This window comes from Pectobacterium peruviense (assembly GCF_003312355.2).
In the GTDB taxonomy this organism is placed as follows: domain Bacteria; phylum Pseudomonadota; class Gammaproteobacteria; order Enterobacterales; family Enterobacteriaceae; genus Pectobacterium; species Pectobacterium peruviense.
This window is the reverse complement of the sequence record NZ_CP161826.1, coordinates 1-57,671: the sequence shown is the minus strand read 5'-3', so window position 1 is coordinate 57,671 and position 57,671 is coordinate 1. Positions and strand designations below refer to the sequence as shown.

The 57,671-nt window shown below is 52.3% G+C and carries 51 protein-coding genes (1 of these 51 running past the window's edge); 15 read left to right on the top strand and 36 right to left on the bottom strand.

The window, feature by feature from the left end:
• The 4 genes from dppD to dppA form a co-directional block, all read right to left on the bottom strand.
• Positions 1 to 151, bottom strand: partial view of a dipeptide ABC transporter ATP-binding protein gene (gene dppD / locus DUT67_RS00255; RefSeq protein WP_039326049.1) — the 5' end (the start) only. The gene continues 830 nt to the left of window position 1, outside the view; 151 of the gene's 981 nt are visible here — the first part of the coding sequence; its start codon is at positions 149 to 151; its stop codon lies beyond the left edge, outside the window.
• 13 nt (positions 152 to 164) lie between these two features.
• Positions 165 to 1,067: a dipeptide ABC transporter permease DppC gene (gene dppC / locus DUT67_RS00250; RefSeq protein ID WP_048263233.1), complete on the bottom strand. Its 903-nt coding sequence runs from the start codon at positions 1,065 to 1,067 to the stop codon at positions 165 to 167.
• A gap of 13 nt (positions 1,068 to 1,080) precedes the next feature.
• Positions 1,081 to 2,100, bottom strand: coding sequence for a dipeptide ABC transporter permease DppB (dppB, locus tag DUT67_RS00245; RefSeq protein WP_113627111.1), 1,020 nt, complete (start codon positions 2,098 to 2,100; stop codon positions 1,081 to 1,083).
• 234 nt (positions 2,101 to 2,334) lie between these two features.
• Positions 2,335 to 3,942, bottom strand: a complete 1,608-nt coding sequence (gene dppA, locus DUT67_RS00240; RefSeq protein ID WP_113627112.1) for a dipeptide ABC transporter periplasmic-binding protein DppA — start codon at positions 3,940 to 3,942, stop codon at positions 2,335 to 2,337.
• Between the two features lie 984 nt (positions 3,943 to 4,926).
• Here dppA and DUT67_RS00235 point away from each other — a divergent pair.
• Positions 4,927 to 5,610, top strand: coding sequence for a hypothetical protein (locus DUT67_RS00235; RefSeq protein ID WP_113627113.1), 684 nt, complete (start codon positions 4,927 to 4,929; stop codon positions 5,608 to 5,610).
• Positions 5,611 to 6,357: 747 nt separating this feature from the next.
• Complete coding sequence (locus DUT67_RS00230; RefSeq protein ID WP_048263239.1) at positions 6,358 to 7,701, top strand: 2-hydroxycarboxylate transporter family protein; 1,344 nt, start codon at positions 6,358 to 6,360, stop codon at positions 7,699 to 7,701.
• A 43-nt stretch (positions 7,702 to 7,744) separates the two neighbouring features.
• On the opposite strand, the gene DUT67_RS00225 is transcribed toward DUT67_RS00230, so the two are convergent.
• Entirely contained in the window at positions 7,745 to 8,143 is a 399-nt protein-coding gene (locus DUT67_RS00225; RefSeq protein WP_113627114.1) for a helix-turn-helix domain-containing protein, read from the bottom strand.
• Positions 8,144 to 8,247: 104 nt separating this feature from the next.
• On the opposite strand from DUT67_RS00225, the gene DUT67_RS00220 reads away from it, so the two are divergent.
• Positions 8,248 to 8,391, top strand: a complete 144-nt coding sequence (locus tag DUT67_RS00220) for a hypothetical protein (protein WP_189339531.1) — start codon at positions 8,248 to 8,250, stop codon at positions 8,389 to 8,391.
• Between the two features lie 41 nt (positions 8,392 to 8,432).
• The gene (locus DUT67_RS00215) at positions 8,433 to 8,837 is read left to right on the top strand and encodes a hypothetical protein (protein ID WP_113627115.1); all 405 of its coding nucleotides are present in this window, start codon (positions 8,433 to 8,435) and stop codon (positions 8,835 to 8,837) included.
• Between the two features lie 104 nt (positions 8,838 to 8,941).
• Here the strand turns inward: DUT67_RS00215 and dcuR are convergent, their stop codons facing one another.
• From dcuR to ibpA, 6 genes are all read right to left on the bottom strand, one after another.
• Positions 8,942 to 9,664, bottom strand: a complete 723-nt coding sequence (gene dcuR, locus DUT67_RS00210) for a two-component system response regulator DcuR (RefSeq protein WP_048263247.1) — start codon at positions 9,662 to 9,664, stop codon at positions 8,942 to 8,944.
• On the bottom strand, positions 9,657 to 11,285 hold the full coding sequence (locus tag DUT67_RS00205) for a sensor histidine kinase (RefSeq protein ID WP_113632596.1): 1,629 nt from the start codon (positions 11,283 to 11,285) through the stop codon (positions 9,657 to 9,659). The genes dcuR and DUT67_RS00205 overlap by 8 nt, the downstream gene beginning before the upstream one ends.
• Before the next feature lie 167 nt (positions 11,286 to 11,452).
• Complete coding sequence (locus tag DUT67_RS00200; protein WP_011095861.1) at positions 11,453 to 12,865, bottom strand: anion permease; 1,413 nt, start codon at positions 12,863 to 12,865, stop codon at positions 11,453 to 11,455.
• A 524-nt stretch (positions 12,866 to 13,389) separates the two neighbouring features.
• A complete protein-coding gene (locus DUT67_RS00195; protein ID WP_039294403.1) occupies positions 13,390 to 15,048 on the bottom strand; it encodes a putative transporter in 1,659 nt (552 codons plus the stop codon).
• Between the two features lie 190 nt (positions 15,049 to 15,238).
• Positions 15,239 to 15,691, bottom strand: a complete 453-nt coding sequence (gene ibpB, locus DUT67_RS00190) for a small heat shock chaperone IbpB (RefSeq protein ID WP_113632597.1) — start codon at positions 15,689 to 15,691, stop codon at positions 15,239 to 15,241.
• 143 nt (positions 15,692 to 15,834) lie between these two features.
• The gene (gene ibpA, locus DUT67_RS00185) at positions 15,835 to 16,248 is read right to left on the bottom strand and encodes a small heat shock chaperone IbpA (protein ID WP_005976748.1); all 414 of its coding nucleotides are present in this window, start codon (positions 16,246 to 16,248) and stop codon (positions 15,835 to 15,837) included.
• 269 nt (positions 16,249 to 16,517) lie between these two features.
• Between ibpA and DUT67_RS00180 the strand changes: the two genes are divergently transcribed.
• Positions 16,518 to 16,892 (top strand): YceK/YidQ family lipoprotein, encoded by a 375-nt coding sequence (locus tag DUT67_RS00180; protein ID WP_113632599.1) that lies wholly within the window; start codon positions 16,518 to 16,520, stop codon positions 16,890 to 16,892.
• A 46-nt stretch (positions 16,893 to 16,938) separates the two neighbouring features.
• Here DUT67_RS00180 and DUT67_RS00175 read toward each other — a convergent pair whose 3' ends face one another.
• Positions 16,939 to 18,225 (bottom strand): DUF3748 domain-containing protein, encoded by a 1,287-nt coding sequence (locus tag DUT67_RS00175; protein WP_189339532.1) that lies wholly within the window; start codon positions 18,223 to 18,225, stop codon positions 16,939 to 16,941.
• Positions 18,226 to 18,461: 236 nt separating this feature from the next.
• Here DUT67_RS00175 and DUT67_RS00170 point away from each other — a divergent pair, with 236 nt between their 5' ends.
• Positions 18,462 to 18,719 carry a YdgH/BhsA/McbA-like domain containing protein gene (locus DUT67_RS00170; RefSeq protein ID WP_011095866.1) on the top strand — a complete coding sequence of 86 codons (258 nt, stop codon included), beginning with the start codon at positions 18,462 to 18,464 and terminating at the stop codon, positions 18,717 to 18,719.
• A gap of 178 nt (positions 18,720 to 18,897) precedes the next feature.
• Here DUT67_RS00170 and DUT67_RS00165 read toward each other — a convergent pair whose 3' ends face one another.
• From DUT67_RS00165 to DUT67_RS00155, 3 genes are read right to left on the bottom strand one after another with little or no spacing between them, the layout of a single operon-like run.
• Positions 18,898 to 20,295 (bottom strand): glycoside hydrolase family 1 protein, encoded by a 1,398-nt coding sequence (locus DUT67_RS00165; RefSeq protein ID WP_113632601.1) that lies wholly within the window; start codon positions 20,293 to 20,295, stop codon positions 18,898 to 18,900.
• A 25-nt stretch (positions 20,296 to 20,320) separates the two neighbouring features.
• Entirely contained in the window at positions 20,321 to 21,643 is a 1,323-nt protein-coding gene (locus DUT67_RS00160) for a PTS cellobiose transporter subunit IIC (RefSeq protein ID WP_011095868.1), read from the bottom strand.
• On the bottom strand, positions 21,640 to 21,963 hold the full coding sequence (locus DUT67_RS00155) for a PTS sugar transporter subunit IIB (protein WP_072062079.1): 324 nt from the start codon (positions 21,961 to 21,963) through the stop codon (positions 21,640 to 21,642). The genes DUT67_RS00160 and DUT67_RS00155 overlap by 4 nt, the downstream gene beginning before the upstream one ends.
• 398 nt (positions 21,964 to 22,361) lie before the next feature.
• Between DUT67_RS00155 and DUT67_RS00150 the strand changes: the two genes are divergently transcribed.
• The 5 genes from DUT67_RS00150 (at position 22,362) to DUT67_RS00130 (ending at position 26,616) form a co-directional block, all read left to right on the top strand.
• Positions 22,362 to 23,384, top strand: coding sequence for a sulfonate ABC transporter substrate-binding protein (locus DUT67_RS00150; protein WP_113632602.1), 1,023 nt, complete (start codon positions 22,362 to 22,364; stop codon positions 23,382 to 23,384).
• A gap of 57 nt (positions 23,385 to 23,441) precedes the next feature.
• On the top strand, positions 23,442 to 24,584 hold the full coding sequence (gene ssuD, locus DUT67_RS00145) for an FMNH2-dependent alkanesulfonate monooxygenase (protein ID WP_113632603.1): 1,143 nt from the start codon (positions 23,442 to 23,444) through the stop codon (positions 24,582 to 24,584).
• A 10-nt stretch (positions 24,585 to 24,594) separates the two neighbouring features.
• Positions 24,595 to 25,389, top strand: a complete 795-nt coding sequence (gene ssuC / locus DUT67_RS00140; RefSeq protein WP_113632604.1) for an aliphatic sulfonate ABC transporter permease SsuC — start codon at positions 24,595 to 24,597, stop codon at positions 25,387 to 25,389.
• Positions 25,386 to 26,186 (top strand): aliphatic sulfonates ABC transporter ATP-binding protein, encoded by an 801-nt coding sequence (gene ssuB / locus DUT67_RS00135; RefSeq protein ID WP_113627123.1) that lies wholly within the window; start codon positions 25,386 to 25,388, stop codon positions 26,184 to 26,186. Before ssuC ends, ssuB begins: the two co-directional genes overlap by 4 nt.
• Before the next feature lie 172 nt (positions 26,187 to 26,358).
• Positions 26,359 to 26,616, top strand: a complete 258-nt coding sequence (locus DUT67_RS00130; protein ID WP_113627124.1) for a YdgH/BhsA/McbA-like domain containing protein — start codon at positions 26,359 to 26,361, stop codon at positions 26,614 to 26,616.
• A gap of 108 nt (positions 26,617 to 26,724) precedes the next feature.
• Here the strand turns inward: DUT67_RS00130 and DUT67_RS00125 are convergent, their stop codons facing one another.
• The 12 genes from DUT67_RS00125 to DUT67_RS00070 form a co-directional block, all read right to left on the bottom strand.
• Positions 26,725 to 28,014 (bottom strand): MFS transporter, encoded by a 1,290-nt coding sequence (locus DUT67_RS00125; protein WP_039294430.1) that lies wholly within the window; start codon positions 28,012 to 28,014, stop codon positions 26,725 to 26,727.
• 350 nt (positions 28,015 to 28,364) lie between these two features.
• A complete protein-coding gene (gene dgoD / locus DUT67_RS00120; protein ID WP_005976723.1) occupies positions 28,365 to 29,513 on the bottom strand; it encodes a galactonate dehydratase in 1,149 nt (382 codons plus the stop codon).
• On the bottom strand, positions 29,510 to 30,127 hold the full coding sequence (locus tag DUT67_RS00115; RefSeq protein WP_113627127.1) for a 2-dehydro-3-deoxy-6-phosphogalactonate aldolase: 618 nt from the start codon (positions 30,125 to 30,127) through the stop codon (positions 29,510 to 29,512). Before DUT67_RS00115 ends, dgoD begins: the two co-directional genes overlap by 4 nt.
• On the bottom strand, positions 30,111 to 31,007 hold the full coding sequence (locus tag DUT67_RS00110; RefSeq protein WP_113632605.1) for a 2-dehydro-3-deoxygalactonokinase: 897 nt from the start codon (positions 31,005 to 31,007) through the stop codon (positions 30,111 to 30,113). The genes DUT67_RS00115 and DUT67_RS00110 overlap by 17 nt, the downstream gene beginning before the upstream one ends.
• Positions 31,004 to 31,702 (bottom strand): D-galactonate utilization transcriptional regulator DgoR, encoded by a 699-nt coding sequence (gene dgoR / locus DUT67_RS00105; protein WP_048263276.1) that lies wholly within the window; start codon positions 31,700 to 31,702, stop codon positions 31,004 to 31,006. The genes DUT67_RS00110 and dgoR overlap by 4 nt, the downstream gene beginning before the upstream one ends.
• 404 nt (positions 31,703 to 32,106) lie before the next feature.
• Positions 32,107 to 33,906 carry an ABC transporter ATP-binding protein gene (locus DUT67_RS00100; protein WP_113627129.1) on the bottom strand — a complete coding sequence of 600 codons (1,800 nt, stop codon included), beginning with the start codon at positions 33,904 to 33,906 and terminating at the stop codon, positions 32,107 to 32,109.
• 39 nt (positions 33,907 to 33,945) lie between these two features.
• Positions 33,946 to 34,854, bottom strand: coding sequence for an ABC transporter permease (locus DUT67_RS00095; protein ID WP_113627130.1), 909 nt, complete (start codon positions 34,852 to 34,854; stop codon positions 33,946 to 33,948).
• Positions 34,851 to 35,828 (bottom strand): ABC transporter permease, encoded by a 978-nt coding sequence (locus tag DUT67_RS00090; protein ID WP_113632606.1) that lies wholly within the window; start codon positions 35,826 to 35,828, stop codon positions 34,851 to 34,853. Before DUT67_RS00090 ends, DUT67_RS00095 begins: the two co-directional genes overlap by 4 nt.
• Positions 35,828 to 36,799 (bottom strand): nucleoside hydrolase, encoded by a 972-nt coding sequence (locus DUT67_RS00085; protein ID WP_113632607.1) that lies wholly within the window; start codon positions 36,797 to 36,799, stop codon positions 35,828 to 35,830. The genes DUT67_RS00090 and DUT67_RS00085 overlap by 1 nt, the downstream gene beginning before the upstream one ends.
• 1 nt (position 36,800) lies before the next feature.
• A complete protein-coding gene (locus DUT67_RS00080; RefSeq protein ID WP_113627133.1) occupies positions 36,801 to 37,754 on the bottom strand; it encodes a nucleoside hydrolase in 954 nt (317 codons plus the stop codon).
• Positions 37,755 to 37,856: 102 nt separating this feature from the next.
• The gene (locus DUT67_RS00075) at positions 37,857 to 38,741 is read right to left on the bottom strand and encodes a dihydrodipicolinate synthase family protein (protein ID WP_113632608.1); all 885 of its coding nucleotides are present in this window, start codon (positions 38,739 to 38,741) and stop codon (positions 37,857 to 37,859) included.
• A 68-nt stretch (positions 38,742 to 38,809) separates the two neighbouring features.
• Complete coding sequence (locus DUT67_RS00070) at positions 38,810 to 40,360, bottom strand: ABC transporter substrate-binding protein (protein ID WP_113632609.1); 1,551 nt, start codon at positions 40,358 to 40,360, stop codon at positions 38,810 to 38,812.
• Positions 40,361 to 40,502: 142 nt separating this feature from the next.
• Here DUT67_RS00070 and DUT67_RS00065 point away from each other — a divergent pair, with 142 nt between their 5' ends.
• The gene (locus DUT67_RS00065; protein WP_113632610.1) at positions 40,503 to 41,399 is read left to right on the top strand and encodes a LysR substrate-binding domain-containing protein; all 897 of its coding nucleotides are present in this window, start codon (positions 40,503 to 40,505) and stop codon (positions 41,397 to 41,399) included.
• Between the two features lie 144 nt (positions 41,400 to 41,543).
• Here the strand turns inward: DUT67_RS00065 and yidA are convergent, their stop codons facing one another.
• The 5 genes from yidA to DUT67_RS00040 form a co-directional block, all read right to left on the bottom strand.
• The gene (gene yidA / locus DUT67_RS00060; protein WP_113632611.1) at positions 41,544 to 42,359 is read right to left on the bottom strand and encodes a sugar-phosphatase; all 816 of its coding nucleotides are present in this window, start codon (positions 42,357 to 42,359) and stop codon (positions 41,544 to 41,546) included.
• Positions 42,360 to 42,877: 518 nt separating this feature from the next.
• Positions 42,878 to 44,320 carry a 6-phospho-beta-glucosidase gene (locus DUT67_RS00055; RefSeq protein WP_113632612.1) on the bottom strand — a complete coding sequence of 481 codons (1,443 nt, stop codon included), beginning with the start codon at positions 44,318 to 44,320 and terminating at the stop codon, positions 42,878 to 42,880.
• A gap of 34 nt (positions 44,321 to 44,354) precedes the next feature.
• The gene (locus DUT67_RS00050; protein WP_101781920.1) at positions 44,355 to 44,696 is read right to left on the bottom strand and encodes a PTS lactose/cellobiose transporter subunit IIA; all 342 of its coding nucleotides are present in this window, start codon (positions 44,694 to 44,696) and stop codon (positions 44,355 to 44,357) included.
• Positions 44,686 to 45,999, bottom strand: coding sequence for a PTS sugar transporter subunit IIC (locus DUT67_RS00045; protein ID WP_113627138.1), 1,314 nt, complete (start codon positions 45,997 to 45,999; stop codon positions 44,686 to 44,688). The genes DUT67_RS00050 and DUT67_RS00045 overlap by 11 nt, the downstream gene beginning before the upstream one ends.
• 16 nt (positions 46,000 to 46,015) lie before the next feature.
• Positions 46,016 to 46,321: a PTS sugar transporter subunit IIB gene (locus tag DUT67_RS00040; protein ID WP_113627139.1), complete on the bottom strand. Its 306-nt coding sequence runs from the start codon at positions 46,319 to 46,321 to the stop codon at positions 46,016 to 46,018.
• Between the two features lie 338 nt (positions 46,322 to 46,659).
• Here DUT67_RS00040 and DUT67_RS00035 point away from each other — a divergent pair, with 338 nt between their 5' ends.
• The 3 genes from DUT67_RS00035 (at position 46,660) to DUT67_RS00025 (ending at position 51,331) form a co-directional block, all read left to right on the top strand.
• Positions 46,660 to 47,673: a LacI family DNA-binding transcriptional regulator gene (locus DUT67_RS00035; RefSeq protein WP_113632613.1), complete on the top strand. Its 1,014-nt coding sequence runs from the start codon at positions 46,660 to 46,662 to the stop codon at positions 47,671 to 47,673.
• A gap of 247 nt (positions 47,674 to 47,920) precedes the next feature.
• Positions 47,921 to 49,924: a methyl-accepting chemotaxis protein gene (locus DUT67_RS00030; protein WP_113632625.1), complete on the top strand. Its 2,004-nt coding sequence runs from the start codon at positions 47,921 to 47,923 to the stop codon at positions 49,922 to 49,924.
• Between the two features lie 216 nt (positions 49,925 to 50,140).
• Positions 50,141 to 51,331, top strand: a complete 1,191-nt coding sequence (locus tag DUT67_RS00025; RefSeq protein WP_113627141.1) for an MFS transporter — start codon at positions 50,141 to 50,143, stop codon at positions 51,329 to 51,331.
• 170 nt (positions 51,332 to 51,501) lie between these two features.
• Here the strand turns inward: DUT67_RS00025 and gyrB are convergent, their stop codons facing one another.
• The 4 genes from gyrB to dnaA form a co-directional block, all read right to left on the bottom strand.
• Positions 51,502 to 53,919, bottom strand: a complete 2,418-nt coding sequence (gene gyrB / locus DUT67_RS00020; protein ID WP_113627142.1) for a DNA topoisomerase (ATP-hydrolyzing) subunit B — start codon at positions 53,917 to 53,919, stop codon at positions 51,502 to 51,504.
• Positions 53,920 to 53,937: 18 nt separating this feature from the next.
• A complete protein-coding gene (gene recF / locus DUT67_RS00015) occupies positions 53,938 to 55,023 on the bottom strand; it encodes a DNA replication/repair protein RecF (protein WP_113632614.1) in 1,086 nt (361 codons plus the stop codon).
• Between the two features lie 145 nt (positions 55,024 to 55,168).
• Entirely contained in the window at positions 55,169 to 56,269 is a 1,101-nt protein-coding gene (gene dnaN, locus DUT67_RS00010; protein ID WP_039307574.1) for a DNA polymerase III subunit beta, read from the bottom strand.
• Between the two features lie 4 nt (positions 56,270 to 56,273).
• Entirely contained in the window at positions 56,274 to 57,671 is a 1,398-nt protein-coding gene (gene dnaA / locus DUT67_RS00005; protein ID WP_048263340.1) for a chromosomal replication initiator protein DnaA, read from the bottom strand.

The window sequence follows — 57,671 nt, the reverse complement described above, 5'->3', positions numbered from 1 at the left end:
GCGAGCTGACGGATTTACCGGAGCCGGATTCCCCGACGATACCGACGACCTGGCCTTGTTCGACCTGGTAGCTGATACGATCGACCGCCCGAAACGGCAGATCCTCATCACCAAAGTGAACCGACAGTTTATCTACATTGAGCAACGCCATCTCTCTACCTCTATTACTGCTTGAGTTTGGGGTCGAGAGCATCACGCAAGCCGTCCCCCATCAGGTTAAACGCCAATACCGTCAGTAAGATTGCCACACCGGGGAACGTCACCACCCACCAGGCGCTTTGCGCAAACTGCAAAACGTCCGCCAGCATAGTGCCCCACTCTGGCGTTGGCGGCTGTGCGCCCATACCGAGGAAACCCAAAGCAGCCATATCAAGAATGGCGTTAGAAAAACCGAGAGAGGCTTGCACAATTAGCGGTGCCAGACAGTTAGGAAGGATGTTGACGAACATCTGGCGTGCCGAGCTCGCACCCGCCACGCGTGAAGCGGTGACGTAATCGCGGTTCACTTCCACGAGTACCGCCGCGCGAGTCAAACGGACATAGTGCGGCAACGCCACGAAGGTCAGCGCCAGCGAGGCGTTAACAATCGAAGGCCCGAAGACCGCCACCAGCACTAGCGCCAACAGCAGGCTCGGCAGTGCCAGCATGATATCGACGATACGCATGATGAGCGCATCGACCACACCGCCGAAGTATCCGGCCAGCAGACCGAAGATCACCCCAAGCACCAGCGACAGCGCCACCACCAGACAGCCGACCAGCAGCGACAGGCGTGCGCCGTACATCAGACGGGACAGGACATCACGCCCGACATCATCCGTCCCCAGAATAAACTGCCAGCTTCCGCCCTCTTGCCAGACCGGCGGACGAAGCAACGCATCGCGGAACTGCTCGGCAGGTAAGTGCGGAGCCAACACATTGGCGCCAATGGCGATAATCAGCATCAGTGCGACATACACCATGCCAACGACCGCCCCTTTGTTACGTTTAAAATAGTGCCAGAATTCCTGTAGCGGGGTCATCGGCTTCGGTGCGCTATTTACAACAGGTTCAGTGACGTGTGTCATCTTAGCCTTCCCCTTATTTCTTGTGACGGATGCGTGGGTTAACCACACCGTAGAGCACATCCACCAGCAGGTTAACCAGAATAATCATGGTTGCTACCAGCAGCACGCCGCCCTGAACCACCGGATAATCACGACGCTGCAACGCATCGATCAACCACCGCCCTAGCCCCGGCCAGGAGAAAATGGTTTCCGTCAGGATCGCCCCAGCCAGCATGGTGCCGACCTGCAAGCCAATTACCGTCACCACCGGCAGCATCGCATTACGCAACGCATGCACAACAATCACGCGCAGGCGGCTCAGCCCTTTGGCGCGGGCGGTACGAATGTAATCCTCGCCCAGCACTTCCAGCATTGCGGAGCGCGTCATACGCACAATTACCGCCAGCGGAATGGTGCCCAGCACGATGGCAGGCAGGATCATGTGTTCAACCGCGTCGATAAAGTCGCCTTTTTCGCCCCAGAACAGCGTATCGATCAGCATAAAGCCTGTGAGTGGCATGCTGTCGTCGAGGAAAATCGTATCGCTAACGCGTCCCGAAACGGGCGTCAGGTCGAGTTGAACGGAGACCAACATAATCAGCATCATGCCCCACCAGAAGATAGGCATGGAGTAGCCCGTCAGCGCCAGGCCAACAGAGGTATGATCGAAGATGGAACCGCGTTTGACCGCAGCCAACACACCAACCGGAATCCCAACCGCGATAGCAAACATCATCGCGCAGATACCCAGTTCCAGCGTCGCCTTGAAGCGAGGCACAAATTCTTCCCACACGGGGATGCGGCTCTTGAGGGAGATCCCCAGATCGCCCTGCAACACACCGCCGATATAGTGGATGTATTGCTGCCAAAGCGGCTTATCCAGCCCCATTTCAGCCAGCAACTGCGCATGGCGCTCGGCGGAAATACCACGTTCCCCCGCCATGATCATGACCGGGTCGCCCGGAATCATGTGCACGAATGCGAAGGTCAACAGGGTGATACCAATAAACGTTGGGATAACAAGCCCCAAACGCCGGAGTATGAACTGCAACATATCCCGAACTCTCTATTCATGCCCGTTGGCTCATTGGCCATCAGGCTTATCATTGCTCACAGCTAAAAAATCGCCAGACGCGATTTTAAACGTCGTGTGCGACGGCCCGCAGGGTGGCGGGTAGGGAAGCCAGCCATAAAATTTAACGGGCAAGAAACCCCGCCTCCACGGCTCCTCTAACGAGAAACCGCAAGGTCGGGGTTTTTTAGTGTCCGTGAAAATCTAGTGGCTGAATTAATCCAACGTCACGTTGTTGAAGCTATGCACGCCACGAGACTGAATCACATAGCCTTTCACGTTTTTACGCACTGGCTCATACACGGTGGAGTGCGCAACAATCAGCGCCGGAGCCTGATCGTGCATCACAACCTGAGCCTGCTTGTACAGCTCAATACGTTTTTCGTGATCGGAAACAGAACGTGCCGGTTGGATCAAATCTTCAAACGGCTTGTAGCACCACTTAGAGTAGTTAGAGCCATTTTTTGCCGCGTCGCAGCTGAACAGGGTCGCGAAGAAGTTATCTGGGTCCCCATTATCGCCAGTCCAGCCCATCAGCACGGTCTGGTGCTCACCGTCTTTCGCACGCTTCAGATACTCGCCCCACTCGTAGGTGACGATCTTGGCTTTCACGCCCACTTTCGCCCAGTCGGACTGAATCATTTCTGCCATACGACGCGCGTTCGGGTTGTACGGACGCTGTACCGGCATTGCCCACAGGTCGATAGAGAAACCGTCAGCCATACCCGCTTCTTTCAGCAGGGCTTTCGCTTTCTCAGGATCGTAGCTGTAGTCTTTAACGTCGTTGTTGTAGCCCCACATGGTCGGCGGGATCAGGTTGGTAGCCGCTTGGCCAGCACCCTGATAAACCGCTTCGATGATGGCAGACTTGTTGACCGCATAGTTCAACGCCTGGCGAATCTTGACGTTATCCAGCGGTTTTTTCTCAACGTTGTAGGCCAGATAGCCGACATTCAAGCCAGGCTTTTCCAGCAAAGTGATGTTTTTGTCTTCTTTCATGCGAGCAAGATCGGCTGGGTTTGGATACGGCATGATCTGGCATTCGTCTTTTTGCAGCTTGGCGTAACGCACAGAAGCATCAGGCGTAATGGAGAAGACCAGACGGTCAATGCCCGGCTTAGTGCCCCAGAAACCTTCGAAAGCTTTATACAGAATGCGGGAGTCTTTCTGGTACTGCTGTAGCTGGAATGGGCCTGTACCGATTGGGTTCAGGTCAATTTTCTCCGGCGTACCGGCTTTCAGCATGTTGTCCGCGTATTCCGCTGACAAGATGGACGCAAAGTCCATCGCCAGGTTTGCCAGGAATGGCGCTTCAGGACGGTTCAGCACAAAGCGGACGGTGTAATCGTCTACTTTTTCGATTTTGCTGACCAGTTCAGGCATGCCCATACCTTGGTAGTATTCATAGCTACCGCCAGACACTTTATGGTACGGATTGTTGGCATCCTGCTGACGCATGAAGGAGAAAATCACGTCATCGGCATTGAATTCACGGGAAGGTTTGAAATCCTTGCTGTCCTGCCATTTCACGCCTTTGCGCAGATGGAAGGTGTAGGTTTTGCCGTCTTCGCTAATATCCCATTTTTCAGCCAAACCCGGATCGGTGTCCGTGGTGCCGTCTTTAAATTCCACCAGACGGTTGTAAATAGGAATAGAGCTGGCATCAAACGTTGTACCAGAGGTGAACAGCTGTGGGTTAAAACCTTCTGGGGAGCCTTCTGAGCAGTAAACCAGCGTTTTTGCCTGAACGCCTGCAGCGACGGACATGGCGAGCAAGCCGAGGCCGAACTTCAACACCCTTGATTTAACCAGGGATTTTTCCATTACTTATGCTCCATTGTGGATGATGTTGTGTGCTATACCCGCCCTACTCCAAGCTGCATACGCGTTAACGCTGTGGTTAAAAGCATGATCGTTAAAAGCGCGATCGCTAAAAATACAGAGATTAACAACGCTGATGTCCTGTCCTGCATCTCGAAATTAATTGGGTATGGTTGGCCAGACCTGTATTTTTATGTGCTGCGGTCTGTACCCTGTCGCCCGAAGGCAAAATCAAAATAATGGGGAGAGGAATGGTGATTGCCACAGCCGATGGTCGCACACTGTTCGATATAGTCATAATAACTACAACGTATACCTTGAAGCGCCACAACCCGCTCACGGATGCTGGATGAAGACGTAGAATCATTCAGACAAGCCGCTGCTTTCCTCCTTATATCCCTATGACGCCCTCAATTTCTCAACAGATGGCGGTGACGTCAATATAAGCTGTAAGGATTTACAAATTTTCCTTACATTTCTTTAAAATATAAAATACAAGTTAATCACCTTGATAAAGATAGATGTTTCGCATTTTTCTTAAAAAATAGCGATAAAATCCGATACATTGGCTACATAAAGAAATTATCACCATTAAAAAAACTATAGTCATCTGGTCTTACATGTCCAAGATCTGAGCACTATTTTTTGTTAAAAACGTTAACAACAGGTGAAAATTCTGATACGTAATAAGAAATTCTGATATTTCCCATGACGCCATAAGCAGAGGAATGACTATCTACGCTACATAAAAAAACTTTTCTTTTCCCTCTTCGACTGATCGAAAGCACACATTATTCCGTGCAACGCTCATTCTGCTTTTACTTGATCTGCCATACACAATGGGCATCCCTCTTTCTCGCCGATGTCAGACACAATGTTACCTTCCATTTTTTGATGCTGCCTGCTAGATAACTTTTTGATAGAATTAATTAAAGTAGCAATATTTATTGTTGTGTTGGTCGTGTTTTTGACAAGGAAAATAGCTCGATGAAAGGAATGGTAAGCGTTGTGTTGTTATGTACTTCATTTCCCTGTTTTGCAGCCTGGGGTTATGAGATGACGATGTGCCGTAATGGCGGGTTTCCTAGTTATCCAGACCAATACTCTGTCGCCAAAATCACGGCGGTGCATGGCGATAAAGTCCACTTTTACGATGATGATGTAAGGGATGGATGCCCAGATAATAAGGCGGTTTGCCAGAGTAAAACCAGCCTGAAAGCAGGTGACAGCGTGCTGGTGGCGCAGGAAAAAAACGGGTGGTCCTGCGTGTGGCATTTTGGCAAAAAATCCGAATTTGTCGGTTGGGTGGAATCCATTTATCTTGAAAAACAGGCCATCAAAGCGGTAGGCATCAACGCCTGGCTCGGTTCGTGGCATGAGTATGGTCATAGCATAAAGATTACCCGCGGGAAAAACGGTACGCTTCATATAAAAGGCAAGGCCACCTGGCATGGTGGAGCATCAGATTCTGGTGAGCGAATTGTCCATTACGGAGGCATTTCTGCCTCGGCGATACCAAACGGCAATAGGCTCCAATGGGGTGATTCGCTTGAGGAGTTTGAATGCAAGGGCGTGATGCAGCTGATTAACGGTAATTTGATCGTGGACGATAATAGTCAATGTGGCGGAATGAATGTTCGTTTTAATGGCATCTATCGTTTGAAAAAATAATGTATTAGCCTATCCGATAGGGACTCTCTTGTCCCTTCATGCTTCTCTGGCATAACTACCCAGCTCTCGCTGGCTATCCCTTCATATACCCGTAATACTTCAAGCTGCATGTGCGTTGGCTGCGTTCACTCACCCGAATCACTTACTTGAGTAAGCTCATCGGGATTCCCTCTCTTGCCGCCTTCCTGCAACTCGAATTATTTGGGGTATATACCTGCGATAAAATGATATTGCTCAATAATTACCTGGCTATTTTAGTTAAATAAATATTTTCATTAAAATGAAAACACGCTATTTACTTATTCTCATAAAGTGGTATTTTTCATCATGTGACTTACCTCTCCTTCTTATTTAATTCCTCTCTCCCCTTCATAAAAAATTATTTTAATTACAAAAAAATGACGTAAGTTATTTAAAATGGAGTTGCTGATAAGTTCACAAATACGTAATTAACGTATTATTTTTAACATTTCATCATGCTAGATTACCCTCAGAAATGGTTCATTGTTAAATAACATCCATCATTCCTTACCATTTTGTTACTAACTGACAAAAAACGAAAAAACGAACCTTCTGCTTTCTGATAATAAACATTCCACCGCCATGGGCATTAGCAATGCTCAGTAATCCCACCGATATCGGTGGGAAAAAAGTCAATAATCCACATCGATAACGATGCACTATCAATATCGCAATGGCAGGGATGTAATTTCTTTCTGTACCAACTGTCCTAGCAGGGTGAATATAATGAAAAAAATTGAAACTGATATTTTATGTGAGAACGATCTCGCTCTGGAAACACAAGAATCATTTATAGGGGGATTTTTTAAAAAGAAAATCGGTTCCGTTCCTGTAGCACTTTTTATGGCGATTGCCGCTATTGTCGCTATCGCTGCCTACGAGGGATATTTGCCTAGAAATATGATTGGCGGTTTCGCCGTCATCATGACAATGGGTTTTTTACTGGCGCATATTGGCAGCAACATTCCCGTATTCAAAGATATCGGCGGCCCGGCGATTCTGTGCCTGATGGTGCCTTCCGTTATGGTGTATTTTAATCTGTTTAATGACAACACCATGAAAACCGTACACCTGTTGATGAAAGAGGCGAATTTCCTGTATTTCGTCATCGCTTGTCTGGTGGTCGGCAGTATTCTGGGTATGAACCGCAAAATCCTGATTCAGGGGATGGTGCGTATGTTCGTCCCGCTGGTCATCGGCACCGCGACTGCGCTGGCAACCGGTTTGCTGGTCGGTAAACTGTGCGGTTACAGCGTCTATCACACTTTCTTCTTCATTATCGTGCCAATCATCGGTGGCGGTATTGGCGAAGGCATCCTGCCGTTATCATTAGCCTATTCCGCCATTCTGGGACAAAGCCCGGACGTTTATGTGGCTCAGTTAGCGCCCGCTGCCGTCGTCGGTAACATCTTCGCTATCCTGTGTGCTGGTGTGCTGTCTCGCTTGGGTATGCGCCGTAAAGATCTGAACGGTGAGGGTCGTCTGGTTCGCAGCGATGAAGACAACGCGATGTTTGCCGTAAACGAAGCACCAAAGCCGGTCGATTTTCACCTGATGGGTGGCGGATTGCTGATGATTTGCGCCTTCTTCATCGTCGGCGGCCTGTTTGAGAAACTGGTACACATCCCTGGCCCAGTTCTGATGATTCTGATCGCCGTTTTCTGCAAATACGGACGCGTTATTCCTGCCGTCATGGAAACCGGAGCGCATAGCGTTTACAAATTCGTATCCAGTTCTCTGGTGTGGCCGCTGATGATCGGGCTTGGCATGCTGTATATTCCGCTGGAGAGCGTCGTCGCCGTATTCTCCGTGGGTTACGTCATCGTCTGTGGTTCTGTGGTGCTGTCTATGGCGCTAGTGAGCTTCCTGATTGCGCCTTATCTGAATATGTACCCAATTGAGGCTTCCATCGTGACCACGTGCCACAGCGGGCTGGGTGGTACGGGTGACGTAGCGATTCTGTCTGCCTCTAACCGTATGTCTCTGATGCCGTTCGCACAGATCGCCACCCGTATCGGCGGCGCGTCTACCGTCATCGCTGCAACGCTGCTGTTGAGCTGGGCTGCCTGATTTCACTCTCTAGTATCAAGGTTTCCCCCAATCAGGGGAAACCTTACTGATCATAATCCGACTGCGCTAATAAAACGTCTTCGATATTTTCTTCTGCCCATCTGGCCAGCGATTCAACGGCTTCCGATAACGTTTTACCCAACGGGGTTAGCGCATATTCCACCGTAACCGGCACCGTTGGAAACGCCTTGCGAGAAAGCAGACCGTCCCGCTCAAGCTTCTTCAGTGTTTGGCTTAGCGCCTTCTGCGATACGCCTTCAATTGCCCGCCGCAGTTGATTAAATCTCAGCGGCCCTGTTCTCAGCAGGCCGACTATCAGCAACGCCCATTTATCAGCCAAACGTTCAAGCACCATTCTCGCCGGACAGCCTTGTAAATAAACGTTATAACGCTGCTCGCCTGCCTCCGTTTCCTTTCTCTCAATCGCTGAATTTTTGATCATGGTATACCCGAGTAAACTTAGTAGATTCAAGGTAACTTCTCGTTATGTTGGTTTCTAATATATACCTTATTACCGTTAAATCCCAACCTGAATAAGGAAACACCATGACGGACGTTACCGTTGTTTATTTCTCTGGATACGGTCATACCAAACGTATCGCGGAAGAGGTTGCCGAAGGCGCTAATGCGATACTCGTTGCGATTGATGCTGACGGCCATGTCGATGAACCAGGTTTCAAAGGCGAATAACGAGCAGCAATCCCTACACCTCATCAGGAGCATCATCAAGAATGAAAAAAACACTTTCTGTTTTATTACTGAGCGGCCTGCTATCGATTGCCGCAACCGTTGCGGCTCAGCAAACCGACCCTCATGCCGTTCCACTCGCAACAGCAGCAGAGTTCACTGCCACTGGCAAATCCTATAACGTCGATTTTGGCGATCAGAAATTCCGTCTGGATTTCAAATCACCGTCTGAAATGACGTTTACGTCTCCCGATGGGAAAAACAAGGCGGATGTGGCAATCACAACCACGAAGGTCGGTGATGGGGTTTATATGATTTACTGGTCGCGCCGCGCGGGGCAGCATGTGGTACATGTGGACGACTTCAAAAACGGCGTATCTTATACCAACATCGTACTACCCGATGGCTCCATTTCTCGCCGTCAGGGAACGCTGCTCGAGATTAAATAAACGTTTTATCCCTTTAGCATCGACACAAATAACACGAGGCGGGATCGCTCCCGCCTCGTTTCTATTTCTGCCAGCCTTATTCACCGCTAGCTACTCACTGCGATTCATTCACAGTATTGACGCAGTGAGTCCTGCTTTTCTGGCAACAGGCGATACAGATAAACTGGTCTGCCCGTAGAGCCGTACAGGATATTGGTGGTCAGAATACCGGTGTCAGACAAGTAGATCAGGTATTTACGGCAGGATACGCGAGAGATGCCAATCGCATTCGCCAGCATTTCGGTAGAGAACTCAATGCCCTGATTGCCCTCAATCCACTCGCAAACGGTACGCAGCGTCAGGCTGGTTAGCCCTTTCGGCAATTTCTTACGTTCACTGGCAGTGCTACTACTGGTACGGCGAATCAGGTTATCGATATCAGATTGCGCGACAAAATCGCGGTGCTTGAACAGATTTGCTTCTTCGCGATAGGCCGTCAGCGCCTGTTCGAAACGCGAGAACTGGAAAGGCTTAATCAGATAATCCACCACGCCGTAGTGCAGCGCTTTTTTGATGGTATACACGTCGCTGGCAGAAGAGATGATGATGACGTCCGTCTTTTCACTGAATTCACGGATAGTCGGCAGAAGATCCAATCCATTATCCTGCTGCATGTAAATATCCAGCAGTACCAAATCGATTTCCGAGTCAGGTTGCATCAACAGGTTTCGCGCCTGCTGCAACGTAGGGACGGTCGCATAGCAGCTAAATCCAGAAACCTGGTTCAGATAAGATTTGTTAAGCTCTGCAACCATGGCATCGTCATCAACAATCAGTACATTAATCATGGTCAAACAGCCTTGCTTGATAAGGAATAGTAACGAAAAACTGGGTGTACACCTCAGGTTCTGATTCAAACTCGATAGTGCCGCCAATCTTCTCCAGACTCTGTTTGGTCAGGTACAGGCCGATACCGCGCCCGCTGCCTTTGGTAGAGAATCCCTGTTCATAAATGCGCGCCTGGCTCTCCGGCGAAATGCCGGGGCCGTCATCCCCCACGGTACAGTGAAGGCGGCCATTCTGATGATGGAAACTCACGCTAATTTCGCAGTTTTCCTGCCCATCAATCGCGTCCATCGCATTCTCAATCAGATTACCCAATACGGTAATCAATTCATTCGTGGCATCGACATCATCGGTATCCGGCAGCAGGCTCTCCTCACTAATAGAGAGCGTAATGCCGAGATCGCGCGCGCGGTTGATTTTACCCAACAGGAAGCCGGCAATCACTGGCGATTTCACTTTACGAATAATCGAACCAATCTCCGCCTGATAATTATTGGCGGTCTTCAGGATATAGTCTTCCAGCTGCGAGTAATATTTTAAGTGCAACATCCCCAATATGACGTGCAGCTTGTTCATAAACTCGTGCGACTGCGCACGCAGTGCATCCGCATAGTAGGACATCCCACTCAAGCGTTGCAGCAACTGGCTGATCTCCGTTTTATCACGGAATGTCGCAATTGCGCCGATAATATCGCCTTTCACAAAAACAGGAACGGTATTAGTCAGTAGAAGGTGGCCGTTAAAGCTAATCTCTTCATCGCGCCGTGGCGTACCGCTCTCCAATACCTGTTTCAGGTGCAGATGTTCAAGCCATTGTTCGCTAACGCGTTCGGCTGGCTTGGTGGCTGACGTTTCACTGCCCTGCGGTTTATTCTGCCGGAAAAGTCGTCGCGCTTCGTCATTGATCACCGTAATCCGACCATGTTGATCGACCGCGATAACGCCTTCCTTAATGTGTTTGAGCATCGCGTTACGCTGTTCAAACAGGTTCGAGATCTCAAACGGTTCAAATCCCAGCATAATGCGCTTGAGGACTTTCACCAAAATCAACGTACCAAGCCAGCCAACCAGCGCTCCCGCCAATAGCGTCCAGGGAATCATCCAACGGTTATCGCTAATCACTTTCTGCACGCTGGTTAAGGCGATCCCCAACGCGACGACGCCAACCTGCTTGTGGTTGTTATCAAACACCGGTGTGAATACCCGCAACGCAGGATCGAGCGTTCCCCGATTGATGGCGGTATTTTCCATCCCCAACAGCGCCGGATAGATATCCCGACCGGCAAAATGCTCACCAATTCTTTCCGGTTCAGGGTGGCTGTGACGCACCGTATCCATATCGGTGACAGTGACGAAGAGCAGTTGATTACGCTGGCGGATTGTCTCCGCAGCAATCTGCACATCCTCCGGTCGGCCAATTCCTTTAAGTTCATTAATAACAACGGGAGAAGCTGCAAATGTACGAGCAATGGCAAAGGCTTTTTCTCGCAGATGATCTTCTGAAAGCTGATTAATACGAAAAAACAGCAGGGAATAGACCACCAGCAGCACCGCGCCAAGCACAACTGACACCATCAGAAACACCGATGTCCCGAGCTTTAGCGGTGCCTTTTTCTTGCCCATGTCACTCTCCAAAACCACCATCATCACACCGTTATCTTATACTGTTTCGTCGCGTTTCGCGTGTCGTGATGCATACGCCCCGTCACAGGGACAGGGCGTAGGCTTGAAGAAAGGAAATCGGGCTTACATGTTTTTCGCATCATGAAAGCCAGCGGGTAGCCCACGTTTTACCAGAAACCGAGCAGTTTCCACCACATGCCACCAACACCCAGCCAGATAGGGATGATGACCAGACTGACCAAGAAGCCGATCTTCCACCAGGTTCCCAGCGGTACGTAGCCTGTGCCGAACAAAATGGGTGCCGGGCCACTGGAGTAGTGAGTTGTGGACATAAACAGGTTACTGAAGATACCGAACACCAGTACGGTCAGCATCGGCGGTGCGCCGGCTGCCAGTGCGATAGAGACGAAAATCGCGTACATGGCGCTGATATGTGCAATCGCACTCGCCATCAGATAGTGGCTGTAGTAGTAAACCAGCAGCAGCAGACCCAACATTGGCAGCCAGTGCATACCGCTGACTGCATTACCAGCCAACCCGCCCAGCCAGGCAATCAGACCCATTTTGTTGAGCTGGCCCGCCAGCGTCATCAGTACGGCAAACCACACCACGGTGTGCCAGGCTTCTTTCTCACTGACCACGTCGTCCCAAGTCAGCGCACGGCTGAGCAACAGCACGCTCAGACCTGCCAGCGCGGTCAGGGTCGCGTCGATATTCAGCGTAGAGCCCAATACCCAGAACGTCACCAGCCCCAGGAACACACCCAGAACTACCCACTCATTGCGGGTCATTTTGCCCATCTCACGCAATCTTTCGACGGCGATCGCACGCATTTCTGAGGTTTTCTTCAGTTCAGGCGGATAGAAGCGGTAGATCAGGTAAGGAATCAGCGCCAAAGACAGGAAGCCCGGTAGCAGTGTCGCCAACGCCCAGTCCGTCCAACTGATATGAATACCAAACTGAGAAGCCAGCTTCGCCACCATCGGGTTACCGGCCATGGAGGTCATGAACATCGCGGAGGTCACGGCGTTACACTGGAAAATGGACTGAACCAGGAACGCACCAATGCGACGCTGCGTGCCTTTTTCCGGCGTGGAGTCGTAGGCTTCGGCAATCGACCGGAACAGAGGAGTGATGATCCCGCCGCAGCGTGCAGACGTGGAAGGCATCGCCGGAGCGAACATCAGGTCGGTAAACACCAGACCATACGCCAGACCGAGAGAGCTATTCCCCAACTTACTGATGAACAGCAGGCCAATGCGTCGACCAAAGCCGGTTTTGATAAAGCCGCGAGAGATAAAGAAGGCACAGGCGATCATCCAAATAGTAGGATCGCTAAAACCCGCCAACACATCTTTAATGGATAATAACCCTAATATGGCAACCGTGGTCAGGCTGAACATCGCCATCGCGCCAAGCGGGTAAGGAGAGAGAATCAGACCGACAACCGTGGCAATAAAAATCGCCATCAGGTGCCAGGCATCGGGTTTAACGCCATCAGGAACCGGTAATAACCATAAGCCACCGGCAATACAAAGGATAACTAGAAGCTTTATCAACCTGCTGTTATTCGCAGACATAGAAACACCACTCTTCATTAAAACGGAATTCTGTATTCACGACGGATGTCCGAGCGAAGGAGTGGGTATTTCGTTATTCTTCCTTCGTCACCCTGCTGATACAACGCAACAGGAATCATCTGCGGAAAAAAAGACGAGAAAACAAGGGTTCAGAGTGCTTCTCTCGTCTGATCAATCAAGTGATTAATGAAGAGATAGTATTATAATGCGCCTGCAAAATAGCGTTACTTTAGTTACTAAAGTAGTTTATTAATTTATTTAAGAAACTATCGTGGTTTTAATTTCCCGATAAAAAATCCTTATAATTCAATAATAATTGACATTTAGTGAACATAAAATTAACGAATTTAACGACAAATCAATGATAGAAAAACCTTATACCCAATAGGGGTAATATAACTCTTTCCCAGACAGTGAGTTATCTATTCCTTATTTATTCACTCAGGTATTTTTTATTCAAAAATAAAAAAACAAATAACCATTATTCGGCGAAAAAATATTATTTTTTATCCAGCTGATAACATTTAGAGGGTCAGGAACAACACGGCTAAAAGCTGCGGCGACATAATTCGCAAAAACATCGCCAGAGGATAAACCGTCGCATAAGACAACGCCGCCGCACCGCTGGTCGGGTGTAGCCCATTGGCAAACGCCAACGCGGGTGGATCGGTCATGGAACCCGCCAGCATGCCGCAGAGCGTCAGGTAATTCATCTTGCCTAACGTGCGCGCCAGTATGCCGACAGCCAGCAGCGGCACAATGGTAATCAGCGCACCATAGCCAATCCACCACACCCCGTCGCCGTTCAATAACGTATCGACAAAATCACCGCCGGATTTCAGCCCCACCACCGATAAGAACAGCACGATGCCGAGCTCACGCAGCGCCAGATTCGCACTGGGCGGCATAAACCAGTGAAGTTTCCCGATACTGCCGATGCGCCCCAGCACCAACGCCACCACCAGCGGCCCACCTGCAAGCCCGAGCCGCAGCGCCACCGGAAACCCAGGAACCATCAGCGGCACAGAGCCCAGCAGTACGCCCAGCCCAATGCCGATAAAGACGGGCAGCATCTGTACCTGCTGGAGCTTCTGCTGCGCATTCCCCACGATATCCGCGACGGCATCGATCGCCGTTTTCCGTCCGACCAGATTCAGAATATCGCCAAATTGCAGGCTGGCCTGATTGCTGGCGACCAGCTCGACACCTGCACGGTTCAGGCGCGAAATCACCACATCATAGTTTTGCTTCAGATTAAGCTCGCGAATCTTGCGACCCAGCACTTTCTCATTCGTCACCACCACACGTTCAACATGTAGATCGGTGCCCCGCGTCGAGAGCGACGTCTCAACTTCATTACCGATGACCAGACGCGCCTGCTCCAGATCGTTTTTCGCACCAACCAAATGCAGGTAATCACCCAGTTGGATCAGCGTATGCGGCGACGGCACCATCAGTTCATCGCCGCGTTTCAGGCGGGAACAAACGATCGTGTCACGGTTCAGAATCGGCACGTCCTGAATCGCCAGCCCTTGCAGATTGGTATTCGTTACCGACACATTCATCGTGAGCAGCTGTTCATGGTGCTGACCGTTGCTGGTCTCAAACTGCTTTGCCTCGTTATCCACCGCGACACGAAACAGGACACGCATCAGCCACATCACCAGTAAAATGCCGCAGATCCCCAGTGGATACGCCATCGCGTAACCCGTCCCCATTTGGTTCACTAAGGTTGTACTCGAACCCAGATCGGTCAGAATCTGCTGACCCGCGCCAAGCGAAGGCGTGTTAGTCACCGCACCGGAAAAAATACCGAGAATAATAGGCAGAGGAATATTGAGCAGTTTGTGAAGCATGACGGTCACCACACTGCCGAGAAATACCGTCAACAGGGCGAACGCATTGAGGCGCAGGCCAGATACGCGTAGAGAGGAAAAGAAGCCCGGCCCAACCTGAATGCCAATGGTGTAGACAAACAGGATCAACCCGAACTCCTGAATGACGTGCAACATGTCATCATTCAGTTGGATCTGGTACTGATGGGCAACATGCCCGACGATGATCCCACCGAACAGGACCCCGCCAATCCCTAAACCGACGCCATAAATCCGCCAGTTGCCGATCCATAACCCCAGAACGGCAACCAGCGCCAGCATACTCACGGTAAGTGCGATATCACTCATACCCGTATCCTTTGCGGACGTTTTTATTGGGAAATGCCACTGACGCTATACTCTATGACGAGTATATTTTGATTCTGGCAGAATGCTGGGGAGAGAAACGTGGCGGGCAACACAAAACCGCACCCGTAACGATACGGGCGCGGCTAACGCTTAGTTTACTAACGCGCAGGTTAATGACGTGAATGTCGCGTTATGACGCATCTTCAGCAGACTGCTGGTTCAATGCCGGGCGGCCACCGCCGATGGCGATGCGCTGCGGCTGCAAGGCTTCCGGTACATCACGCACCAGATCGATGTGCAGCAGGCCATTTTCAAAATGGGCATCGGACACATGCAGGTGCTCGGCCAGCGTAAAGCCCAGAGTGAACGGTTTAAACACCAGCCCCTGATGCAGATATTCCACGGCTTTCTCGGACGGGGCCGGGCTACCTTTTACGGTCAGGCACGGGCCTTCTACTTCGATATCCAGATCGCTTTGCCGGAAACCTGCTAGCGCGAGCGTAATGCGGTAGTGGTTGTCGTCTTTCTTCTCGATATTATACGGAGGAAAATCAATCGGTTCCTGGCTGCCCTGCATTGAGCTAGCTAATTTGTCAAAACCGATCCACTGACGCAGTAAAGGTGATAAATCGTAGTTACGCATAATATGACTCCTTCTAAGAAGCGAGAGTAATGTGCCCCTGTGGGCATAGTTTATTCCAGCCACGGTTCAATAGCTGGCGTCGTCCCCATTCGGCAGACGGCGTGTTCATTCATGGCATTGCTGTTTCGGGCGATTCGCGTGATTTACTTGATTTCAATCCGACGCGGCTTCATCGCTTCCGGCACGATGCGTTCGAGATCGATATACAGCAGCCCGTTTTCCAGATTGGCGCCTTTTACCTGAATATGTTCGGCCAGCTGGAATTTACGCTCGAAATTGCGCTCGGCAATGCCCTGATACAGGTAGTTGCGGGCAACCTGCTCACCAGCGTGGGCACCTTTTACAATCAATAAGTTGTCGTGCGCGGTGATGTCCAGCTCCTGCTCGGCGAAACCGGCTACGGCAATCGCGATGCGGTATTGGTTCTCGTCAACCAGTTCGACGTTGTAGGGAGGATAGCCGCCGTTACTCTGGGTCTGACCGGTTTCTAATAAATTGAACAGGCGATCAAAACCAATAGCGGAACGATACAGTGGGGAAAAATCGGGGTTACGCATAAAACAGCCTCCTAAACATGCAGCGAGGATTTATTCTTTGCCTTCCTATAAAGGACAGGCTCACAGCCGGGACGGATACCCTGACGGCGTATCGTTTTCTTCCGGCTTGTAATCAATATGGTGACCCCCCTCAGACTTTCAAGAGGCAAAAAAGAAAAATCGCTACGTTTCATGCAATATTCACTAACACAGCGGGCGTTATCACATACACTCAAGATAAGCAGGCTCTGGAACCCGCTCTGGCAGCAGGTTCTTAATGGATAGGTAATATGACCTTACTGAAAAGTGCGTTGTTCTCTTTCATTATTACCGGTAGCGGCGCGGTAGCAACCAGCGGTTGCTCCAGCGTAATGACGCATACAGGAAGCGATCAGGGATACTATTCCGGCACTCGCGCCAGTGTGGATATGCTGCGTGACGACGATACCAGTTGGGCGATGATGCCGCTGGTCGCGATCGATTTGCCGTTCTCAGCGGTTACTGACACGCTGCTGCTGCCCTATGACTACTATCGTGCAGGCAGTGATAAGAGCAAGCTGTCGACGCGTGAACGCATTTCACATAGCGAAGAGCAAAACCAGACTGCCAGTTCACAGCTTGCCACTATGCCTAATAACAACACCATGCCACATAATCAGCTTTGACAGCACCGCGCTCGCCGTGAACCCGCGTAAACTCGCTACGCTGTAGTCATGATAACCAGCAGACCACAACAAAAAGCTGATTAAAACCGTCCATCTCCCGCATATACGCAATGTGTTTCCCATCAGGGGAAAAGACCACGGCATCCGCACTCGGTGCGCTGTCCGTTCGCGCCGTCAGTCGAACAAGTTCACCGCTTTTCGCATCACACAACATGATGCTGTTGTCGCACACAAATGCCAGAGAGCCGCCATCCGGGTGCCAGTTAAAGGCTGACTGTACGCCGTGTTCCGTGCGCGTTACCTGTCTTGGCTCACCACCATTCGGAGAAATCGTCCATAGCTGCACCACGCCAGCCTCGTCGCGCATCAGAAAAGCAATTTCACTGCCATCGGGCGAAACGCGTAGCCAGTGGCGCGGCTGATTTACCAATCCAGGATAACGACGCTGATGCGTAAAGGTTAACCGCCGCTGCTGCACGCCCGCTGGCGGCGCAGGCAGGGACGTTGCCGTCCCTGCTAATGGCGCATCCCCCTCTTTGGCGTAATCTTCCAGCGCGTCCGGCAAATCGACGATAAAGATCTCGGGGATGGTTGTTCCGTCCACTGCACGCGTGTCGCCGATAAACGCCAGTGCCCAGCGCTGCCGCGAACCGTCCTGTCGGATATAGCCCGTGGTTCCTACCCAGCCTTCTTCATAGGCGCGATTGATTTCATCACTGTCGGGCTGCGGCTGCAGCGTCGTTCTGCTGACCAGTACACAATAGTGGCTGCCGCCATATTCACGCGGGTGGTGTTTCTCAACGGCAACGCCCTGTAGCGGGACGGCCACACCCACATTGCGCAAGTTTAATGCCGGATCGCGCTCATGCAGCACATGGTCGTTATAGGTAAAGCTCAGACGGCTAGCATCTGGGCTGAAGACGTGGACATGCGTACCGCCGCGCAGCGCACCAGCCTGATAAGGCGGCGTAATAGAGAAGGCATCGAGCGTGATCGCCTCATCGCGCTGGCGATCTGCCACTATCGTTCCACGACGATGGTGAAAATCATACTGCCACTCGCTATCTGGATTTTCCGGCCCGTGAATAAAGACATAGCGCAGCGGTTCCTGCGGGCTACAGGTCACGACGCCCACGTGCGCACCCGCCGTCGCCCGATAAATCACCTCGGTTTTCAGGTTTTTCAGGTGTATGCGCTCAATGGTCAGCCCTGTGAATGAAGATCCATAGGGTCTTATGTCATAAACCAGCCACCTTCCATCACATGACCAGCAATTAATATTGGTAAGTTGATGACCTACAGCATTAAACGTTAGTTGAACCTCAACAGACAAGACATCACCCCAGTTATTCAATATCAGTCAATAGTTTGTAAATAAATTTCAGTTTTATGTATAACTTATTGTTTTTTATTTAAAAAAAACAAACAACATCAATAAATATCATTCAAAAAAATAGAAAGACTAACTCAATAACATCCGTTTTTTAATTCATTAGCATCGGCGTAACATTCTTCATATCGAAAGGGCAGCCCCCTTTCACCAATCAAATCAGAAAAGGATAAGACATCATGAAAAACGTAAAAACCATCGCCGCTGCTGTTGTTCTCGCTACCATGACTTTCGGTGCTTCTGCTGCTGAATATGTATCTCCTTCACAGGCACAGAACCTGGAAAAAGCGGGCGTCGTTACCGCTACCGCTCAAGACCTGAGCTCACTGCAATCTCAGCTCGCAGCGAAAGCAGAAAAAGCAGGCGCTAAAGCTTATACCATCACGTCTGCGACCGGTAACGATCAGCTGCGTGGCTCTGCAGTAATCTTCAACTAAGCGTTGTTGACCCCTATAGCTACCCTAGTCCGATAGCCATCATAGATAGACCAGTAAGACATCACGTATTACCCTCTTTCCGGCTTGCCTCCTCATCAGGGCAAGCCGGTTTTTTTATGACGAGCCGTCGCAAGCGACGTTGAAAAACGTTCCCTACGTTTTTTATGTGTGCTTTTGGTCAAAAGCCATTCTCGGCCGCCACGGTCGCAAACCATTCCCCGCTTTTCTTCACCGTGCGCGTCTGCGTCGCCAAATCCAGCTGTACAAAACCATAGCGATTCTTGTAGGCATTCGACCACGACCAGTTATCGATAAACGTCCACATGTGGTAGCCGAGGCAGTTGCTGCCTTCCGCGATGCCTTTGTGTACCTGCTTCAGGTGTTCGCGGACAAAATCGATGCGGTAGTCATCCTGAATCTGGCCGTTGGCATCGAAACGCTGTTCGTTCTCTACACCCATGCCATTTTCAGAAATGAAGCAGCGCGGATTGCCGTAATTCACCCGCAGGTTAGTCAGAATGTCATAGACGCCCGGTTCGTAAATTTCCCAACCGCGATACGGATTCATTTTCCGTCCCGGCATCTCGTAGCTGGCAAAGAACCATTCGGGCATAAACGGGCTATCGGGATTGACCAGACTGTCACGGCACTGAATACGGCGCGGCTGGTAATAGTTAATGCCCAGCAGATCGACAACACCGTCGGCCAGCAGCGCACGATCGTCAGGCTGACAGTTCGGCAGTTGGCCATATCGATGCAGCAGATCGACCAGTTCCTGCGGATATTCCCCCCTCAGGGCAGGATCGAGGAAACTGCGGTTAAACATCAGGTCGGCGATGTTGGCAGCGTTGACATCGGCTGGGTGTTGGGAGCGCGGATAGGAAGGCGTCAGGTTGAGGATGATGCCAATTTCCCCGCCCTGAGACTGTTCACGATAGGCTTTCACCGCCAGCGCGTGCGCCAGCATCGTGTGATACGCCACCATCGCGGCGCGTTTGAAATCCACCACGTTCGGGTAGTGGAAATCATACAGATACCCGCCTTCCACCGGCACCACTGGCTCATTGAACGTAAACCAATGTTTTACTCTGTCGCCAAACAGACGGAAGCAGGTCGCCGCATAACCCGCGTAGGCCACCACCACCGCCCGATTTTCCCAGCCGCCTAGCCGTTGCATCACCATCGGCATATCAAAATGGAACAGATTGATAAACGGCGTGATGCCCTGCGCCAGCATTTCATCAATGATCTGATTATAAAATGCGACCGCCTGCGGATTCGGCTCACCAACACCATCGGGAATCAGCCGCGCCCAAGAGATCGACGTTCGGAACGTGTTGTGATTCAGCGTTTTCAGCAGCGCGATATCTTCACGCCAGTGTTGATAAAACGTGGAGGTGTCCGCTGGCCCAACCTGCTGATGAAAGCGGCCAGGCTGCGTGGCAAACCACTCATCCCACACGGTAGCGCTTTTACCATAGCTGAGGCTTTCGCCTTCCGTTTGCGGTGCCGAGCTGGCGCTACCCCACCAAAAATTCGCGGGAAAGCGAAAATCGTTCTGAAGATGATCGTGCATACGTTCCTCTCTGCTTTACTCGTGTTTATGCGCTGGCGCTGGCTTCACCCGCCGCCTGCTGCTGTTTCTCCTGCTCCTGTTTGAGCAACGTGCGCTCATAAACTTTCAGGAACGGGTAGTACATCGCGGCCGACATCACCATGCAGAGCAGACACATGATCACTGGGCTGAAAGCCCAGTTCGCCGCCCATGATGCACCAATCGGCGCCGGCGTCGTCCACGGCGTCAGGGAAACCACCTGCGCGATCCAGCCGAGTTTCGTCGCCGTATAGGCAATAACGGCATTGACCATCGGCACGCAAATAAACGGCAGGAACAGCAGCGGATTCATGATGATCGGGGCACCGAACAGAATCGGCTCGTTGATGTTGAAAAAGCTCGGCACGACGCCCATGCGGCCAATCGTCCGCAGATGAACCGCGCGACTACGCAGCAACAAGAAGGCCAGCGGCAGTGTGGAACCGACCCCACCGATCAGCAGGTAGTGATCCCAGAAGCCCTGCAAATAAATATGCGGCAGGGGCGCGCCTGCCGAAAGCGCGGCCTGGTTCAGCGCCAGATTGGTCATCCAGAACGGATTCATAATTCCAGTGACGATCAGCGCACCGTGAATCCCGGCAAACCACAGAATCTGGCAAATGAATACCGAAATCAGGATCGCGGGCAGCGAATCCGATGCAGAAATCAGCGGTGCCAGCAGATGCATGATGGCTTCTGGGATAATCATGCCGGTCGCGGACTGGATGAACAGGTTAAACGGATGCAGCGTCGCGACGATCACCAACACCGGGATAAGAATCTCAAACGAACGCGCTACGCCGGTGGGTACTTCTTTCGGCAGGCGAATTGTGATGTTGCGCTTCTTCAGCCAGGCATACACTTCACCCGCATAAATTGCAGTCAGAATTGCGGTAAAAATCCCCTCACCGGAGAAGTACTGAGTTGAAATCTGCTTATCGTGATAAGGCGCGGCCACCAGCAAAAACGCCATCAGCGCCAGCAGGCCGGTCATGATCGGATCCAGTTTGTAATGCTTACCCAAGCTGGCACCAATCCCCACGGAGATAAAGAAGGTCATGACCCCCATACTGAGGTAGTACGGCAGCATCAGCTGTTCACGGTAGGCAACGGAGAAATCGAGCCACGCGCGAGCAAACCCCAACGTGGTATCCGGCGAGAACGGCGGGAAGATAAACACCAGCATAAATGAACCGATGATCATGAAAGGCAGCGCGGCGATGAAGCCATCACGAATCGCGATAATGTGGCGCTGTTGCCCTACCACACCTGCCAATGGGGTAATCTTTTGCTCGATGATATCGACCATCGACTGATAGAGGCCACTCATAGCGGTTGTCCTGATTTTTCGATCAGTGAAAATGCAAAATCCAGCACGTTGTCACCGCGCTGCATACCGTAATCCATCATATCTATCGCTGCCACTGGCACACCTTTTTCCTCAGCTTTTTCCTGGAATGACGCCAGCATATATTTCACCTGTGGCCCCAACAGCACAACGTCATACTTCCCGACTTGTTCGTCAAATTCATGGGCAGCATAGGCGGCAATCTCAACGTCCAGGCCACGTGCGCTGGCCGCCTCCTTCATCTTTCTCATTAAAAGGCTGGTAGACATCCCAGCGGAACAACAAAGCATGATCCTTTTCATTTTCAACACCCCGTCGTACGTCATGAATAAAAAGCGTCGTGAATAAACACATCCATTGGAAACACGTTCATGGAAACATCATCATTGGAAACAAAACGGAAACCGTTTTCCATGAAAAAAATCCAGATATGAGAATAGGTTCACGAAATGGTAGACATTGCCGGAAACAATGTGAGGTAGGTCATGTAAAACGTATTTCAGAGGTGAATGACGGGAAAAACGCACTATCGCCGCGCTTATTACGCTAAGTGTACTGATTTCAGGCATTTCTTCTTTTTGGCTATAAAAGCGACAAATTGAGATTTAAAAAGCCTTGCGCGCCCCTGCTATGTTTATCACCTGATGTTGAATTTTCTCGCTGCATTTTAATTTTTCGTTATAAGGGAGAGATCATAAACATGCCATTAATGATGAAACGATCGGTCAAGGAAGGACGTAGGAAACGCACGCCGTTATGGAGGAACGTGACGGCACAGCTACGCCGAATCCCGACGATTCTGGCTGCCAGCGCGGTGCTGTTCATGTCCACCGCTTACGCGCAGGACAGCGTACCCACGCAGCTTCGCGTTGGTTATCAGAAAGGCTCGGTCAGTCTGGTGCTGGCAAAATCACACCAACTGCTGGAAAAGCAGTTCCCCAATACCAAAATCAGCTGGATTGAATTCCCCGCCGGCCCGCAGATGCTGGAAGCGCTGAATGTTGGCAGCATCGATCTGGGCGGCACTGGCGATATCCCCCCTATTTTTGCTCAGGCCGCTGGAGCCGATCTGTTATATGTCGGCGTGGAGCCACCTAAACCACAGGCAGAAGTGATTCTGGTTCGAGAAAACAGCCCGGTGAAAACTGTCGCCGACCTAAAAGGTCGCAAAGTCGCCTTCCAGAAAGGCTCCAGCGCACACAACACGCTGCTACGAGCGCTGCAACGCGACGGGCTGAAATTCACCGATATCAAACCGACCTACCTGACCCCCGCGGACGCCCGCGCGGCATTCCAGCAAGGCAATGTCGATGCATGGGCAATCTGGGATCCCTACTATTCCGCCGCGTTACTGGAAGGCGGCGTCCGCGTGCTGGTCGATAGCAGCGGGCTGGAGAAAACCGGTTCCTTCTATCTGGCGGGTCGCCCCTACGTCGAAGCGCACGGCACCTTTATTCGTCAGGTACTGGACGAACTGACTAAGGCTGATGCCTTAACGATCAGCGACCGGGCGCAAAGCGTCACGCTGTTGGCAAACGCGGTAGGGCTGCCGGAAAAAGTGATTGAAACGGCACTCGATCATCGCCCACCAACCACCATAGAACCGCTGGATGCCGCCACGATCAAGGCACAGCAATCCACAGCCGACCTGTTTTATGAAAACCGTCTGGTACCGGTGAAGGTCAATATCGCGGAGCGCGTCTGGCATCCCCAAACGCCTTAACCCGCTTACCACACACATTTTGTTTACCCAAACAAGACTGTTCAAGGAGTTAATACCATGAGTCTTAACGTATTCTGGTTTCTGCCCACCCACGGGGACGGTCGCTATCTGGGTAGCACCGAGGGCGCACGTCATGTTGACTACAGCTATCTGCAACAGGTGGCGCAAGCCGCCGAACGACAAGGATTTGGCGGCGTGCTGCTGCCAACTGGCCGCTCCTGCGAAGATTCCTGGCTGGTCGCGGCATCGCTGATTCCAGTAACGCAGCGGCTAAAATTTCTCGTTGCCCTGCGCCCCGGTGTGATTTCCCCCACTATCGCCGCACGTCAGGCCGCCACGCTGGACAGGCTGTCTAACGGTCGGGCTCTGTTCAATCTGGTGACCGGCGGTGACCCGGAAGAGCTAGCCGCCGAAGGGCTGTTCCTCAGCCATGAAGAGCGCTACGAAGCCTCGGCGGAATTCACCCATATCTGGCGTAGGCTGCTGGAAGGTGAAACCGTTGATTTCGCGGGTAAACACATTCAGGTAAAAGACGCCAAACTGCTTTATCCGCCCGTGCAGCAACCGCGTCCGCCGCTCTATTTTGGCGGTTCCTCTGAGGCTGCGCAGGATCTGGCGGCAGAACAGGTCGATCTCTACCTGACATGGGGTGAACCACCTGAGCAGGTTAAAGAAAAGCTGGCGGAAGTCCGCGCTAAAGCGGCAGCGCAGGGGCGTGAGGTCCGCTTCGGTATTCGCCTGCACGTCATCGTGCGGGAAACCACCGAAGAAGCCTGGGAGGCTGCTGATCGATTGATTTCCCATCTGGATGAAAAAACTATCGCCGATGCACAGGCGGCGTTGGCGCGTTTCGACTCCGTCGGACAACAGCGCATGGCCGCTCTACACGGCGGCAAAAAGGACAATCTGGAGATTAGCCCGAACCTGTGGGCAGGCATCGGTCTGGTACGCGGCGGTGCAGGTACGGCACTGGTTGGCGATGGCCCGACGGTTGCCGAACGCATTAAGGAATACGCCGATCTCGGGATTGATACCTTTATCCTGTCTGGCTATCCGCATCTGGAAGAGGCCTACCGCGTGGGTGAGCTGCTGTTCCCGCACCTCGATCTGGCGCAACAGCCCACGCCGCTGCATGCCGTGAGCAATGCGGGAGAAGTGGTGGCAAACCGCTATGTGCCGCGCAAAGTCTCGCAAAGCTGAGGAACCGATCATGGCAAGAACGCTCTCTTCACTGGCACAGCGGTTGGCACCTTTTCTGCTCCCCGTAACGCTGCTGGTCGCGTGGCAGATCTCCGTCGAGTTCGGCTGGCTATCCAACCGGATTCTGCCTGCGCCCAGTTCGGTAATTACCGCAGGGTGGTCGCTCATCTATAGCGGCGAGCTTTGGCAGCATCTGGCTATCAGCGGCTGGCGCGCGCTGATCGGGTTTGCTATCGGCGGCAGTATCGGACTGGTGCTCGGCTTTATCACTGGGCTGTCGCGCTGGGGAGAACGCTTGCTGGACAGTTCAGTGCAGATGATTCGCAACGTTCCTCATCTGGCACTGATTCCGCTGGTGATTCTGTGGTTTGGCATTGATGAGGCGGCCAAAATCTTTCTGGTCGCACTGGGTACGCTGTTCCCGGTTTATCTCAACACCTATCACGGTATTAAAAATATCGATCGCGGCCTGCTGGAAATGGCGCGCAGTTACGGGCTGTCCGGCATTAGCCTGTTCTATCAGGTGGTGCTGCCCAGCGCACTGCCGTCCATCATGGTCGGTATCCGTTTTGCGTTGGGCTTTATGTGGCTGACGCTGATCGTCGCGGAAACCATTTCTGCCAACTCCGGCATTGGCTACCTCGCCATGAACGCCCGCGAGTTCCTGCAAACGGACGTGGTGGTGGTTGCCATCATCCTTTACGCCCTACTCGGCAAGCTGGCTGATGTCAGCGCTCAGGGGCTGGAGCGCATTTGGCTGCGCTGGAATCCGGCTTATCAAACCTCATCGGGGGACGCATCATGACCGCTTTTACCGATTCTATAACGCACGCGCATTCGCCGTCGCCGCTCACCAAAGGGACGCCGTTGGCGCTGGATGCCATCACCAAGCACTACGGCCACCGCACCGTACTGAATGACGTGCAGTTACGCATTCCTTCTGGGCAGTTTGTCGCCATCGTCGGCCGCAGCGGCTGCGGCAAAAGCACCCTGCTACGCCTGCTCGCGGGGCTGGAAGCCGCCAGCAGCGGTGAACTACTGACCGGCACTGCACCGCTCAGCAGCGCGAAAGACGACACGCGGCTGATGTTTCAGGAAGCGCGACTGCTGCCGTGGAAAAAGGTGATCGATAATGTCGGGCTGGGGCTGCGCGGCAACTGGCGTGAGAAAGCGCAGGATGCGTTGACCTCTGTCGGGCTGGCGGATCGCGCTAACGACTGGCCAGCAGCGCTGTCTGGTGGTCAGAAACAGCGCGTTGCGCTGGCACGTGCGCTCATTCACCATCCACGCCTGCTGCTATTGGATGAACCGCTGGGGGCGCTGGATGCCTTGACCCGCATCGAGATGCAAAGCCTGATCGAAAATATCTGGCTCCAGCACGGTTTTACCGTACTGCTGGTCACGCACGATGTCTCCGAAGCCATTGCGCTGGCCGACAGGGTTATTCTGATCGAAGAAGGACGCGTGGGGCTGGATATCACGGTTGATTTGCCACGACCACGACGCCGTGGATCGGCAAAGCTGGCGGAACTGGAAGCCCTCGTGCTGGAACGCGTGCTGGCACCGACCTCATCCCCCTTACCTCAGCAAGCCGCAATATAGTCTGAATTCTGGCGAGCGAGACTGTGCATCTTATCGCCAGAATTAACATCAAAAATACTGATAGACATTCTCAAAACACTCCGTTTTATCTCCCCGCAGCATCAGCGTAGTATCCTCTTCATCGAAAGGGAATAACCTTTCACTCCAAACAACATTGAACAGGATACATCACATGAAAAACGTAAAATTCTTCGCCGCTGCTGTCGTACTTTCTACTCTGTCTTTCGGTGCTTTCGCGGCTGATCAAGTGTCTTCACAACAGGCGCAGAATCTGGAAAAAGTCGGCGTAGTCACCGCGACTGCACACAGCCTGGATTCACTGCAAGCACAGTTAGCTCAGAAAGCAGAAAAAGCGGGTGCAGGTGCCTTCACCATCACGTCTGCAACCGGTGACAACCAACTGCGCGGCACCGCCGTTATCTACAAATAATGTCTGTCGATAGACAATCAAAAAATTAAACGGACTTTCCTCACTCAAGAGGAAAGTCCGTTTTTTTATGGCTTTCGCCCGAACCCTACTGCACGCAAGTGACGAGAGTTATCCTACACGCTTCACTTCACCCACCAGCAAGATGTAAGACAGTGCGCCGACCAGCGCCACGCCAGCAATGTAGGTCAGTGCGGGAGCAAAACCGTAATCCTGCGCCAGATAGCCAATAATCAATGGCACCGTGATACCGCCCAGGCCACCGACAAAGTTGAATACCCCGCCCGTCAGGCCAATCAGACGAATGGGAGCCAGTGACGACACCAGCGACCAGGTGATGGATGCAAAGCCATTGCCAAAGAACGCCACAGCCATCAGGGTCATAATCCATACCGGATCGTTCGTGTAGTTCGCTCCCATGATGCAGGTTGAAATCAACAGGCCACAGATAATCGGCGTTTTACGCGCCAGACCAATCGATTTTCCGCTACGCACCAGACGGTCCGCTACAAATCCAGACAGCAGTACGCCAACGAACGCCGCCAGGAAAGGTACCGTCGTCATAAAGCCAGCTGTCAGTGCGCTAATATGTTTTTCTTGCGTCAGGTAGTTAGGGAACCACGTCAGGAAGAACCACAGCGTAGAGGTCACGGCAAACTGCCCGATATATACGCCCACCAGTTTGCGGTTGAACACCAGTTTCCAGTCAGCAGCCGTCAATGGCGTGCGTGTTTTTTTGTCGCTCGGCGCATCACCATCGACAATACCGCCGCCTTCAGCAATGTAATCCAGCTCAGCCTGATTGATACCTTTACTTTTCTTCGGTGGCTGATAAACAAAATGCCAGATAGTTGCCCAAACAATACCGATACCACCAGTGACAATGAACACCCAGTGCCAACTCAGAATTTCCTGCAACCAGATTAGCAATGGCGTAAGGAATGCCAGACCAACAAACTGCCCTGACGTATAAAATCCAACGGCAGAAGCACGTTCTTGCTCAGGGAACCAACTGGTCACCATACGGTTATTCGTCGGAAACGCAGGCGCTTCAAACAACCCAGTCACGGCACGTAAACCAATCAACGATGCCAGACCTGTAGCGAAACCTTGCAGTAACGTGGCAATTGACCATCCCATGATGGCGATAAAGTAGGTGGCCTTTGAACCGACGCGGTCAAGGAACCAGCCACCGGGTATTTGGCATAACGTATAAGTCCAGGCAAACGCGGAAAAGATATAGCCCATTTGTGTTTTTGTAATGCCGAACTCTTCCTGAATATGTGCCGATGCCACAGCCAGGTTGGCGCGATCCACATAGCAGATGACGACCGTAATAAAAATCATCAGCAGAGTGAAATAACGCCGTTTTGTAGGACGGGTAGTTAATGTCATATCCATCTTATGTTCCTGTTATTTATTAAACGAGCTACCATATTTATTGCCCGCTATTTTTAATGTTCAACAACACCAGCAGTTGGTATGCTTTATTTTTTCTAATGAAATAAATAACTGCTCCCGCTCACTATATTTCCCTATTTATAATGGCGTTTTATTTTAATAATCCCGGTGGTGGCGTACTCATGATAAGTGGAAGATTACATTCCCCGACCCAGAAAAAATAAACAGTAATCCCTCACGAAATAATCGATTTCGTGATAATCCATGACTGTTCTATTCCATTGTGCCGGGGAAATGCGTTATGTATTATCGGTTATTCAACACCCATGCAGCTTGAGGTATGACGGGTATTACCACTCGGCGACAGCACCGTCAGGATAACGCCACACCGGGTTACGCCAGTCTGGCGCATTTTTACTACGTTCGATAACCAGCTCTTCATTAATTTCCACGCCGAGGCCCGGTTTATTTAATGGATAGAAATGGCCATCAGTCATAGCAAAGTCTTCTTTATTAATGACGTAGTCCAACAGCTCGGCACCTTTATTATAATGAATGCCCATACTTTGCTCCTGCAATACGGCATTACGCGCAACAAAGTCGAGATGCAAACAGGAAGCCAGTGCAATTGGGCCTAATGGACAGTGTGGTGCCAGCGCGACATCGTAGGCTTCCGCCATTGCAGCAATTTTAAAGCACTCGGTAATACCGCCCGCGTGCGACAGGTCAGGCTGAATAATTGCCAGTCCGCCGTCCGCCAGTACGCGTTTGAAATCAAAGCGTGAGAACATGCGCTCGCCCGCTGCAATCGGCAGGTGAGTTTGTGCAGCCAGACGAGGATAGTATTCCGCCTGTTCAGCCAGCACCGGCTCTTCAATAAACAGTGGACGGTACGGTTCTAACTCTTTGATCAGGATCTTCGCCATCGGCGCATCGACACGACCGTGGAAATCCAGACCGAACTCAATGCTGTTACCAAAGGCTTCGCGAATTTCAGCAACCACGGCCACCGCAGCATCTACTTTGCGCGAGTTATCAATGATGCCCATCTCTTCACAGCCGTTCAGCTTGAAGGTATCGAAGCCAATTTCGGTCAGCTTCTTAATGCCAGCAATCACTTCGGAAGGACGATCGCCGCCGACCCAGCTGTAGGCCTTGATCTTATCGCGCACCAACCCGCCCAGTAACTGATAAACCGGTACACCCAGCGCCTTGCCTTTGATGTCCCACAATGCCTGATCAATACCGGCAATGGCGCTCATCAGGATCGGGCCGCCACGGTAGAAGCCCGCGCGGTATAACACCTGCCAGATATCGTTGATACGTGCCGGGTCTTGCCCAATCAGATAGTCAGACAGCTCGTGAACGGCGGCTTCAACGGTGCGTGCGCGGCCTTCGATAACCGGTTCGCCCCAGCCGACAATGCCTTCATCGGTTTCAATCTTCAGAAACATCCAGCGTGGCGGCAGCCGATACGTGGTGATTTTGGTAATTTTCATTGAACAGCGTCCTTATAGGCGTTAACAAATGCATGTGCTTTTTGCGCGGTAACGTCAACCGACTGACCGGCTCGATACAGATCGCTGCCTAACCCGGCACCGATGCAGCCCGCACTAAGATAATCCTTCAGGTTTTCTGGCGTGACGCCACCGACGGCAAAGACGGGAACGTCCTTTGGCAATACCGCTTTCAGCGCTTTGATGTAGTCCGGTCCAAACGCCGATGACGGGAAAATTTTCAGAGATTGCGCACCCGCATCCAGCGCCGTGAAGGCTTCCGTCGCGGTGGCACAGCCTGGGCACACCGTCATGCCGTAACCCACCGCCCGACGAATCACCTCGGGAGAGATATTGGGGGTGACCACTAACTTGCTGCCAATTGCCTGTAACTTGTCGACATATTCGGCTTTCAGTACCGTCCCTGCGCCAATCAGGGCGCGATCGCCAAAATGTTCCACCGCCAGTTGAATACTGTCATACGGGTTCGGCGAATTCAGCGGGATCTCTACCGCATCGAATCCGGCATCCAGTAGCGCCGCGATATGTTCCAGCACCTCATCCGGCGTGATACCGCGCAGAATCGCAATCAAGGGAAGATTAGTATTCCAACTCATTAACAATGCTCCTTATTCCTGCCTGAAAAGCCCGATCGCCGTCCAGCTGCTGCCAGCGCAATCCAGCTTGTTGTAATGCTTTTTCGTAGCGCGCTGTCAGCGCAGGGGAGCCGATTAATGTGATGGTGTCTCCCGCCGCCACCTGATAGTGGCGCTGCATTTGTGAGACTTCGTTGCCAATCAGCAGCCCGGACAGCCAGTCGCTAACGGCGCTTTTATCCAGACGCCCCAGCACATGCGCCGCACGGGTTTCAAACAGGCAGCGGATAATGTTGTCGTCGGTAAAGCCTAGTTCCAGCCCTTGCTGGAAAGCATCGGGAGACGGCTGCTGTTCGGTCAGCCCCACGCCGATTAACGACTGCGTCATCAGCAGGTGGTGCAGTTCACCAGTCATCACCGTGCGGAAATCCAGCACGGTGCTGTCATCGGCCCGCACCCATTTCGAGTGGGTTCCCGGCATCAAATACAGAGAGGAAGGACATTCGCTATACGCACCAATCAACTGGGTTTCTTCACCACGAATCACATTGCAGTTATCGTCCTGCGCAATGCTCAACCCCGGCACAATCCAGGCGGCCAGCGGCTGGGCTTCTTCCACGCGCGTCAGCCGATGGGCGACTTCAGTCAGGCGGGTTGGACATGCCAGATAAGGCACGGAAAGCCAGCCCGCATTGCTGCCGATCATGCCCGCCATCACGACAGGCACATTGTGCTGCTGCCACGGCGCAACGATCTGCTGAAAAACCTGCTGCGGCGTCTGGCCGTTCAAACGCGTGACGCCCGCTTCAGATTTCACGCTGTCGATACAGACGCCATCCAGATGCAGCCACGCCCGTAGGTTGGTCGAACCCCAGTCAACGGCGATATAGCTTTCACTCATGTAATGTCCTTTAACCGTTTGGTCGAGCTGGCAATCATGGTCAACGCCGCCCGCTCTGCTGCTTCAATATCCTGATGCCGAATGGCATCGTAGAGATCCTGATGCTCACGCAATGTCCGTGGCATGTTGTCGTCGTCCGGCATATAGGTGCGTTCAAACACCGCACGCTGCAACGAACTTATCGCAACACTCAACTGCTGTAGCACGGGATTGTGCACCGCCGCCAACACCGCCTCATGAAAACGAATATCCGCTTCATTGAACGCATCACGATTCTGATGGTTGGAAATCATGTCGTTCAGCGCCGCTTCAATCACCGCCAGCTCGCTTGAAGTCGCGCGTTCTGCGGCCCAGCGAGCAATCGTCGGCTCCACCAGATTACGCACCTCGCTCATCGCACTGATCAGACGTGGGTCGTAGTCGCTTGCCAGAACCCATTGCAGAACGTCGGTATCCAGGTAATTCCACTGATTACGCGCAGCCACGAACGCGCCGCGATACCGCTTCACTTCCACCAGCCTTTTCGCCATCAGCGCTCTGAACACTTCACGAATGATGTTGCGCGAGGTCTGAAATTCTTCACACAGCTCAGCTTCTGCGGGTAACGGCATACCCGGAGCGTATTTACCACCAACGATCTGTTGGCCAATATCCAGAATGATGCGGTCGGTTTTGCTTAATTCCTGCTTATTCATCATCACCTCAACGAGACAAAACGGATTGATATCACTGCACTTACTTTACCCGCCATGCCGCCTGACGTCGTCGAACTGTTGCACAATAACCGCATCATTCCCTCTTTTCTTGGCTTGATTGTAGTACCATTAATACGTGTTGTACTACAATCTGGATCACAAAACGGACAATAAATACAATTTGGCAACATCCTGTGTTACCGGATTTCAACATCAGAGGAATTGAGCGCTCGAGGCGGGAAGGCGACAAAAGCACGCCAGCAGCATTGATAGGGAAAGAAAGAAAGAAAGAAAGAAAGAAAGCAGAGAGATCAGAAGAAAAAGAATGACGGTTCAAACCCTACGCAATGCGCATGTAACAGAACCGTCATTAATGGCAAATTCAGATAATGGCTAAGTGCCACCTACTCCAGAACAAAATGTCCCTCTCCGACCTGCTTATAGCTGCGTGCCGGAGGATGGAAATCGGGGGCGCGTACCGGGCTGCGCAGTTCATCATTGGTGATATTACGCACCGGACGGGTGTCCGGGTCAGGTACAGGCACCGCAGAAATCAGACGCCGAGTGTAGTCATGCTGCGGATTGTCGAAGATCGCCGAACGTGGGCCGATCTCCACGATTTCACCGAGATACATCACCGCTACGCGGTGGCTGATACGTTCGACAACCGCCATATCGTGCGAGATAAACAGGAATGACAGCCCGAGCTTCTGCTGGAGATCCAGCATCAGGTTGATCACTTGCGCCTTGACGGACACATCCAACGCCGACACCGACTCATCGGCAATAATCACTTTCGGCTCCAGCGCCAGTGCGCGGGCAATACATACGCGCTGCCGCTGCCCACCAGAGAACTGATGCGGGAAACGCGTAGCCATATCGCCGGATAAACCCACCTGTTCAAGCAGTGCACTTACCCGCGCATTCACATTCTGTCGGGTCGCCAGCCCGTGCAGCAGCATCGGTTCGGCAATCGCTTCCCCTATCCGCATACGCGGATTCAGGCTTTCATACGGATCCTGAAACACCATCTGAATCTGTCGCCGCGAATCGATCAGCGCATGCTTATCCGCCGTCAGGATATTTCTCCCCAGAAGCTGAATATCACCGCTGACCGCGTCGTTGAGACGAATAATCGACCGACCGGTGGTGGATTTACCACAGCCCGATTCGCCAACCAGCGCAAGCGTTTCTCCCGGCCAGAGATCGAACGAGACATTCTCCACCGCGTGAACCCGCCCAGACAGCCGACGGAAAAAACCTGATCGGATATCAAATCGGGTGACCAGATTTTTTACCGTCAGCACCGGTTCCTCGCCCGACACGGTATTCACCGCATCCGGTACTGGCTGGCGCTCGCCCGTCTTGAGATCCACCAGCGGAAAGCGCTGCGGCCATGCGCTGCCGGACATCGAACCGAGCTTAGGCACGGCAGACAGCAGCATGCGGGTATAGGGCTGTTGCGGATGATGAAAGATTTCCCGCGTAACGGCATTTTCTACCATTTCGCCTTGATACATCACCAGAGTGCGGTCAGAGACTTCCGCCACTACGCCCATATCGTGGGTAATAAATAGCACCGACATCCCTTCTTCTTCCTGAAGGGTTTTTATCAGCGTCAGAATTTGTGCCTGAATGGTGACGTCCAGCGCCGTTGTCGGTTCGTCGGCGATCAACAGCTTCGGGTGACAGGCCAGCGCTATGGCAATCACCACGCGCTGGCGCATGCCGCCGGAGAAACTTTGCGGGTATTCGTTCAACCGTGATTTCGCCGCCGGAATACGTACTTTTTCCAGCAACCGTATCGCTTCGGCACGCGCTTCGGCTTTCCCCATGCCGCGATGGCGGCGCAGCACTTCCGTAATCTGGTAGCCAATCGGCAAAACCGGATTCAGGCTGGTCATCGGCTCCTGAAAAATCATGCCGATGCGATTGCCGCGCACATCCTGCATCGCTTTATTCGGGAGCGACAGCAGTTCAGTATCACCGAAATAAATTTGCCCCTCAGTCCGGCTTTGACCGGGCGGCAGCAAGCGCATGATCGATTTCGCCATCACGCTTTTACCTGAGCCGGATTCCCCCACCACGGCGACCGTCTCTTTCTCGCCAATCGTGAAGGATAAATCCCGCACCACGTTCATCCACTCACCGTTCACCTGAAAAGCAGTAGTCAGATGTGAAACGGACATAATCGGCGCTGTCATGTGTTCGTTACCCCTTATTCCCATGGGCGTTCCCACTGATTAATTCCGTGGATTGAGGATGTCGCGTAGCGCATCCCCCACCAGATTGATCGCCACAATCAGCAGCAACAGCGTCAGCCCCGGAAAGAAGCTGATCCAGTAATCGCCCGACATCAGGTACTCAAAACCGTTTGAGATCAGCAGCCCCAGCGACGGTTCCGTCACGGGCAGCCCAATGCCCAGAAACGAGAGCGTGGCCTCCAACATAATGGCGTACGCGATGCGCATCGTCGCGACGACGATCAGTGGGGCCAGACAGTTCGGTAAAATATGGCGAAACAGAATGCGGCGATTGGACAACGCCATGCTGCGTGCTGCGTCCACATAGCTGCGGCGACGTTCCACCAGCGCCGAGCCGCGAATCGTCCGCGCGTAGTAAGCCCACTGGGTTACCACCAGCGCCATAATGATTTTATCGACCCCTTGCCCCAGCACCGCCAGCAGGATCAACGCAATCAGGATGGGAGGGAAACTGAGTTGGATATCCACGATGCGCATGATCGTGGCATCCGTTTTTCCACCCGCGTAGGCGCTAATCAGCCCCAGCGAGGCACCAATCAGTAGCGCGAGTACCGCACTGGAAAAGCCCACAATCAGGCTGATACGAGTGCCGTAAAGAATGGCGCTGAACAGATCGCGCCCCTGATCGTCCGTCCCCAGCCAGTACGTCATGCCCGCCATACTGGAGGAACCCGGTACAAGCCGGCCATCCATGATGTCGAGCTGCATCAGATCGTAAGGGTTCTGCGGCGACAGAACAGGGGCGAGCAGCGCCAGCAGCACAAAAATCGCCAGCATGATCAGCCCACACAGCGCCAACCGATCGTTGATCAACGCCATCACCACGCGCATCGCCGGATGGACGGTTTTTTGCACGGTTACGGGCTGGTGTATGGTATTCCCTGTCATCCTTTGTCTCCTCCCAGCCGTACACGCGGATCGACCATGACATACAGCAAATCGACCAGCAGGTTAATGACGCTGAACATCACGACGGTAATCATCAGGTAAGCAAGGATGACCGGACGGTCGAGCACAGCGATCGAGTCGATAATCAGTTTGCCCATACCCGGCCAGGCGTAAATGGTTTCCGTGACGACGGCGAACGCGATCAGCGATCCCAGCTCCAGACCCAGCACGGTAATTAAGGGAATCAGCGTATTGCGCAGCACGTGCACCAGCACGATACGGGTTTCCGATAGCCCCTTCGCACGTGCAAACTGCACATAATCTTGTTGCAGGCATTCCATCACCCCCGCACGCATCAGGCGGATAACCAGCGAGATTTTAAATAGCGCGAGGTTAAACGCGGGCAGGAGAAGATGTTCGAGGCCGTCGCGAGTCAGAAAACTGAATGGGATACCCAATAGCTCATGCGTATCGCCCCTGCCCGACGAGGGCAGCCAGCCGAGCTTCACACTGAACAGCATGATCATCACCAGCCCGATCCAGAACGTGGGCAGGCTAAAGCCCAGAATGGAGAAGGTCATGATGGATTTGGACACCGCGCTGTCCGGCTTCAGGCCAGCGTAAATCCCCAGCGGGATACCGACAACCAGCGCCATGACGAACGCCACCATCGCCAGTTCGAGCGTCGCGGGCATCCGCTGAAAAATCAGCGTCAGCGCGGGTTGGTTAAAGATAAAAGACTTGCCCATGTCGCCCTGAAAGGCGTTCCAGACAAACAGTCCGTACTGTTCCCAGACGGGCTTATCCAGACCAAAGGACTGAATCACCGCCAGCCGTTCCGCTGGCGTGGCTGTTGCGCCCAACAGCATATCGACCGGGTTACCGACTAGATAAACACCCACAAACACCAGCACCGACATAACAGCAAGCGTCAGCAGCGTTTGTCCGATTCGGCTCAGCAGGTAGGCTATCATCAGCGCCCCCCAGAACCGTTTACTGTATCAACATCGTAGTGGCGCAGGCGGTCGGCAATCAGCCCAAGAAATCCCTGTTCGTCGATTTCCCGCATGATCAGCGCATTCGCAGACTCACCCAGCTTGTTATAAAAATCGGCAAACACGTAACCCGCGGTCTTACCGGAAACCTCGACCCCGATACGCGCGTATTTTGACTTGAATAGCTCTGGCTTCAACAGCCATGCAATGACGGTCGCATCATGAATCGGTCCACCTTCACGACCAAAGCGTTCTACCTCATTGCGGTCAAACATACGCAACAGTGCCGCCATCGCTTTACCCGGCGCACCGCCGCTGCGTTCGATGTCATCAACCTGTTCTGTCTGAATCAGTGCCTGAAAGGTCACATCCAACGGCATGACAACAACGGGAACACCGGAGGAAAATACGATTTCCGCCGCATGCGGATCGGCATAGACGTTAAAGTCTGCCCACGGCACGCGATTCCCCATCGCGGTAAAGGCACAACTCATGGAAACAATCTGTTTGATGCCGCGTGCGACATCAGGGTGGAAACACAGCGCCAACGCCAGATTCGTCATCGGACCGAGTGAACAAATGGTGATCGGATTATTGTCGGCAGCGGCCTGACGCGTCATCCGCACCAGAAAATCGACGGCGTGTTCTTGTTCCGGCGATAACGTGCTCTGCGGCACCCACTCAGAAGAAAATTCGCCGATATGGGCGTACTTACCGAAAACCTGATCGCGAATGAGCGGACGCGAGGCACCAGCAAAAATGGGTACATCGGTTCTGCCCGTCAGGCCAACAACGTTGCACGCATTTGGCAACGTCGCTTCAAGCGGCACATTACCTGCTACAACGGTGATACCGAGCACGTCTAATTCGGGCGATGCCAATGCCAGCCAGATGGCGATTGCATCGTCAACGCCGGGATCGGTATCAATAATAATGCGCTCTCGAACCATGTCAGACACCCTCTCTGTAGCGGCTCAATAGGTCAGCAAACAGCTCGACAACCTGTTTGGCATCAACCCCTGTCACCACATCCACATTCGGCTGACGATCGGTTTTTCCATACCAGTCGGCAACGGTTTGCCCCATGCACAGCTCACTTTCCTGCTCAATGTAAACGCTGGCTTTTTCCGTCGTGAAACAGTGCGGCGCCAGAACCCAGGCAATGACCAACGGATCGTGTAGCGGACCACCGCGTGAACCATAGCGACGGATATCATTACGATCCCAAAACGCCATCATTTCACCCAGCGGCGCGGAAATTCGCCCGGATAGCGCAACGAAACGTGCCACTAATTCCGGTGTTAAAATTACCTGATGCGTAACATCCAGCGGCAGCGCAACAAGGGCAATCGACGAGTCAAACACCACCTTCGCTGCCTGTGGATCGGCAATCATATTGAATTCAGACGTCAGACTGCGGTTGCCCGCTTCCCGATACGCGCCGCCCATCATGACAATGCGCGCAATACCGTCGGCAATCTCGGGCGCCATACGCAGCGCCGTCGCCACATTGGTTAACGGCCCCAACGTACACAGCGTGATCGTCGTGCCGTCAGCTATCGCCTGCCGACACTGCTCAATAATAAAACTTACGGCATGCTGCGCTTCGGCCTGTTTTTGCGGTGCAGGCAGCACCGTCTGGCCCAGTCCGCTTTCGCCGTGAAACTGGCCATGAATGGGTTCACGCAACAGCGGCCGATGGCAGCCAGCGAAAACAGGAATATCCATGCGCTGACCCAGTTCAACAATTTGCAGCGCATTACGCACCGTCTTTTCCAGCGACTGGTTACCGCACACCGTGCAAATGCCGCGAATATCCAACTCTGGCGCCACAAATGCACTTAATAACGCAATGGCGTCATCTATCCCCGGATCACAATCAATAATAATAGGTAACGCGCTCATCCCCTGATGATTCCTTTTCTCTTTTTAATAGGTACTGCCAAATTTCAAGGTGCAGAAAACCCCACACCTCTACAGCGTGAAAAATAACAAATCTGGTTTGCGTTAGAGGGAATCGACAGACGCTAAAACGTCAGCGATCTCCTTACGCGCCTTTTCATCCAGCGGTTGCTGAGGCGGCAACGGGTCGCCTACGGCAAATCCCTGCAATTGCAGCGCCGCTTTAATACAGCCGGCAATGGAATAACGGGCAAAGATTTCATTGATGCGCCACAGCGGACGCTGAAGCTCCATTGCTCTGTTCCAGTCACCCGTGCGGGCGGCTTCATACAAAGCAATACTCTGTTTGGGAACGATACACGCCGGGCCAGCCATCCAACCCACGCCGCCAATCAGCATCACGCAGGCGGGAATATGAGCGGAGGCGGAGAACACGTCCATCCGGCCACGGGTACGTTCAATGATGGACAGCAAACGCCCGGTATTCGTCGAGGCGTCTTTGATATAGCGGATATTACTGACATGACTCAAGCGTTCGATAACGGGCAAGCTCAAATCGGAGCGCTGGAACTGAGGGTTGGTGTAAAGCACGACCGGTTTGCCCTGTGCGGCTTCGGCAATGGCGCGGAAATACTGTTCGACGCCTTCGTCTTTCAGTGGGAAATAGGCTTCGAGTACCGCAAGAATGCCATCTGCACCGAGTTCAACGTAGCGTTTCGTTTGTTCAACGGCATCCTGAATCGTTGTGGAAGCGACACCGGCGATCACCGGCACACGGCCCGCCGTCGTCTCAATGACGGTTTTGACCACATCCAGACGCTGAGCCGCAGAGAGATAGGCAAATTCACCGGTGCTACCTAACGGCACGACGCCATGCACACCGCATTGAATCAGATGCTCAGTGAGTTGCGCCAACACAGGCTTATCAACCTGACCATCGGGCCTGACGGGTGACACCAGATAGGGAAAAACACCGCTAAACGTATTCACACCGCTCTCCTTGTTATCGGTAATAAGGGGTGAAGCCTCACCCCTTTTGGATCATGACTGAAAGGTAACTATTTCGCGGAACGGACGAAGTACGGCAGCGTGTAGGCATCTGAACGGCCCACATAGGTATACTGCTTTTTCATCGCCCAGGTGTTGGACAGGAACATCACCGGAATGACACCTAAATCGTTCATACCGATGTTCATCGCCTCTGCCAGCAGCGCCTCACGCTTGGTTTCATCCAGCGTGACACGTGCTTCGTTCAGCGTTTTATCAAAGACAGGATTGGAATAGCGACCACGATTACCCTGTCCTGCATTGGGGCCAAAGGTTTCTAGCAATGGCCCCAATACTCCAGAAGCTTCCCCGGTTTCAATCGCGGCCCCGCCCATAATCAAACTGAATTCGAGACGGGACGCACGTGAGAAGTACACACTGCCGGGCATCGTAACCACTTCGGTTTTGATGCCGACGCGTGTGAACATTTGGCCAATGGCCTGAGCAATTTTAGAATCATTAGGATAACGATCGTTCGACGCGTGGAAGGTCAGCGTGAAGCCGTCGGGGTAACCCGCCGCTGCCAGTTCCTGTTTGGCTTTCTCCGGATTATAAACCGGCGCAGGAATGGAAGCGGAATAGCCTAGGTACCCCTTCGGTACAAGCTGAGAGGCAACAACAGCCTGCCCCTCCATCACACGGTCGACGATTGCCTGACGATTAAGAGCTAAAGACATCGCCTGGCGTACTTCTTTTTTTAGTAATGGGTTTTTACCATCAGGACCTTTAGCGAACGGTGATTCATCTCGCTGCTGGTCCATGTGAAGGTAAATAACACGATTCCCTGGTGTTGAAATCGTTTTTAACTGCTTATTTTTTTCAATATTACTGCTGTCGGCTGTTGGAACGTTTTCAATCATGTCCACATCACCGGATAATACTGCTGCTACACGTGCACTACTGTTTTTAAATACACGGACAGTAACGTTGTCCCACTCTGCTTTTCCTCCCCAGTAATCGTCGTTACGACTAAGGACTACCCGGTCGTCCGGCACCCAGGAAACAAATTTGAATGGCCCTGTACCAATCACATCTGTTCCTGAATTCAACGTTTCCGTTGGGACGTTCTCAAGTCGGGCCGGTAAAATGGAAATCCGACTTAAATTATTCAGCAGCAGTGGCGAAGCCTCTTTTGTCTTTATCCGCACCGTTAGTGGATTAACTTCTATTACTTCAGCAATGTCGCTGACGTAAGGTGCGTAAGAACTAGGGCTGTTTTTTGATGCCAGCGCAACACGCTTAATGCTGGCAATCACATCTTTAGCCGTAAAATCACTGCCGTCGTGAAACTTAACGCCAGGACGCAATACAAACTCCCACGTCTTGTCGTCAATCACTTTCCAACTGGTTGCCAGGGCAGGTGCAATCTGCTGTTTTTCATCCTGTACAACCAAACCGTCAAAAATATTGCGCGCCATTGCGCTATTCGCCCCACTCACATAAAACTGCGGATCCATTGATGTGGTGGAGGAAGCCAAACCGATATTCAGATCCGCGCTATAAACCAAAGGTGAAGATGAAAATAAAACGGTAAACAATAACGCCAGCGTTGATTTCTTCATTCACTAACCCTCTATTCCATGATTGAGTACTGATGAAGTGTATTAAATCTTATGATTGTGAGTCTATGCGCCAGATTGGATAATGAAAAATTGCATTTTGTGTTAAATTGATAACTAAATGTTATGTTTTAAGGTGACGAGCATGCGTATCAATCCCCGTCAGGTTGAAGCCTTTCATAAAGTCATCCTCACCGGAGGCATCACCGCTGCCGCCAACATGATGTTCATCACCCAGCCCGCGGTCAGTCGGCTCATTAAAGACTTTGAAGACGCACTGAATCTGAAGCTGTTCGATAGAGACGGACGTGGCCTGATTCCGCGCGCTGAGGCGATGAAGCTATATCGGGAAGTGGAGCGTCTTTATCTGGGGTTGGATCATATCGGGATGATTGCCGATGAAATTCGCCACGCCAGAGGCAGCATACTGCGCATCGCTGCCGTTCAGGCGCTCTCGTTTCTTTGCTCGGACCAGGTTCTCCCTACTTTACTCAAGAAATACCCCGATCTTTCGCTGTTTTTAGACATCGAAAGCAGCAGCCGCATTACGAATGCAATTTCTGAAAATCACTATGACGTTGGTTTTATTTTTGGCCAGCCGGGCATCAAAGGGCTGGAAGCCGAACCCCTGGCGGACGCCAGTGCTGTCGCGGTGTTAGCGGTGGATCACCCCCTTGCCACAGCGGATGAAATTACGCTTGTCGATCTGGCTGGCACCCGCGCCATTTTGCCGGGAAGAACCACACCGCTACGGGCACAGCTCGATATTGCCATCAGAAAAGAGCAGAGCTATCTGCATAACCCTATCGAAACCTCAATGGTTAACTGCTGCGTGCTGGCTTCAAGAAACGTCGGTATCGGGGTCGTGGATTTTATTACTGCGCTGAACAGCCCTTCTCCGGTTATCGTTAAGCCTTTCAATCCTGATATAAAAATGGCGTATTGCGCGGTATATCCCCCGCAAATCCCCCGCAGCCAAGTGGTTAATCACATCACTCAGGTTATGAAAGAAAAAATAGCGGCGAGTCTGGAATTAAAATAATTTCCAGCCGAAGCCTTTATTTTTATTAATGTATTTATTGAATAGTGAATTTCAGGGAAAAGATTTATATAAAATAAATAGCACGGTTATTATTTTATATAAAATAGCCATCAATGATGGCTATCCGGCTTTATCTATAAATAATCAGGCATTCAGCACGAATTTCTCGATCGCGTAGGCGACGCCGTCTTCCATGTTGGTTTTGGTGACGAATTGGCTGGCTTCTTTCACTTCATCGATAGCGTTGCCCATCGCGACGCCGATCCCCGCATAGCGAATCATAGCCAGATCGTTCTGCTGGTCGCCCAGCGTCATGACGCTTTCGCGTGGGATATTGAGGTGCTCCGCCAGCATCTTCACGCCTTCACCTTTGTTCACGCGCTTATCCAGAATTTCCAGATAGTATTCGGCGCTCTTCATGATGGTGTAGCGTTCAAACGCTTCTGGTGGCAGTTGGCTGATGGCGCGATCCAAGATCTCTGGCTCATCAATCATCATCACTTTCGGGAACGTCAGGCTGCGATCCATTTCCTCTACCGCACGATACTTCAACGGCATCCCGGTCAGGTGAGATTCATGGATGGTGTAAGGGCTGATGTCTTTATTGGCGGTATAGACGAAATTGAAGTCCAGCGCGTGGAAATGGACGCCCAATTTGCAGGCCAGCGCTTCGAAATAGAGATAATCGTCGAAGCTCAGCGCGGTTTGCGCCACACAGTCACCGTTGACCGTACGCTGCACCAGCGCACCGTTGTTGGTGATGCAGTAACAGCCTTCCTGCTGCAAATCCAGCTCTATCAGGTAGCGTTCGACACCGATGTAGGGACGACCGGTTGCCAGCACGACCTGCACACCTTTCTCTCTGGCGGCGGCAATCGCGGCTTTTACCGCAGGTGAAATTTGATTTTGGGGCGTCAGTAACGTCCCGTCCATATCAATAGCGATCAGTTTTACAGACATAGTTTTTCCAGCATCAAGTTATCTGTTTTCATGCTAACGCGATTCAGCGATGAAGTCGTTAGTGAAATACGGCAGGGTGACAGGCGTATTACAGTACAAAACGAACCCTTTTCCTGAAGGCTACCTCTGCAAACGCGGAGCCATTTCGTGCGCCACAATGCCATCCTTCTCATGCTACTTTATAGCACGCGCCCGACATAGGGGGCTCAAGCGCCAGCCCCCTATGAACCCGGCTGCCCGCTACATTATGTCGCTACGCGATACCTTCGTCGGCATCAGGCTTAACGGACCGCTTGCGACACGCTCCCGACGTGGCGCAAGCTTGAGCCGCGTCCATGCGGCTCATCCTAAGCCTGCTATCTCCTCAGCATAATTTCTTACGCTGGGGATAACGGCAACCCCGCTTGCACACTACATTATTTGTGTATAAGAGCTCATCTTGGGAAGAGATTAACACCAAGAAGAAAAAGCCGTGCGGTTAAGCACGGCTCTGTCGTTAACGTTTCCTGCAATCGCCGTTATAGCTCGGCGCCGTTGCTGGAAATCACCTTCTTGTACCAGTCAAAGCTCTTTTTCTTCGAGCGATTGAACGTGCCGGTACCGTCATCGTGTTTATCCACGTAGATGAAACCATAGCGTTTGCTGTACTGGCCAGTGGTGAACGACACGCAGTCGATGCAGCCCCACGGGGTGTAGCCCATCAGCTCCACGCCGTCTTCTACAACAGCTTTCTTCATCTGATCGATGTGCGCTTTGAGGTACTCAATGCGGTAATCGTCATTGATGCTACCGTCGGCTTCTACCTTGTCTACCGCACCAAAACCGTTCTCGACGATGAACATGGGTTTCTGGTAACGCTCGTAGAAGCTGTTCAGGGTATAGCGCAGGCCAACCGGGTCGATCTGCCAGCCCCATTCCGATGCTTTCACATGCGGGTTTTTCACGCCGCCGTCAAAACCTGCGATCGCGTCTTCCGTTTTCCGACCTTTCGCTGCCAGTTGCACCGCGTTGCTCATGTAGTAGCTGAAGCCCAGATAATCCGTGCAACCCTCGCGCAGCGCCTGTTCATCTTCCGGCTGCATATCAATCTGATAGCCTTTACGCGCCCACTCTTTCAGGATGTAAGACGGATAGTAACCACGCAGTTGCACGTCACCGAATAGGTGGCGTTCACGCATTGCTTCCTGTGCAAACATCACATCATCCGGATGGCATGACCACGGATAGAGCGGCACCAGCGCCAGCATGCAGCCAATTTTGAAATCAGGGTTAATCTCATGACCCAGCTTCACCACTTTCGCACTGGCAACAAACTGATGGTGCAGCGTTTGGTACATCGCCTGCTCTGGCTTGTCGTGATCGGTAAAAATCACGCCGGAACAACAATAGCCAAACAGCGGATACTGCCAGTTGCGCTGGTTATTGATCTCATTGAAGGTCATCCAGTATTTCACTTTAGATTGATAACGCTTCATGACCACTTCGCTGTAGCGAACAAAGAAATCCACCACTTTGCGGTTCAACCAGCCGCCGTACTGCTTCACCAGATGATGCGGCATCTCAAAGTGAGACAGCGTAATCACTGGCTCAATGTTGTATTTCAGCAGTTCATCGAACAGGTCGTCATAGAATTGCAGACCCGCTTCATTCGGTTCCAGCTCATCGCCATTGGGGAAAATACGCGTCCAGGCAATCGAGGTACGGAAGCATTTAAAGCCCATTTCGGCGAACAGGGCGATATCCTGCTTATAGTGGGAATAAAACTCCACCGCCTGATGGTTTGGATAACTGACACCAGGCTGTACGCCATCAGTAATCACACGATCAACGCCGTGCGCACCGCCGGACAGGACATCACAAATGCTGACGCCTTTGCCGCCTTGATCCCAACCACCTTCAACTTGATGCGCCGCTACCGCGCCGCCCCACAGAAAGTCTTTCGGTAATTGTTCAATAGACATCTCATTTCCTTCTCATTTCAGGTTTACACGTTGTTCATTTACAAACGGTTTCATTGATAGATTGTTTTAGGGAGGCGATTTCCCGATGCAGTTGAATCAGCTCCTCCACCAGCTCACGGCATAACATCGCGTTCATCAGGTGATCTTGTGCGTGAACCAGAATCAGATTGACCGGGATTTTTCCGCTGCCTTCATCTGCACCGATCAAAGCCGTCTGAATTTGATGGGCTTTGCGCGCCGCCACTGAAGCCATGTTCAGCAGTTCCTCAGCTTTGTCCCAGTCGTATTTTCTGGCGGCGCTCAACGCTTCCATCGAGCTTGAGCGCGCCTCTCCCGCATAGATAATCAGTTCCATTACCGTGGTTTCATCGAGCATCACTTACTGCCTCCTCTGCTGTACCCACTTCCTGTGCAATCAGCTGACGTTCATACATTTTGAAGAAGGGGTAATAGATTAAGGACGACACGATAATCAGTACCCCCACCAGCACCACCGCCCGCCAGTCCCATCCCGTAGACCAGGCAGCACCAATCGGCCCCGGGGTCGTCCAGGGTGCAAGAGAGATCACGCGGTGTACCAAATCGGTTTTTAACGCGATATAAGCAAGAGTGGCGTTCACCAACGGCGCGGTAATAAACGGAATAAACAACAGCGGGTTCATCACGACGGGTGAACCAAAAATTACTGGCTCGTTGATGTTGAACATGCTCGGCACCACGGCCAGCTTGCCGATGGAGCGCAAATGGGCAGAACGGCTGCGCAAATAGAGAAAGACCAGCCCCATGGTCGCACCCGAGCCGCCCACCGTAATGAAGAATTGCCAAAAGGGTTCAATGAAGATTTTGGTGATCGGTGCGCCTGTGTTAAATGCTTCCTGATTGATCCCTAAATTAGTCAGCCAGAACGCCTGCAAAATGCCGCCGACAATAACGGCACCGTGAATCCCGGCAAACCACAGCAGGTGACAGAGCAGCACCGCAATCAGGATGGCGGGGAGCGAGTCAGATGCTGAGATAATCGGCGCAAACATCGCCATAATCGCCTGCGGTAGCAGCATGCCGAACTGGCTCTGCATAAACAGGCTAAGCGGGAACAGCGTCAGGAAGATGGCAAGGATCGGGATGAGTAAATCGAAGGATTGGCGAATTTTCGGCGGCACCTGTTCCGGCAGGCGAATACCAATATTGCGCTTCTGCAAAAAATGCATCAGCTCCGTCGAATAGATGGCCACGATAATCGCGGTGAAAATTCCCTCGCCTCCTAGCGACCCGACTGGCAGGCTTTTGTCGATTTGTGGAGCTGCAACGACCATAAACGACATCAGCGCCAGGCTGGCCGCCATAAAACCGTTCATTTTATAGCTCTGTGCCAGGTTATAAGCGATGGCGCTGGTGATATACACCGCCATAATGCCCATCGTCATATTGTAGGGCATCATGATCTGTTCGCCGTGGCGTTCCACCATTCCCAGCCACCACTGTGCGAAAGCCCATTCACTATTCGGGCTAAAAGGCGGATGGGCGAATAACATCATAAAAGAGCCGACAATTAAAAAAGGCATGGATGCAATGAATCCATCCTTAATTGCCACAACATGACGCTGGCTGGAGAGCTTTGCCGCAATCGGGCTAATACGGTTTTCGATAACGCTGAATAATGACTCGCTTAATTTACTCATTATTCCTCCCGTTACACTAATTGATCATCGCCAAGGCATCATTGAGGACTTTTTCCCCATTCATCATGCCGTAATCAACCATATTAATGACTGCAATTGGTTTCTCTTTTTCGTCGGCTATTGCTTTGAATTCAGGCAGTTTATATTTAATCTGCGGCCCCAACAGGCAGCAATCGTACTCATCGATGAGTTCATTAAACTCTTCAAAACCTACGGCTTTTATCTCAACAGCGATCGCATTTTTCTCGGCAACCTTTTCCATCCGCTGTACCAGCATGCTGGTAGACATTCCTGCTGCGCAACAGAGTAAAATCTTATTCATACTGCACCTCACCGTCTGTTTTCTTATTATTCAAGCAAGACATAAAATAATATGCAACCGGTTTCATATTGTTTTTACTGTTTTTTGAAGGCGATCATAAATAGCGCAATCGGGGAATATTTTTATCTCTATACTCTCTATACCCTAAATAATTCGAGTTTCAGGCAGGCGGCAAGTGAGGAAGTCTCGATGAGCTTACTCAAGTAAGTGATTCGGGCGAGTAAGCGTAGCCAACGTACATGCAACTTGAAGCATGACGGGTATATTGATGATAAAAAAAGAGGAAATATCCCTATAATGACGACATAAAGCGGTGCAAAAGGAGAACGGGAAGTACGATGGTAACCATGCTCGATGTAGCGAAAAAAGCCGGTGTATCCAAGGCCACCGTATCACGCGTGCTGACAGGGAATAACTACGTCAGTAAAACCACGCGGGATCGGGTATTTCAGGCAATTGAAGAGATTGGCTACCGACCCAATCTTCTGGCGCGCCAGCTCGCCACCAGCAAATCGCAAATTATTGGCTTGGTCGTGACCAACACGCTGTACAGCGGTCCCTATTTCAGCGAATTGCTGTTCCAAACGGCAACCATGACGGAAAAATACGGGCGGCAGCTCATCATGGCGGATGGTAAGCACAGCGCGGAAGAAGAGCGTGAAGCGATCCAGTTCCTGCTCGATTTACGCTGCGATGCCGTCATTATCTATCCGCGCTTTCTGTCTATCGAGGCGCTAGAAAGTATTATCGAACAACATGAGCAGCCGATCATGGTCGTGAATCGCACGCTGCATCAGCACGGTGATAACGGTATCTGCGCCGATCATCAGCAGCACTGCCATGATGCCGTCAATTACCTGATTACGCAGGGTCACCGTGATATCGCGTTTATCTGCGGATCGTCGAACTCCCCCACAGGCACAAGCCGATTGGCAGGTTACCGACAGGCGCTAGCGGACAACGGGATTCCTTATAATGACAGGTTGGTTGCGTCAGGTGACTGGACCCATGACAGTGGTTACACGGCGGCAAAAGCCCTGCTTGAGCGGTCGGCCATATTCAGTGCGCTGGTCGCCAGCAATGATGATATGGCGATCGGTGCGGCAAAAGCGCTGCGTGAACACGGCCTCGCGATTCCACAAGATGTCTCGCTACTGGGGTTCGACGATTTACCGATGGCCTCGTGGTTCTACCCACCACTCACTACCGTGCATGTGCCTGTCGCCGAGATGATCAACTATACCCTCGAGAAACTGCTGTGTCGGCTAGAAGGGGAAACCGTCGTGCCTGCACCAGCCTTCAAAGGCGAGTTGATGATCCGCGATTCCGTCAGCAAAGGCCCCGCCGCCTAATCCCTCACTCATTCGGTGTGGTGTAATCCCACACGACACCGATTTGCGACACCACTCCGCTTTATGACGTTTTCGTGAATAGCCTAAAGACATACGGTTTCCCGCCGATAATTTATTTGTGACTTACATCACAAAAAATGACGAGTCGCGCAAAGGAATGACCCAAAAACAGAAAGGAAGACAATCGATTGATTCTTTTATGAAAAAGGCGCCTATCGGCGCTTATATCCCAGGGGATATTATGCATATGTCTACAACACTGTTACCGGTTAACCACAGCAATCTACCCATTCACTCCTCACCAACAACGCTCAAAAAAAAGCTCAGCACACGTACGCTAATGCTCTTGGCTGGCGTCACCACCATCGCACTCGGTTTTATTCTCACTATCGGTCTGTTGATCTGGCAATCTGGCCAGCAACAAAAGGCCATCGCCCAGCAGTATCTTGAGCAAACGGCGTATACCAATAGCTACCTCATTCAGCAGAAGCTGGATGTCGCGCTCCATGCGGCACGTAATCTGGTGCAAAGCGTTATCAGCCTGCAAGAAGCGGGTAACGCCGATCGAAAAACCGCAGAGACGCTGCTGAAGAATACGCTGAAGAGTCATCCCGATTTTCTTTCAATGTCGCTGGCATGGGAGCCTGATGCGTTTGACGGCAAAGATCGGGAGTACGCTAGCCAACCCGATCAGGACCCGCAAGGTCGCTTTGTCCGCTATGTCGACCGCGATACCGCTGGCAATGTTGCTCTGCATAATTTGGTGGATTATGAAACGCCCGGCAGCGGCGACTACTATCTGCTGCCGAAGAAGCTCCAGAAAGAAGTCATTCTGGAACCGTATAGCTACCCTTACAACGGCGTCGATGTACTACTGACCTCCATTGCCGTGCCTATCATCATCAACAACAAATTTTACGGCTCCGTTACCGCAGATTTTTCGCTAGATACGCTGCAACAGCTCACCAACAACATCAAACCCTATCAAGGCACGGGCTACGCGCAGCTGTTGTCACATACTGGCGCCTACATTTCTCATCCCGACAAAGCTCGGGTGACCAAGAAAATTGAAAACGACTCAACGCTGCTTGAGCATGTCATCACCGGTCAGCCTTATCAGATCGAACGTGACAATGCTGTGCTAAACACGCCGGCGTTTAACGTGTATGTGCCGGTCACCATCGGTAATACCGGTACGCCCTGGATGCTCGGCCTGTCCGCCCCCGTCAATGTGGTGATGGCGGAAACCGTACAGCAGCGCAACATGGCGCTACTGCTTATGGTGCTGAGTATCGTGGTGGTTTCCGGCGTGTTGGGCATCATCTTTAACCGCAAGGTTGCCCGTCCTATCGGTGGGGAGCCAGCTCAGGCCGCGCAGATCGCACTGTCCGTCGCGCAAGGGAACTTAACGCAGACTATCCCCGTACAGCCGAAAGACGACAGCAGTATTTTTTACGCCATGAACGCCATGCAGACGCAGTTGAGAGATATCGCCGAGCAGCTGATTAGTACCAGCGAATCCGTCAGCCATGGTGCGACGGAAATTGCGGCAGGCAACATCGATTTGGCTTCTCGCACCGAACAACAGGCCGCGGCGCTGGAAGAAACTGCTGCCAGCATGGAACAGATTACGGCGACGGTGAAACAGAATGCGGATAACGCCCATAACGCGACAACACTGGCGCAGAATGCCGCGCACATCGCTCAGAAAGGCGACAAGATAGTCGGTCAGGTTGTTCACATCATGAGTGAGATCGACGACAGTTCGAAGAAGATTGCCGACATTACCAGCATCATCAGCAGCATCGCGTTCCAGACCAATATTCTGGCCCTCAACGCGGCGGTGGAAGCGGCCAGAGCGGGTGAACAAGGTCGTGGTTTCGCGGTTGTTGCCAACGAGGTGCGTAATCTCGCGCAGCGTAGCGCCAGTGCCGTAAAAGACATCACCGCGCTGATTACGGAGTCCGCCAGCCGCGTCGATAGCGGCGTCACACTGGTTCAGAGTGCAGGCTCAACCATGCAGGACATGCTGCATGCCGTAACCTCGGTAAAAGACATCATGGATGAGATCGTCTCCGCGTCAGATGAACAATCGCGCGGAATCAGTCAGGTCACGCAGGCCGTTCACGAGATGGACGGCGTCACCCAGCAGAACGCGGCATTGGTGCAGGAAGCGACCGCTGCTGCTGCGTCGCTGGAAGAACAGGCCAGACAGCTCGCGCAAACGGTACTGGTCTTCAAGCTCTCTTAATCAACGTATTTCACCCCTCACAGGTTGGCAACAGCCTGTGAGTTATTCCCAGCGCGGACAGCAATCCTCAAACGAATGTGACATTGGCTTCAGTTAGACATGAATGAAACCAGTAGTATGCTAACCTTATGATCCCTTTGTCTGTGAGTGACGGCCTGTTCCTGCGCCAGCTCCCACGATAATAAAATCTACAGACCCGTAAGCTGCAAAGATAATATGAAACTCATAAGACTACCGCTACTGGCGCAAATCTCATCAGCACATCTGGTGAGCCACTTCCATATGATGGTGCTGCCTGCACTCATTCCGCTGCTGTCAGCCCAGCGCGATATCAGCTTTGTCGAGCTCGGGTTTGCGCTCAGCGTATTCAACATTGTCTCTGCCTGCGTGCAGACGCCTATTGGTTTTATGGTGGACCGCATCGGCGCACGTCGGACGTTAACCGCGGGTTTAGCACTCGGAAGTCTTTGTTTTCTTTCGCTAGGATTTTCAGAAAGCTATACCTGGTTAATCGCTGCGATGGGGCTCGCTGGGGTGGCGAATGCGGTTTATCATCCGGCGGACTATGCCTTACTGTCGCGCGGGATTGATGAAAAACGCATGGGTCGCGCATTCTCGGTGCATACGTTCTCCGGCTTTCTGGGCACGGCCATCGCCCCCGGAATTTTACTGTCCGTTGCCGCTTTTTCTGGTATCAGCAGCGCATTCATCATTTCTGGCATCATCGGTTTGCTGACGATCCCACTGCTTCTGACAGATCGTGATGAACCCAGCCGGGTGAAAGCGCAGGCGGCAACGAGTGCCCAGCCGAGCAAATCGCGCGCACCTGTTTTCACGTTGCCAATTTTGGCACTGCTGATTTTGTTCCTGTTGCTAAATTTAAGTACGGGCTCGATCCAGAATTTCTCGGTTACGGCGTTAGTCACGGGCTACGATTTGTCGCTTTCACAGGCTAACGTGGCACTTACCGCCTTTCTGTTCGCCAGCGCCTTTGGCGTATTGGCTGGCGGTTCACTGGCGGATAAAACCAAACGCCACGGGCTAGTAGCGACGGCGGCGCTGGCTCTCACCGCCGTGCTGGTCAGCATCGTTGCCATGTATTCTTTACCGACCATCGCGCTAGTGCCGTTGCTGGCTGCCGCGGGCTTCCTCTCCGGTATGATCGCGCCGTCTCGGGATATGTTGGTGCGCGCTGCCTCACCACCGGGAGCGGAAGGACGGGTGTTTGGTATTGTTTCCACGGGCTTTAATCTGGGCGGATCCGCGGGGCCAGTGCTGTTCGGTTGGATGCTGGATCACGGTCACCCTCACGCCATTTTCTGGTCTGCCGTCATCTTTATGCTGATCACCGCTTTCATCACGCTGCTACAGGAAATGCGCAGCGCCAGACGCCGTGCGTTGGCCTGATAAAGCGTTTTCAACGTTGCAGCAAGCGGGACATTCATCATAAAAAAACGTAGGGAACGTTTTTCAACGTCGCTTACGACAGCCCCGAGGGTGGCGAGCAGGAAGCTCGCCATAAAAAAAGCCAGCTCCGTAGGGAGCTGGCTCAGATAACGATAACAACGTAGACCGAATCAGATATCGATGTTCATCGCTTTCAGGGCGTTCTCTTCGATAAATGCACGACGCGGTTCAACGGCATCACCCATCAGAGTCGTAAACAGCTCATCGGCAGCAATGGCGTCTTTCACCGTCACACGCAGCATACGGCGGCTGGTCGGATCCATCGTGGTTTCCCACAGCTGATCCGGGTTCATTTCACCCAGACCTTTATAACGCTGCACGGTCAGACCACGGCGGGACTCTTTCACCAGCCATTCCAGCGCCTGCTCAAAGCTGGCAACCGGTTGACGACGTTCACCACGCTCGATGTACGCATCTTCTTCAATCAAGCCACGTAGTTTTTCGCCCAGCTGATTCAGCTTGCGATATTCACCACCCGCCACAAAGCCCGCACCCAACGGATAATCGGTATCCACACCGTGCGTACGCACGCGCAGTGCCGGTTCAAATACGCCGCGCTCTTCATCGTGGTGAACCACAAAGCTGTAGGTGCTGCCGTGCACTTCGTTTGCGTTCAGGCTGCTAACCAGCGATTCCGCCCACGCCTGCACTTTTTCACGCTCACTCAAATCAGCTTCAAACAGCGTAGGCTGATAGATCAGACGGTTTAAAAACGCACGCGGGAAGCGACGTTCCATACGACCAATCAGCTTCTGCACAGCGTAATGTTCAGAAACCAGTTTCTCCAGCGGTTCACCCGCCAGCGCTGGTGCCTGTGCATTGGTGTGCAGCGTCGCGCCGTCCAGTGCCAGCATAATCTGGTACTGATCCATCGCTTCATCATCTTTGATGTACTGTTCCTGCTTGCCTTTTTTCACCTTGTACAGCGGCGGCTGAGCGATATAAACGTGGCCACGCTCAACAATTTCAGGCAGTTGACGATAGAAGAAGGTCAACAGCAGAGTACGGATGTGCGAACCATCGACGTCAGCATCGGTCATGATGATGATGCTGTGATAGCGCAGTTTGTCCGGGTTGTATTCATCACGGCCAATGCCGCAGCCCAGCGCGGTGATCAACGTCGCCACTTCCTGCGAGGAAAGCATCTTGTCAAAACGCGCCTTCTCAACGTTCAGGATTTTACCCTTCAGCGGCAGAATCGCCTGATTCTTACGGTTACGTCCCTGCTTAGCAGAGCCGCCCGCTGAGTCCCCTTCCACCAGGTACAGTTCAGACAGCGCCGGATCGCGTTCCTGACAGTCCGCCAATTTACCCGGCAAACCAGCCAGATCGAGCGCACCTTTACGACGCGTCATATCACGCGCTTTACGCGCCGCTTCACGGGCACGTGCAGCATCAATAATTTTACCGACCACGATTTTGGCGTCTGACGGATTCTCCATCAGGTAATCCACCAGCTTTTCGTTCACCAGCGATTCGACAGCGGTTTTTACTTCAGAAGAAACCAACTTGTCCTTGGTCTGCGAGGAGAATTTCGGATCAGGCACTTTCACAGAAACCACAGCAATCAACCCTTCACGCGCATCATCACCGGTCGCGCTGATTTTGGATTTCTTACTGTAGCCTTCTTTATCCATGTAAGTATTCAGCGTACGGGTCATCGCGGCACGGAAGCCGGCCAAGTGTGTACCACCGTCACGCTGCGGAATGTTGTTGGTAAAGCAGTAAATGTTTTCCTGGAAACCATCATTCCACTGCAACGCCACTTCCACGCCGATGTCATCTTTCATCGTCGAGAAATAAAACACGTTCGGGTGGATTGGCGTCTTGTTGCGGTTCAGGTAATCAACAAATGCCTTGATACCACCATCATAATGGTAATGATCGGCTTTATCTTTCTCACGCTCGTCGATCAAGCGGATAGAAACACCTGAGTTCAGGAATGACAGCTCGCGCAGACGCTTGGCCAGAATTTCATACTCGAATTCCACCACGTTGGTGAACGTCTCGTGGCTAGGCCAGAAACGCACCGTCGTACCGGTTCTGTTGGTTTCACCCGTGACCGCCAGCGGAGCCTGCGCCACGCCGTGTTTATAGGTTTGTTCGTGAAGTTTCCCTTCGCGGTGGATCACCAGCTTCAGTTTTTCCGACAGGGCGTTAACCACGGAAACCCCTACGCCGTGCAGGCCGCCGGAGACTTTATACGAGTTATCATCGAACTTACCGCCCGCATGCAGCACAGTCATGATGACTTCAGCAGCGGAGATCCCTTCTTCTTCATGAATGCCGGTCGGAATACCACGGCCATCATCCTGCACCGACACCGAGTTATCAGCATGGATGGTGATGATAATGTCTTTACAATAGCCAGCGAGTGCTTCGTCGATAGCGTTGTCCACAACCTCGAATACCATGTGATGCAGGCCGGTACCGTCGTCCGTATCGCCGATATACATACCTGGGCGTTTACGTACCGCATCCAGCCCTTTCAATACCTTGATACTTGAGGAGTCATAAGAATTCGACATCAACGTTTCTCGCTCATTTTAGTCCTGTGATTGAACCGTTATTTTACCCTGTTCCACGCGGAACATCTTGCCCTTTTCACCAATCATGTCCTCTATCTGCTCAGCGCTAACCGCACTGACAAATACCTGTGCATGGGTGGCTTTTAACCGTTCAGCCAGCAAACGGCGGCGGGTAATATCCAGTTCGGAAGCAAAATCATCGATCAGATACAGGCAGCGTAGCCCATTCTGACGGGTGAGAAATTCACCCTGAACCAACCTCAGCGCACACATCAACAGCTTGAGTTGGCCACGGGACAGCATATCCTCGACCGCCACGCCGCTGGCGCGGATGCGGAAGTCGGCTTTATGCGGCCCCAGCGCCGTGTAACCTAACATACGGTCGCGTTCGAACTGCCGTTCCAGCAGTTCTGCATACTCACTTTCTTTATCCCAGCCGCGCTGGAAAGAGAAACTGAGAGAAAATTCAGGCAAAAATTGCGTACAGGTCGCGGCGATATCATTCGCAATCGCGGCGCTGTATTGCGCACGCCACTCGCTGATACGTTCAGCCAGCGGCACCAACTCTTGATCCCAGGCTCTAAGCTGCCCGTAATGGCTCACCTGACGCAGCGCCGCATTTCGCTGGCGCAGCAGGCGTTTCATGTTGCTCCAAGCGACAAGAAAGCCAGGGTCATGATGGAAACAGCCCCAATCAAGAAAGGCGCGCCGAAATTTCGGTCCGCCGTTGAGCAGGGTAAATCCCTCTGGGGTGATCAGCTGTATTGGCAGCAGTTGCGCCAACTCAGCGACTTTATGGCCGTCGCTACCGTCAATCCGCACCTTACTGTCGCCCTGACGGTTTTTGCTTAACCCAACCGAGCGCTCTGTTTCCGTGCCGTCAATCCGCCCATGCAACACAAATTCCGGCTGGTCGTGACGAATCACCCGCCCAGTTTGGATGCTACGAAACGCCCGCCCGTGCCCTAGCGTATAAATCGCTTCCAGCACGCTGGTTTTACCGCTGCCGTTGGCGCCGACCAAAAAATTAAAGCCGGGAACTAGCGCCAAATCGGCCGCTTCAATATTGCGGAAATCTTTAATGAGAAGACGAGTGAGGGCCATGTTGCAGATATCTTATATGGGAGGGCGTTATTGTCGCAGGCCAGTTGCGTGCGGCCAGCGCACAGCAACCGGGGCGTACACAGAGTACGTGAGGATTGCGAGCACTGCCCAATCGCAAATGGGCAAGTAAAATAGCCCGATAATTCTACAACCGCATTGGCATGACAACATAGGCCGCCGCCCGGCTGGCGCTATCTTCAATCTGCACGCTGGAAACGGAATCAGTCAGAAGCAAACGCACACCTTCGCACTTCAGCGCGTTCAGCACATCCAATACGTAGCTGACGTTAAAGCCGATTTCCATCTCGGTGCCGTCATACTGCACATCCAGAATCTCTTCCGCTTCTTCCTGCTCTGGGTTGTTAGCCGTAATTTTGAGCTGATTCTGAATCAGATGCAGACGCACTCCGCGGAATTTTTCATTCGACAAAATCGCCGCACGGGAGAAAGCCTGTTTAAGTAAGTCACAGCTTGCTTCCAGCGTTTTATCCGGGTTCTTCGGCAATACGCGGCGATAATCAGGGAAACGACCGTCTACCAGCTTCGATGTGAAGATAAAATCACCGACATGCGCACGGATGTTGTTACTGCCGATTTGAAGCTGCAGCGGCGTATCGCCACCATCCAGCAGACGCACCAGCTCCATCACACCTTTACGCGGCACGATCACCGAATGTGAGGGTAAAGATTGTCCAACCGGCATCGAACAGACCGCCAGACGGTGACCATCGGTCGCGACCGTGCGCAGCTCTTCACCTTCGGTTTCAAACAACATACCGTTGAGGTAGTAACGAACGTCCTGATGCGCCATCGAAAACTGCGTCGCTTCAATCAAACGCTTCATCGTCGCCTGCGGCAAGGAGAATTCAACGTCGCTCTGCCAGTCGTCGAGGTTAGGGAAATCCGCTGCGGGTAACGTGGACAGCGAAAAACGGCTGCGGCCAGAACGCACTAGCATGCGATCGCCATCCAGCATGATGGTGATTTCCGCGCCTTCCGGCAGACCCCGGCAAATATCAAACAGTTTACGGGCAGGGACGGTCGTGGCACCCGGCTCATGCGGCTGCGTCAGCGCCACTTTCGCCACCATCTCCATTTCCAAATCGGTACCAGTCAGCGACAGCGCGCCTTCCGTTACCTGAATCAGCAGGTTGCCCAGAATCGGTAAAGTCGGTCGGCCGCCCAGCGGGCTGCTGACCTGTTGTAATGGCTTTAACAGACGTTCGCGTTCAACAATAAATTTCATAGTGTTATGACGATAGAGTTCTGATTAAATTGGAAAAATCTTCTTTGATGTCGTGGCTTTCTTCACGCAACTGCTCAATCTTGCGGCAGGCATGCAACACCGTCGTATGATCACGCCCGCCAAAGGCATCGCCGATTTCCGGCAGGCTGTGATTCGTCAGTTCTTTCGCCAACGCCATCGCCATCTGGCGCGGACGCGCCACCGAGCGGGAACGACGTTTAGACAGCAGGTCGGCTACCTTTATTTTATAGTATTCCGCCACAGTCTTTTGAATATTGTCGATAGTAACCAGTTTTTCCTGCAACGCTAGCAGATCGCGCAGCGCCTCACGCACAAAATCAATGGTGATCGAGCGGCCAGTAAAATTGGCATTCGCGATAACGCGGTTCAGTGCGCCTTCCAACTCACGCACGTTAGAACGCAGGCGTTTGGCAATAAAGAATGCGACTTCACCAGGCAGGCGAATGTCATTTTCATCTGCCTTTTTCATCAGAATCGCCACGCGGGTTTCCAGCTCTGGCGGTTCAATCGCGACCGTTAATCCCCAACCGAATCGGGATTTCAGGCGATCTTCCACACCGTTGATCTCTTTCGGGTAGCGGTCAGACGTCAGAATGATTTGCTGGTTGCCTTCCAGCAGCGCGTTAAAGGTATGAAAGAACTCTTCCTGCGAACGCTCTTTATTAGCAAAGAATTGAATATCATCGATCAGCAGTGCATCAACAGAACGGTAGTAGCGTTTGAACTCTTCAATCGCATTGTTCTGCAACGCCTTCACCATATCTTGCACGAAACGCTCGGAGTGCATGTAGACCACCTTCGCGTTAGGTTTACGGGCAATGATGCCGTTCCCCACTGCGTGCAACAGGTGCGTTTTACCCAAGCCAGTGCCGCCATAAAGAAACAGCGGGTTATAGGCGCCGCCTGGGTTGTCAGCCACCTGACGTGCCGCTGCGCGGGCTAACTGGTTCGATTTACCCTCAACGAAGTTATCAAACGTATGCTTCGGGTTCACATTGGAACGATAGGTATGCTCTGCCTGTACCGGCGAGTTATCCCAACTTGGGCGCACCGGTGCCGCGCGTACTGGCTGTTGTCGTGCAACGCTAACAGGATTATGGTGCGACTGCGCGGGCTGGCTTATGGCCTGAACCAGCGGTTTGCTCCCCACTTCAAAACGCAGTAAAGGGGCATCCATCCCGCAGAAATCATTCAGCAGGACATTGATATTATTTAGGTATTTATCACGAACCCAATCCAGCACAAAGCGGTTGGGAGCGTAGAGCGCCAGAGTGTTATCACTCAGCTCCGCCTGCAACGGGCGTATCCACATACTGAATTCTGTGGCAGGTAACTCATCCTGCAAACGGGCAAGACACTGCTGCCAAAGCGAAAGTGACAC

Coding starts and splice junctions, on each gene's coding strand:
- dppC (WP_048263233.1), bottom strand. CDS start 1,067: ATGACACACGTCACTGAACCTGTTGTAAATAGCGCACCGAAGCCGATG.
- dppB (WP_113627111.1), bottom strand. CDS start 2,100: ATGTTGCAGTTCATACTCCGGCGTTTGGGGCTTGTTATCCCAACGTTT.
- dppA (WP_113627112.1), bottom strand. CDS start 3,942: ATGGAAAAATCCCTGGTTAAATCAAGGGTGTTGAAGTTCGGCCTCGGC.
- DUT67_RS00235 (WP_113627113.1), top strand. CDS start 4,927: ATGAAAGGAATGGTAAGCGTTGTGTTGTTATGTACTTCATTTCCCTGT.
- DUT67_RS00230 (WP_048263239.1), top strand. CDS start 6,358: ATGAAAAAAATTGAAACTGATATTTTATGTGAGAACGATCTCGCTCTG.
- DUT67_RS00225 (WP_113627114.1), bottom strand. CDS start 8,143: ATGATCAAAAATTCAGCGATTGAGAGAAAGGAAACGGAGGCAGGCGAG.
- DUT67_RS00220 (WP_189339531.1), top strand. CDS start 8,248: ATGACGGACGTTACCGTTGTTTATTTCTCTGGATACGGTCATACCAAA.
- DUT67_RS00215 (WP_113627115.1), top strand. CDS start 8,433: ATGAAAAAAACACTTTCTGTTTTATTACTGAGCGGCCTGCTATCGATT.
- dcuR (WP_048263247.1), bottom strand. CDS start 9,664: ATGATTAATGTACTGATTGTTGATGACGATGCCATGGTTGCAGAGCTT.
- DUT67_RS00205 (WP_113632596.1), bottom strand. CDS start 11,285: ATGGGCAAGAAAAAGGCACCGCTAAAGCTCGGGACATCGGTGTTTCTG.
- DUT67_RS00200 (WP_011095861.1), bottom strand. CDS start 12,865: ATGTCTGCGAATAACAGCAGGTTGATAAAGCTTCTAGTTATCCTTTGT.
- DUT67_RS00195 (WP_039294403.1), bottom strand. CDS start 15,048: ATGAGTGATATCGCACTTACCGTGAGTATGCTGGCGCTGGTTGCCGTT.
- ibpB (WP_113632597.1), bottom strand. CDS start 15,691: ATGCGTAACTACGATTTATCACCTTTACTGCGTCAGTGGATCGGTTTT.
- ibpA (WP_005976748.1), bottom strand. CDS start 16,248: ATGCGTAACCCCGATTTTTCCCCACTGTATCGTTCCGCTATTGGTTTT.
- DUT67_RS00180 (WP_113632599.1), top strand. CDS start 16,518: ATGACCTTACTGAAAAGTGCGTTGTTCTCTTTCATTATTACCGGTAGC.
- DUT67_RS00170 (WP_011095866.1), top strand. CDS start 18,462: ATGAAAAACGTAAAAACCATCGCCGCTGCTGTTGTTCTCGCTACCATG.
- DUT67_RS00165 (WP_113632601.1), bottom strand. CDS start 20,295: ATGCACGATCATCTTCAGAACGATTTTCGCTTTCCCGCGAATTTTTGG.
- DUT67_RS00160 (WP_011095868.1), bottom strand. CDS start 21,643: ATGAGTGGCCTCTATCAGTCGATGGTCGATATCATCGAGCAAAAGATT.
- DUT67_RS00155 (WP_072062079.1), bottom strand. CDS start 21,963: ATGAAAAGGATCATGCTTTGTTGTTCCGCTGGGATGTCTACCAGCCTT.
- DUT67_RS00150 (WP_113632602.1), top strand. CDS start 22,362: ATGCCATTAATGATGAAACGATCGGTCAAGGAAGGACGTAGGAAACGC.
- ssuD (WP_113632603.1), top strand. CDS start 23,442: ATGAGTCTTAACGTATTCTGGTTTCTGCCCACCCACGGGGACGGTCGC.
- ssuC (WP_113632604.1), top strand. CDS start 24,595: ATGGCAAGAACGCTCTCTTCACTGGCACAGCGGTTGGCACCTTTTCTG.
- ssuB (WP_113627123.1), top strand. CDS start 25,386: ATGACCGCTTTTACCGATTCTATAACGCACGCGCATTCGCCGTCGCCG.
- DUT67_RS00130 (WP_113627124.1), top strand. CDS start 26,359: ATGAAAAACGTAAAATTCTTCGCCGCTGCTGTCGTACTTTCTACTCTG.
- DUT67_RS00125 (WP_039294430.1), bottom strand. CDS start 28,014: ATGGATATGACATTAACTACCCGTCCTACAAAACGGCGTTATTTCACT.
- dgoD (WP_005976723.1), bottom strand. CDS start 29,513: ATGAAAATTACCAAAATCACCACGTATCGGCTGCCGCCACGCTGGATG.
- DUT67_RS00115 (WP_113627127.1), bottom strand. CDS start 30,127: ATGAGTTGGAATACTAATCTTCCCTTGATTGCGATTCTGCGCGGTATC.
- DUT67_RS00110 (WP_113632605.1), bottom strand. CDS start 31,007: ATGAGTGAAAGCTATATCGCCGTTGACTGGGGTTCGACCAACCTACGG.
- dgoR (WP_048263276.1), bottom strand. CDS start 31,702: ATGAATAAGCAGGAATTAAGCAAAACCGACCGCATCATTCTGGATATT.
- DUT67_RS00100 (WP_113627129.1), bottom strand. CDS start 33,906: ATGACAGCGCCGATTATGTCCGTTTCACATCTGACTACTGCTTTTCAG.
- DUT67_RS00095 (WP_113627130.1), bottom strand. CDS start 34,854: ATGACAGGGAATACCATACACCAGCCCGTAACCGTGCAAAAAACCGTC.
- DUT67_RS00090 (WP_113632606.1), bottom strand. CDS start 35,828: ATGATAGCCTACCTGCTGAGCCGAATCGGACAAACGCTGCTGACGCTT.
- DUT67_RS00085 (WP_113632607.1), bottom strand. CDS start 36,799: ATGGTTCGAGAGCGCATTATTATTGATACCGATCCCGGCGTTGACGAT.
- DUT67_RS00080 (WP_113627133.1), bottom strand. CDS start 37,754: ATGAGCGCGTTACCTATTATTATTGATTGTGATCCGGGGATAGATGAC.
- DUT67_RS00070 (WP_113632609.1), bottom strand. CDS start 40,360: ATGAAGAAATCAACGCTGGCGTTATTGTTTACCGTTTTATTTTCATCT.
- DUT67_RS00065 (WP_113632610.1), top strand. CDS start 40,503: ATGCGTATCAATCCCCGTCAGGTTGAAGCCTTTCATAAAGTCATCCTC.
- yidA (WP_113632611.1), bottom strand. CDS start 42,359: ATGTCTGTAAAACTGATCGCTATTGATATGGACGGGACGTTACTGACG.
- DUT67_RS00055 (WP_113632612.1), bottom strand. CDS start 44,320: ATGTCTATTGAACAATTACCGAAAGACTTTCTGTGGGGCGGCGCGGTA.
- DUT67_RS00050 (WP_101781920.1), bottom strand. CDS start 44,696: ATGCTCGATGAAACCACGGTAATGGAACTGATTATCTATGCGGGAGAG.
- DUT67_RS00045 (WP_113627138.1), bottom strand. CDS start 45,999: ATGAGTAAATTAAGCGAGTCATTATTCAGCGTTATCGAAAACCGTATT.
- DUT67_RS00040 (WP_113627139.1), bottom strand. CDS start 46,321: ATGAATAAGATTTTACTCTGTTGCGCAGCAGGAATGTCTACCAGCATG.
- DUT67_RS00035 (WP_113632613.1), top strand. CDS start 46,660: ATGGTAACCATGCTCGATGTAGCGAAAAAAGCCGGTGTATCCAAGGCC.
- DUT67_RS00030 (WP_113632625.1), top strand. CDS start 47,921: ATGTCTACAACACTGTTACCGGTTAACCACAGCAATCTACCCATTCAC.
- DUT67_RS00025 (WP_113627141.1), top strand. CDS start 50,141: ATGAAACTCATAAGACTACCGCTACTGGCGCAAATCTCATCAGCACAT.
- gyrB (WP_113627142.1), bottom strand. CDS start 53,919: ATGTCGAATTCTTATGACTCCTCAAGTATCAAGGTATTGAAAGGGCTG.
- recF (WP_113632614.1), bottom strand. CDS start 55,023: ATGGCCCTCACTCGTCTTCTCATTAAAGATTTCCGCAATATTGAAGCG.
- dnaN (WP_039307574.1), bottom strand. CDS start 56,269: ATGAAATTTATTGTTGAACGCGAACGTCTGTTAAAGCCATTACAACAG.